Consider the following 54,728-nt stretch of genomic DNA (forward strand, 5'->3'; position numbering starts at 1 on the left):
AGCGCCGAGCGACGAGGCTGCAGGCGCGGCGGCCCAACGCTTCACAGGCCGGTGCTCCGGGAGCAGACCCAACGAACGCGGTCGAGTCTGCTGCCCATGCCCGGAGGCGCGCTGCATCGACGTGCGGTTGGTGCGGGGGCCCGATCACCGTCAAGGCGACGGGGCGGCTCCCGAAGTGGTGCTCTGCGTCGTGCCGACAGCGCGCCTGGGAGCAGGCTCGCGCTGCTGCATCGGGACGCTCGGCAGTCCAGGTCGTCGAACGACGCGTGGACACCCCAGTGCCCATCTCACCGACCCGCCACGACTGGGCCCGCCTGCTCGCTGAGCTCATCACCCAGCTCGACACCGGCCGCATCTACAACCGGGACCTGGACGAGCTGTCCGTCGCACTGACCGCGGTCGGCGTCTCGATGACCCGCCGGCTCTACATCCGCAGCCTTACATCTCTCCGCCCGCGCTGACCCGACGCCGGGGTGACGTGCCAGTCAGCCCGGGGTGACGTCGACCAGCTGGATGTCACCCCAACGCTGTTGGCAGCAACCGCACAACGCCAGCGCCTCCTCGGAGTGACCAGCTCTAGCCGTCGTCCTCCTGAGGAGATGTCATGGCCATCCGCCTGCTGACCACCGAGGAGGTGGCCGCGCGGTTCCGCACCAGCCCGGCGACCGTGCGCTACTGGCGCCACGTTGGCATCGGCCCGACCGGGGTCAAAGCCGGCCGCCGGGTGCTCTACGACGAGGCAGAGTGCGACCGGTGGTGGGAGGCCAAGGTTGCCGCGGCGTTGGACGGCAACCGCTGAGCCAACCGAGTCGTCACCGGCCCATCACCGCCTGCAGCGGCCACTGTCAGCTGGGCTGCCATAGGTCACCCAGCTGCCCTCCGGATGGGTGACCCGTGGACCGCTACCCGCCAGGTCCTGCGTCCCTCGGCCGCCTTCGCGTCGCGCACGATGCCCGTCCTTGAAGGCCGAGGCGTTGATAGCCGTCGCGCAGAAGTTGGTCGACACCGGCCAGGTCGACCGGGCCGGACAGCTTGCCGCCGCGGCTGAGCACGTGGCCCGGGCCGTTCAAAACACCTCAGGGCAAGCCCCGGAGCTGACGGCCGTCGCTCAGGCGCTGGCTGACGCCGGCCAGGCCAATGCCGCCGAACAAGTCGCCTGCACCATCACCGAGCCCTACCACCGAGCCCAGGCGCTGGCCACAGTGTTGGCCGGTGCAGCTCCGGCCGAAGCTCTCACGCCTCGACCCGCTGCGGCATCTAGGCAGGGGGCGGAGAGACCTCTGAGAAAATGCTGGCTCCCTCCCTCAGTCCACGGATGAATCCGGCGACCGCTGCTCGTTCGCGGGCAGACATCGCCTCGACCGACAAAAGGATCCATGCGACGTCGGGAGACATGATGTCGGTGTTGGGCCTCTCCGTCGGCTCGGGAGGGACAGGTCGGGCCACGGGTTCCGGGCAGGCGAACCTGGCCATCACCTCGTGGTACGCGTTCGCGCCGTCCTCCCCCGGAGCTCCTGCCCGCAGTTCGATGATGACCTCCGCAGGGCGCCCGTCGACCGGGTCCCGGAGGCCAATCTCGCGTTCGCGCCCCACCTTCCAAGAGGCGCCCAGCAGGCGCACCAAGATCGCACAGATCGCCTCGGCGAACGCGAACAACTCCAGCGGAGGCGCGTACCAGTCGGCGTTTGGAGTCCACTCCGTCGCGGCTGCGGCAACGGCTCGCTGATACTCGATTTCCGCCTGCGGACTTGCGGCTGACTCGCGCCACCATTGCGGGACCGGGAGCTTCTCGCCCCACCAGTCGATCGCGATCATCCCCTGCATCGCCCACCAGAACTCGAGCAGCGCATCCTCGTCGACTTCCAGGGCGACCGCGTAGCCGCGGACCATCACCTCGCTCTTGGGCGGACGGTTGCCGCTCTCGGCCATCGAGACAGCGGCCACGGAGAGCTTCGGGTCGAAGGAGTTGGCGACATCGGCTTGGTTCTTCGCCGAGCGCTTGCGGACTGCCTGCAGCACTCGGCCGAAGGCCACCGCCGAGCCGGATCCAGATTTCACTTGCACAGGCCCCTTGTGATGTGTGTAGTCTTCGTTTCACAACACGGAGACCATGTTAAACATACCACGACGCGTCTTCGCGACAGCACGAGTTCGTCGCGCTCACGCTCTAAGAGGGAGCCTCACATGAAGCGCCAGTTCATGACCGACCGCCTCGAGAACGTCCGTGTCTTCGCCGACACCGCCGAGCAGATGGCGCCCGAGTTCGGTCGGACGGTGGCAGCGGTTCAGGAGTTCAGCGATCACGCCAAGGTCTTGATCGAGGTCGTGTCTCCATTCGCCCACTGGATCAAGGTGAGACTGTCCCGCCCTACCAACGGCCAAGTTCTGGTCAGGACGAACACGGCGGACCCCATCGTTGTGGAGTCGGCGCGGCGCCCGGGCCACATTGACGGCATCCCGCCGCACCCCCTCGGCACGACAGGGACACTCCCCGTCAGCTCTCCTCGACGGAGCAGTCGGGGTTCCTTGTGACCCCGAAGGCCTCGAAGGGGGCATCGACTACGGCGTCCTCGGCGGTAGCCGCCTCCACCGCGCAGACAGCGGGCAGTGGGAGGCGGCGGACGTCGCAGCGGCAACGGCTCCTGCGCTGCGCCCGGCCGCTCTTGACCGGCCAATCGCTGACGTCGACGAGCAATGGAATCCCATCTCAGCCGAGGAGATCGACGCGGCCACAGCGGCTCCGAGCGGCTGCTTCCATGGCGATCTCGGCCACCGCCACCCTAGGGGGCGAGTCGGCGGGTCAGCTGCGGCAGCCAGCCGTTGTCGGGCCAGCGGTCGTACCCGAAGGCGCGGGGGTCCACCCGCGTCTTGACGAGGTGCGTCAGCGCTGCGTCAGGCACGGGGGTGAAGCGCCAGAACCGCGGCTCGACCTCCTCCCAGTCAATGGCCCGCACTGCGGCCCGAACGATGTTCCCCGCCACCGCCAGGATCTTGAGGTTCGGATTGGCCCGAGCCGTCGCCCCAGCCATCCAAATGCCCGACAAGGCGTCCATGAGCTCGGCGTCGCTCATGCGCGGGTCGAACTTCTTGTTGATGACGACCACAGCGAAGTCGTCATCGAGCTGGCCGATAGCCGGTGCCGCCAGGGCCAGGACGAGGTCGTCGAGGTCCACCATCTGACTGTGTGCCCCTCGGACGAGGTTCGTCAGGCCCGCGTCGGCGAGGGAGGCATACGGGTCAGCGGTCGCAGCGAGGATCCGGACGTTGATCGCGATGCTTTCGGTGTGTGCGCTGACGGACTCAATGTCGAGTTGTTCCTCGACGTCGGCGCCGAGCCAGCCCAGCAGGACATGCCGCACCCGGAAGCCTGCGTCGTGGATGGCGCGGATGCGTTCGAGCTTGTCTAGTTCGACATCGCCTTCGGCTGCCTCGACCTCCTCCCGCACGACTTCGGCGTCCATCACCCCGGGGAACGCGTAGGCCGCCGTCAGGTCGTCTTGGAGCATCTGTGCGGTCCAGACGTGCGCGAGCACGCGCTGACGGCGCCCCCGGCCGATGTAGAACAGCGGGTCTCGGACGCCGGGGCGCGGATCGACCAGGCCGTAGTTGTACGGGCCGAGGGCCTCGTAGACCTCCGCCGGTAGCGGGCGGTACGTCGGGCGCGACCCAGGTGCGGTCGAATCCTTACTGGCGGCCGGTTGCGGACCATGCTCACCGGTGTCGTGCGTCTGCATGCGGCCTCCTTCGATCGTGTCGGATGCTGGCTGGAACCGATCTCGGCTCGCTGTGGTGGTGCCTGGCGCTGGGCAGGGGCAACTAGGTGCTTGCGCCGGGCCGCCCGTAGGTGCTGTCGAACCACTCGATGAACGCCAACGCGCCTCCCCATCGGGAGGCGATCCGGGAGTGGACAGCCCGTTGGTCGTGGCCTGCGAGGAACTGGCTGCGCCCGCTCACCGAGGCGCCGCAGCCGCACGCGCACGTCAGGGAGGCGCCCGGGTCCGGCGGATAGGTCACCGGGTTCCGGAAGTTGTCGGGCGCCTGCTTGCCGATGAGCGCGTCGTGGACGGGGTGACCGGGAGCCAGGACGTCACCCACGATGGCCCGCTTCGCGCCGGCGTTCTCGATGTCGGTGATCTCGACGACGCAGCGAATGAGCCCCTTTGTCGTGTCGCTGAAGATCGCGTACCGCTCGCGGTCCGCCCGCGCCCCGAGCACCCAGATCCCCCGGTTCTGCTCGTACACCGCCTGCGGGTCCATGCCAGGCTCCCAGCCCACCCACGCGCGGTTCAGAGGGTCCCCAGCGCTGGGCGGCACGGCCCGCTTGGGCCCGAGCTTCAGATGAAGCATGTCTCGGCCATCTGTATACCCATTCTCCATGCCTTCCGGTCATCGACCATAGTTGGCCGTGGGGATACCCGCAATCCCTGGATCTCGGTCCTGGGCAGGCAGAGGGATGGAGCGGGCGGCGCCCCGTGACATCACTGCCGGACGGCGCTTGGCACCGCTAATGGGCTGCTCTGGGACACCCGAGGCCCTGCCGGATCCTGCAGCTGCGGAGCAAACGTTGCGGTCGCGCACCAGTTGGGTCGACCGGGTCCCCTGCCCGCCTAGGGAGGCGACTCAGTCACCGCCCAAGTACCCGGGCGGCTTCGGCGCTGACCACCTGGCGGCCGAAGTAGACGTCCAGGGTCATCGAGGGATTGGCATGGCCGAGCTGGTCGGCGACCTGCCGCGGGGTGAAGCCGGCTTCGTCCAGCCGGGTGGCGACGGTCTTGCGGAAGGTGTGCGAGGTGACCCAGGACCACGGTCCCTCGCCGCAGCGAACCGGCCGGCCGGTCGCCGACGTGGGCGTCGCCGGTTGGAAGCCCGTTCCGCCGCAGACCTCGCACTCGAAGCCGTCCAGCAGCTGGCGCAGGTCGCCGGAGACGCTGTTGGGGTCGCGCAGCGTGCCGGCTACCGGCGCCGGGAACACCAGTTCGGTGTCCGGCCGGTGGGGTGACGCAAGCCGGCGGCGCACCATCTCGACCGCGAACTCCGGCAGCGCGATGATCCGCCAGCCCGCGGCGGTCTTGGTCCGCGGCTGCACGACCATCCCCCGCTTGGGCACCCGCACCGCGGTCGCGTTGACCTCCCAGGTGCCGGCGTCCAGATCCAGCAGCGGCCGGCCGGCGGTCTCCCCCGTCCGCAGCGCCACCGCTTCACCGATCCGGGCGCCGGTGGCGAGCATCCAGTCGACGATGTCGACGAGATCCAGCTCGGCCGCGCGCGGGCTGGCGTGCAACAGCTCGACTAGCCGGGTGGTCTGCTCGGCGGTCAGCGCCCGTGGTGCCTTCTTGGCGGTGGTGTCGATCCGGACGGTCGCGTCGCGAACGGGGTTGGCGGTGATGGCGCCGTCGTCGATCGCCTGGGAGAACATCCCGGACAGGCAGGCGCGGGCGGTCTTGGCCGCACCGGGCCCGCTGGCCTTCGCGATTGCGGTGAGCGCTCGGCCGACCCGGCCGGGGGTGACCTCTTGCAGGGTCAGTTGGCCGAAGGCGGGCAGCACCGAGGTTCGGATGACCGAGCGGTAGGTGCGTTCGGTGCCGGTGGACCAGCCGTGGTCGGTGCCCAGCCATGCCTCGATGAGCGCGGACACCCGGGAGCTGGCGGTGATGATCCCGGCGCCACCAGGGCCGCGGCGTGCGGCCAGCTCGGTCTTCAGCGCCCGCTCGGCGGCGGCGCGACTGACGCCGGTCTTGGAGACCAGCCGGGTGCGGCCGTCGAAGTCCCGGAAGCGGGCGCGGGCCTGGATCTCACCGCTGGGCAGCAGCAGGAAGCCGATCTTGCCGAACGTGCCCACCGGCAGCGGTGGTCGTCCCATGCGGCACCTGCCCTCATCGGTTTCCGATGAGTAGATGATGCCTGGATTTTTGCTCCAGAGCTATAAGCCCTGGTCAGAGCTCCCTCGATAGGACTTGAACCTATAACCCTGCGATTAACAGTCGCATGCTCTGCCAATTGAGCTACGAGGGAACGACGGGTGGTGGCCCGTGCGCTCGTCCAGATTACCTCACCTGGCGCGGGCGGTGGCGGGTGGGGCGCTCGGCGGGTCGGATGCGGGACCGGCCGGTACCGTGATCATTCCCCCGAACCCAGGAGGTCCCTCGTGGCCAAGCTGTCCTTCATCGCCGGCTTCGGCGCCGGCTACGTCCTCGGCGCCCGGGCGGGCCGCGAGCGGTACGAGCAGATCCGCCGCGCCTACCAGCACGCCAAGGACGACCCGCGCCTGCAGAGCGCCGCGGGCATGGCCCAGGCTCGGGCCGACGCCGCCGTCAGCTCCGTGAAGAACCGCATCGGGAACGAGACCGCCGGCCGCTGACCCTCGACCCCACCCGCTCAGCGGGTGGGGTCGTCGGCGGCCACCGCCGCGGCCAGCCGTTCCCGGGCGATCTCGCGGGCGACCGGGTCGTCCCGGTCCGCGTCATCGTCGAACACGACGGTCCACTCCCGAGCCGCCTGACCAGGCACCCGGCGCGCCACCAGCAGCACCGCACCCCCGGTGGGCAGCGGGTGCCGCTGACTGGTGACCACCGTCAGGTCCACCCGCTTCTTCAGCACCCCCGGGAGCTCCCCGGCCTCGCGCAGCACGTGCCGCTGCGGCGCCAGCCGCGCCTGGACGCCCGGCTCGACCTCCGTCAGCGGTGTCACGAGGAACGTGCCTCCACCGCCGGCCGCCGTCCACCGCGCCGTGCCGATCTCGTGCCACGGCAGCACCGGCACCTCGGCGACCGCGGTGAGGTCCAGTTCGGCCGGGACGACGCGCAGCCCGCGCGACGTCGCCACCGTCCAGCCGCCGTCGACCCGCTCACCCCAGGCGAGCACCCGCTCGTCGGCGTCGGCCGCCACCACCGCCCGGACCGCCTCGGGCGGTCGGGTGAACCGGGCGCGGACCCGCTCGACGAGGCTCACAGCCCGCCGGCCGCCCGCGCCCGCAGCGACCTGGCCAGCTGCTCCAGGTCGATGAGCTTTTTGAAGGCCTTCATGTACTCGTCCTGGGCCTCGACCGGGTTGGTCCGCTGCAGCTTGCCCTTCACCGCCACCACCTCGCGGTCGGTCGCCATCAGCTGGAGCCGGGCCATCAGCGCGTTGACGTAGCCGGGGTCGTTCTCCCCGACGCTGTGCATCGGCTCTACCGCCAGGGCGGTCAGCATCGCCTTCGCCGAGTCCCGGTCGACATGCGCCGACACCTCCTCGAGCCAGGCGGGCCCGGACGTCGTCGCGCCGGCCGCTCCCCCGGCCCCGGCGACCGCGGCAGCCACCGCCGCGTAGTCCGGGTCGGTGTACGACCCCGGTGCGACGGCGTCGAAGTCCGGTCCGGCGATCTCCGGGCACTGCAGCGCCGCCTTGACCGCCTCGCGTTCGACCTCGAGCGCGGCGTCCTCCGGCGAGCGCTGCGGCGTCCGGGGCCGGGAGCGGGGCCGTTCCTGCCCGCTCTCGCCGGAGAGCTGTCGGACCTTGGCGACGACGTCGGCCTCGTCGGGCAGGCCGAGCAGGCCGGCCAGCCGGCGGGCGTACGCGGGGCGGAGCGCGTGGTCCTTGATCTGGGCCAGCAGCGGGGCGGTCTTGTCCAGGGCGGCGACCCGGCCCTCGACGGTGTCCAGGTCGTAGCCGTCGAGCGTCGTCCGCAGGACGAACTCGATCAGCGGGGTGCGCCGGGCGATCAGGTCCCGCACGGCGGCGTCCCCGTGCGCCTGGCGGAGCTCGCAGGGGTCGCGACCTTCCTGCTCGACGGCGACGAAGGTCTGCGCGACGAAGCGCTGGTCCTCCTTGAACGACTTCATCGCCGCCGCCTGGCCGGCCGCGTCGCCGTCGAAGGTGTAGATCACCTCACCGCGGAACTCGTCCTGGTCCATCAGCAACCGGCGCAGCACGTTGATGTGCTCGGCGCCGAACGCGGTGCCGCAGGAGGCGACCGCGGTGGTCACGCCGGCCACGTGGCAGGCCATCACGTCGGTGTAGCCCTCGACGACGACCGCCTGGTGGCTGCGGGCGATGTCCCGCTTGGCCCGCTCGACGCCGTAGAGGACGGTGCTCTTCTTGTACAGCGGCGTCTCGGGGGTGTTCAGGTACTTGGGGCCCTGGTCGTCGTCCATCAGCTTGCGGGCGCCGAAGCCGATGACGTCGCCGGTGAGGTCGCGGATGGGCCACAGCAGCCGGCGGTGGAACCGGTCGATGAGGGTGCCCCGGGAGGACTCCTTCGCCAGCCCGCCGGTGACCAGCTCCTCCTGGGTGTAGCCGAGGCCGCGCAGGTGCCGGGTCAGGGTGTCCCAGCCGCCGGGGGCGTATCCGCAGCTGAAGTCCAGCGCCACCTGGCGGTCGAAGCCGCGCTCGGCGAGGAACGAGCGCGCCGGGGCGGCATCCGGGGTCATCAGCTGCGCGGCGTAGAACTCCGCGGCCGCGGAGTTAGCCGCGACCAGCCGGGCGCGCTGGCCGGCCTGCGCGCGGTTCGGCCCGGCGGTGGCGCGGCCGCCGTCGTCCTCGTACTGCAGCTGGACGCCGGTCCGGCCGGCGAGCAGCTCGACCGCCTCGGAGAAGGACAGGTGGTCGATCTTCTGGATGAAGGCGATGACGTCGCCGCCTTCCCCACAACCGAAGCAGTTGCCGGTCAGCAGGTTGTCCTCGAGCGTGAAGGCATGGGTCCCGGGGACCTCCGCGCAGAAGACCTCCTCGACCCGATCGCTCCACTCCACGGACTGGACGACCCAGTTCTTGCGCTCGTACTTCTTGTCGTTGGCGAGGTACCGCTCACGGTGCCGGTCGATCAGGAAGAACGACTCCGGCAGTCCCTTGGTCATGAAGCGCACGTTGTAGATGTCGCTCGGTACGCCGTCGATGCCCACACGGTTCTGCTTGGCGATCCCGAAGGTGCCGATCCCCAGCCGGGTGCAGAGCCGGCGCACGTACTCCAGGTTCTCGATGTCCGCGGAGTTGAGGATCGCGTCGCCGTCCTCGGCGACACAGCCGTCCGCCGCGAAGTACCCGGCGAGCCAGCCGAGCAGGTACGAGGTGTCCTCGTCGAGCGACGGGCGCTCGTCCTTGAAGTAGGCGGGGAGGCCGTAGTAGCGCGTGCCGCGCTCCTCCGTCCAGCTGCGGCAGCCCTCGAAGTAGCGCGCCAGCTGGGCGTCCTTCTCGCCGTACAGGACGGCGATCGAGCCGGCACCGGCCCGCGTCCCGTCGCCGTAGACGAGCCCACGGGCGATGCCGAACGGCGACGGCCGGGTCGCCGGGTTGAGCACTCGGGTCGCGGGAAACGAGTGCGAGAGCCGGTCGCCGGGCTGGAGGTCCTTGGTCAGTTTCTCGCGGCGGTGCTGCCGGAGCCCCCCGGACGGGACGAACCAGCGGTGCTCATCCGTCGCGTGGACGACCTTGGTCCGCCCGTTGCGGGTGAGCGTCATGCGCATCAGCCGCTGCACGCCGTAGCTCCTGAACGGGGCCTCGACCCAGCCGCCGTCCCCGTTGAGGACACGCACCGTCTTGCCGGCGAGCTCACGGATCGGGATGGTCCCGTCCTCGGTGAGCACCCCGGTCTCGCCCGCGAGGCAGTGGAACAGGTTTCGCGAGGGGGTGACGTTGAACGACGGCGACTTCTCGTCGTGGAACGGGCACAGGCCCTTGAGGCTGCCGCCGCCGGCCCGCTTGAGCTGCAGGTGCTCACCGATGATCTCGTCGATCTTGGACCGCTCGCGGACCAGCGCGATGTCCGCGGCGCGGATCCGCCCCCGGCCGGCCATCAGACGGCCGCCGCAGCCGCGGCCCAGCGTCGGCCGAGGACGAGCTCGACCCACAGCAGGAACACCGCGTGGTCCAGCGACAGGTCCGGGGCCGCGGTCAGCGTGGGCCGTGGGTTCCAGGAACCGGTCGTGCCGCTCTCTGCCACCTGCCGGCCCTCGACGGTGTACCGGTGGGTGCCCTTCCAGCGGGAGGCCGACGTGACGGTGACCGCGACGCCGTCCAGCTCCATGGTCCAGGTGCCGTTCCAGTAGGACGTCTGCCGCGCCCGCAGCCGGGCGGCGTCCTCGGGGTCGACGGCCCACCGGCCGGTCAGCTCACGGCCGACCTTGCCGAACACCCACGACCGCTCCCCCACCTCCGCCCTCGCTGACTCCTTCCAGTTCAAGGCGTGCACCGTGGCCACCACGGCACCGTCGGACAGCACCGGGACGCTGCCCTTCCCGGTGCCGTGCGACCCGCTCTTGCCCAGCTCCAGCACGATGTCCTTCCTCAGCCTCAGCCGATGCCCGGGGCGCCGGCGACGCTCTCGCCGGTCACGCGGTAGAGCAGGTAGGCAGCCGTCTCCCGGAGGATGTACCTGAACTGCGTGGTGCGCGTCTGCACCGCGGGGCCCTGCCGGGTCGGCGAGCTGCTGGCGTCCATGCCGGCGTCCTCGGCCATCCGCTCCGCGCGCATCGCGTGCCAGGGGTCGGTGACCAGGACGGCGGTGTCCCAGCCCCGGTCGTCGAACTGCGTGGCCACCGCGCGCATGCTCTCCAGGGTGTCTGCGCCCTCCTGCACCGCCAGCAGCGCGTCGTCGGGCACCCCGGCCTCGGCCAGGTACTCCCGGCCCGCCTCGGCCTCGGAGAACTGGTCACCGGTCGCCTTGCCGCCCACGGTGACGACCATCGGCGCGACGCCGTCCTGGTAGAGCTCCAGCGCGTGCTCGAGCCGCGCCTCGAAGATCGACGACGGGACGCCGTTGTACTGCGCGGACCCCAGCACCACGATCGCGTCGGCGCTCGGCCGGGAGTCCTGCCGCGCCGTCCACCAGATGCCCAGTGCCGTGGCGACGACCATGAGCAGCACCGCGGCCACCGCTGCCCCGATCACCCGGACGACCAGCCGCCCCGCCCCCACTGCCACGCGTCATGGGTACCACGCGGCACCGACGCCGGTGCGACGCCTGGGGACGGCGAGCCGTCAGCCCCCGGTGCTGGTGCCACAGACCTTGGTGCCGCCCTCGGGGACGACGGTGAGCTCGGTCGTCGTGGTGCTCCCGCCGTCGTCCCAGCGGACCTGGACGTAGCGCACCGGCTCGTCGTCGATGCGCTCACCGCGGGAGCCGGTGATGGTCGGGGTGCCGGGCTGCAGGTAGTCGCCGGCGAGCTGGTCGGGGGTGATCCGGCCGCGCTCGGAGTCGCAGATCAGCCCGTAGGCGGTCTCGGTGTCCCCCGCGGCCAGCGCCTTGGTGAACACCCCGGCCACCTCCTCGGCCTGGTCGCTGGCGGTGCCCTTGAACAGCACCATGCCGCCCACCATCAGCACCGCGATGAGCACCGTGGCACTGATCAGTGCGATGAGCGTGCCGTTGCGGTTGCGCGGGGTGCCGGTGTGCAGCGGCATCGGGTCGTCGTCGTACAGGAACGGGCCCTGCGTCATCCGCCACCCACCAGCAGCTCCGCACCGGCCGGCGGGCGCGGGTCGTCGCGGTCGGCCAGCCAGCCCTCGGGCAGGGACACCGGCCGCGGCGGGGTGGTGCGCCCGCGCGGCTCGCCGAGCACCGCCGTGGGGTACGGCTGGTCGGGGATCCGGCCCAGCAGCTCGGCGAGCTCGTCGAGGCCGGACACCATCGCCAGGGCACGCCGCACATCGGAACCGACCGAGAAGCCCTTGAGGTACCAGGCGACGTGCTTGCGGAAGTCCGAGCAGCCGTGCTGCTCACCGTGGTCGGCGGCCAGCAAGGTGGCGTGCCGGTGCATGATCGCGGCCACCTCGCGGAAACCGGGCAACGTGCGGCGCGGGGACCCGGCGAAGGCGGCGGCGAGGTCGCCGAACAGCCACGGCTGGCCCAGGCAGCCCCGGCCGACGACGACGCCCGCGCAGCCGGTCTGGGCCACCATCCGCAGCGCGTCGTCGGCCTCCCACAGGTCACCGTTGCCGAGGACCGGGATGTCGACGTGCTCGACCAGCCGGGCGATCGGCGTCCAGTCGGCGGTTCCGCTGTAGAGCTGGTCGGCGGTGCGGCCGTGCAGGGTGATCGCGGCGGCGCCCTCGTCCTGGGCGATCCGGCCGGCGTCGAGGTAGGTGACGTGCTCGGGGTCGATGCCGATCCGGGTCTTCACCGTCACCGGGACGTCGCCGGCGGCCCGGACCGCAGACCGCACGATGTTGCCGAACAGGACCCGGCGCCACGGCAGCGCCGACCCGCCGCCCTTGCGGGTCACCTTGGGCACCGGGCAGCCGAAGTTCAGGTCGATGTGCGCCGGGCGGGTGCCGGCCACGTCCTCGTCGACCAGCATCTGCACCGCGCGACCGACGGTGGCCGGGTCGACGCCGTAGAGCTGCACGCTGAACGCGTCGGCCTCGCCGGGGGCGGCCTGCACCATCTGCAGCGTCTTGGCGTTGCGCTCGACCAGCGCCCGGGTGGTGATCATCTCGCAGACGTAGAGGCCGGCGCCGAACTCCCGGCACAGCGTGCGGAACGCCGGGTTGGTGATGCCGGCCATCGGCGCGAGGACGACGGCCGGGTCGACGGTCAGCCCGCCGAGCTGCAGCGGCGGCAGCGCCGTCGCGCGCTCGAGGGTGCTGGTCACAGGTCCAGAGTAGGTGGCCCGGCTGTGCGACCGGGCTCACGTCGGCCGGCCCGCCCCGTCCCGGTCCGGTGACGCCGGAGAGCCGGGTGACTGCGGTCTGCGGTGGCGCTCCCCGCGCACGAGTGCGGGGCTGGTCGCCACCGGCGGCCCCGCCCTACGCTCGCCCGGCCGACGACGGGGAGGCGGCATGACGCCGCGCATGTTCGGGCCCTACGAGCTGCTGGACCTGCTGGGCCGCGGCGGCATGGGCGACGTCTACCGCGCCCGCGACACCCGACGCGGACGGCTGGTGGCGCTCAAGCTGCTGCCCGACCTGTACACCGACGACGCGGAGTACCTGTCCCGGTTCCGGCGGGAGCAGCTGGTGGCCGCCCGGCTGCGCGAGCCGCACGTCATCCCGATCCACGACTTCGGGGAGATCGACGGCCGGCTGTTCATCGACATGCGGCTGGTCGACGGCGAGCACGTCGGCCGGCTGCTGGAGCGCACCGGCCCACTCCCCCCGGCACGGGCGGTCCACCTGGTCGGCCAGGTCGCCGAGGCGCTCGCCGCCGCCCACGCCGACGGCCTGGTGCACCGGGACGTCAAGCCGACCAACGTCCTGGTCACCCCGAGTGACTTCGTCTACGTCGTCGACTTCGGCATCGCGCGCAAGATCGGCACGACCAGCACGGCGCTGACGGTCAGCGGGGCGACCGTCGGGACGCTGGACTACATGGCCCCGGAGCGGTTCACCAACCTGCCGGTCGACGCGCGGGCCGACGTCTACTCACTCGCCTGCCTGCTGCACGAGTGCCTGACCGACACCCGGCCCTTTCGCGGCGACGACCTGCCCGCCCTGATGCACGCCCACCTGTACGGGACGCCGGCGCGGGTGAGCTCGCTGGTCCCCGGGATCCCGCCGGCGCTGGACGCCGTGGTCGCCCGCGGGCTGGCCAAGGACCGGGAGGACCGGTACCCCGGACCGCTCGAGCTGGCCGCAGCGGCCCGCGAGGCGCTGCGGACCACCGAGCCCCTGCCGCAGGCACCGCCCGTCCTGCCGGCCGGCCGGGTCGTCCCGACCGACCCGCGTCCCGCGGAGCGGACCGAGGAGCGGACCGAGGAGCGGACCGGGGAGCGGACGACCGCCGTGGCGAGCGCCGGCCTCCCCACGCCGGGGCCGGACGACCACCGCGACGGCGGCGGTCCCGGCGGCGCCGGCGCGTCGGGCGGACGACCTGCGCGCCGGCGGGCGCTCGCAGTCGCCGGCGCGGTCGCCGCGGTGCTGGCCGTCGTCCTCGCGGTCACCTGGGCGCTGACCACCCGGGGCGACGACCCGCAGGACGGTGCGGCGGCCGGGACGAGCACGTCGGCCACCTCGCCGTCCGCCCCGGCCAGTCCGACGCCGACGGCCCCGGTCGTCTCACCGAGCGTGCCGATCCCGGCGGCCGGCGCGGCCATCGACGTGGGGCCCACCCCGGGGTACGCGCAGGTCGCCCCCAACGGGCGGTACGCCTACATCGCCAGCCGGGACGAGCGGGTCGTCACGGTCCTGGACACCACCCTGGACCGGGTGACCGGGAAGATCCCGATCGACGCCGCCCCACCGCGGTTCATCACCTTCTCCCCCGACGGGCGCACCGCGTACGTGACCGTCTACACCGACGACAAGACCGTCAACGCGGTCGTCTTCCTCGACACCGCGACCAACCGGGTCAGCACCACCGTGCCGGTCGGGAAGCGACCGTTCGCCCCCGCCACCACGCTGGACGGCCGGTTCCTCTACGTGCCGATCCACGACGAGGGCCGGGTCGAGGTCATCGACACCACCACCGGCGAGATCGTCGACCGGCTCACCACCCCACCCAACCCGCACTGGGTGGTCTTCAGCCGGGACGGCGGCACGTTCTACACCGCCGACCACGAGTCCGGGGTGGTCACGGCGTTCGACACCGCCAGCCACGCCCTGCTGGCGACGATCGAGGTCGGGGTGTCGCCGCACAGCCTGGCGCTGTCACCGGACGGCGGGCAGCTCTCCGTCGTCAACTACGACAGCAACACCCTGTCCATGATCGACACCGCGACGCACACCGTCGTCCGGACGGTCGACCTCGGGAACAACCCGCAGGACGTGACCTACGCCCCCGACGGCGTGCACCTCTACACCGCCGACGTCGAGGCAGGTCTGGTGGAGGTCGTCGAGACCGCCACCGGCCGGGTGACGGCCCGGATCCCGACCGGCGACAGCCCGTCCAGCGTCTCGGTCACCCCCGACGGCCGGCGGGCCTACGTCACCAACCTCGGCGACGGCACCGTCCGGGTGCTGGACACCGCCGCGCTCTGAGGGGCGTCCAGGACGCTCGTGCTCTGCTCACCATGGTGAGCAGAGCACGAGCGTCGGAGGGACGACGCGCTCAGCAGCCCGGGAGGCGGGCGGCGAGGTAGGAGACGACCTGGCCGAGTCCGATGCGCTCCTGCGACATCGAGTCCCGCTCCCGCACGGTGACCGCGTCGTCGGTGAGGGTGTCGAAGTCGACGGTCAGGCAGAAGGGCGTGCCGACCTCGTCCTGCCGGCGGTAGCGGCGGCCGATGGCACCGGCGTCGTCGAAGTCCACGTTCCAGTTCTTCCGCAGCTCCGCGGCCAGGTCCCGGGCCTTGGGCGAGAGGTCGGCGTTGCGGGACAGCGGCAGGACGGCGGCCTTCACCGGCGCCAGCCGCGGGTCCAGCTTCAGCACGGTGCGGGTGTCGACGCCGCCCTTGGCGTTGGGCGCCTCGTCCTCGGTGTAGGCCTCGACCAGGAAGGCCATCAGCGAGCGGGTCAGCCCGGCCGCGGGCTCGATGACGTACGGCGTCCAGCGGTCACCGGAGGCCTGGTCGAAGTACGACAGGTCGGTGCCGGAGTGCTCCGAGTGGGTCTTCAGGTCGAAGTCGGTGCGGTTGGCGATGCCCTCGAGCTCGCCCCACTCCGACCCCTGGAAGCCGAACCGGTACTCGATGTCGACGGTGCGCGTCGAGTAGTGGGACAGCTTCTCCTTCGGGTGCTCGAAGTGCCGCAGGTTCGACGGGTCGATGCCCAGGTCGGTGTACCAGCGGGTGCGCTCGTCGATCCAGTACTGGTGCCACTCGGCGTCCGTGCCGGGCTGGACGAAGAACTCCATCTCCATCTGCTCGAACTCACGCGTCCGGAAGATGAAGTTGCCGGGGGTGATCTCGTTCCGGAAGGACTTGCCGATCTGGCCGATGCCGAACGGGGGCTTCTTCCGGGAGGCGCCCATCACGTTGGCGAAGCTGACGAAGATGCCCTGGGCGGTCTCCGGGCGCAGGTAGTGCAGGCCGGACTCGTCCTCGACCGGGCCGAGGTGGGTCTTCAGCATCATGTTGAAGTCCCGCGGCTCGGTCCACGACCCGGTGACGCCGCAGTTCGGGCAGGTGATGTCGGCCAGGCCGTTCTCCGGCGCCCGGCCCTTCTTCTCCTCGTAGGCCTCCTCGAGGTGGTCGGCGCGGAACCGCTTGTGGCAGTTCTGGCACTCGGTCAGCGGGTCGGTGAAGACCCCGACGTGGCCGGAGGCGACCCACACCTGGCGCGGCAGGATGACCGAGGAGTCCAGGCCGACGACGTCGTCCCGGCTCTGCACGACCGTGCGCCACCACTGCTTCTTGATGTTCTCCTTGAGCTCGACGCCCAGCGGGCCGTAGTCCCAGGCCGATCGGGTGCCGCCGTAGATCTCACCGGACGGGAAGACGAAACCCCGGCGCTTGCAGAGGTTGACCACCTTGTCCAGGCGGGCCGGGTCGGCGGTACGGGTGGGGGCGGGGGTCTCGCTGGGCACGGAGGCTCCATCCGGCTGGCGGTCGGCGGCTGACCACTCGACGTTAGTCGCCGAGGCGGCCGGGCTCGGCAGCGCCGTCGTCCCGGCCCGGCCCGTCGAGGGCCTCGTCCGCGCCCGGCCCGCGGTCGGCGGCGAGCCGACGGCCGGCCGCGACGACCGCCAGTGCCAGCAGCGGGACGGCGAACACGGCGAGGAAGCCGCGGCTGGACTCGTGCCCGGACACCAGCAGGGCCAGCATGGTGACGGCGGCGAGGGCGCCGGCGCCCACGGTGCCCCAGACGAGCACGTCGACGTCGGAGGTGCCCGCCCGGTCGTCCCGGTCCACGTCCGGCATCCGGCCTCCCCGGCTCGGTCCCCCGTCTGCAGTACAGGATGGCCCCCGGGGCGTCATCCGACGAGGGCGGTGACCACGGTGGCCAGCCCGGTCAGCACGACCAGGCCCAGGGTGAGCAGCCGGAACGGGCCCTGCGGCACCCGGGCGGCCCAGCTGTTGCCCAGCGCGTTGCCCAGCAGGCCACCGGGCAGCCAGCAGGCCAGCAGCACCCCGATCCGGCCGACCTCGACGTCACCGGCCAGCCCGATCAGCGCGAGCGCCAGCCCGTTGCAGACGATGAAGTACACCGCCAGGTCGGCCACGAACTGCCGGGGCGCCACCTGCTGCCGGGCGAGCAGGACGACCGGCGGCGGGCCGTTGAGCGAGGTGGTGATGCCCAGGAAGCCCCCGAGGAGGCCGGCCGTGCCCGCAGCCAGCCGCGGCGCCCGGGCGCTGCCCGCGGCCACGGGATCGGCGGGACGCAGCAGCAGGTAGCCGGCCACCACCACGGCGACGGCACCGGCGGTGACCTTGAGCGCGTCCCCGCCGACCACGTCCCGCACGAGGTAGCCGATCAGCAGCCCGGGCACCGACCCGGCGACCAGGTCCGCGGCCCGGCGCCGGTGCACCGACCGGTGCAGCCGGGCGATGGTCGCCAGCCGGGTCAGCAGGCCGATCGCCAGGTTGACCACGACGACGTCGGTCAGCTCCATGCCGAGCAGCAGCAGCACCGGCGTGCACACCAGCGAGAAGCCGAAGCCGGTCACGCCGCCGAGCAGGCTGGCGCCGAGGACGACGACCCCGCCCGCGACCAGCAGCAGCGGGGTCACCCGGGCAGGTAGACGCCGGGCTCGTCGAGGGCGTGCTGCCACACCGGCGCGCCGGCGATCTTGACCTCGGCCGCCGACAGCGCCCGGCGGTAGGACCCGACGCCGTCCCAGGCGGTGTGCAGCGCGAACAGCTCGGGGTCCTCGGCGGCGCGACCCAGCTCGCCGTCCCGGAAGCCGGGCCGGGCGCGCAGCGCGGCCAGCAGGTCGGCGGCGGCGGCAACGACGGCCGGGACGTCGGCGGCCGGGACACGCAGGCGGGTGACGGCGAACACCGGCAGGCTCCCCTCCGCCGGCGCCCGGCGAGGTTGACAATGGTTCTCATGCGCTCGGACGATGGTGCCATGCCGGCGTCCGTGACCTCCCCGTCGCGGACCGTCCCGAGCGACGTGCAGGCGGCCAGCGAGCTGTTGACCGCGCTCGCGTCGCCGTTGCGGTTGTCGATCGTGACGCTGCTCGACGAGCACGGCTCGCGCTGCGTGCACCAGCTGGTCGACGCCCTGGGCGTGCCGCAGCCGCTGGTCTCCCAGCACCTGCGGGTGCTGCGGGCGGCCGGGTTGGTCACCGGGGAGCGCCGGCACCGGCAGGTCGACTACCGGCTGGTCGACGCGCACGTGGCGCACATCGTGCGGGACGCGATCGACCACGCCGGCCACGGTCGGCCGGTCGAGGCGACCGGGGCGACCGCCTGATGGCCCGCACCACGCGCCAGCGCGCCGCCGTCGCCGCGGTGTTCGACGACCTGGACGGCTTCCACAGCGCCCAGGAGGTGCACGCCCGGCTGCGCACGGCGGGCGACGGGGTGGGGCTGTCGACGGTCTACCGCGCCGTCCAGGCGCTGGCCGACGACGGCGAGCTGGACTCGATCCGCACCGACTCCGGCGAGGCGCTCTACCGCCGGTGCAGCACCCAGCACCACCACCACCTGGTCTGCCGGGTGTGCGGTCGCACCGTCGAGGTGGCCGGGCCGACGGTCGAGGCGTGGGCCGACCGGGTCGCCGGCGAGCACGGCTTCGCCGACGTCAGCCACACCTTGGAGATCGTCGGCACCTGCTCGCAGTGCCGCGCCGTGTCCGCTCAGGCGCTGCCGAACCTGCGCTGACGCGAGGCGTACTCCTCGCAGGCCTGCCACAGGTGCCGGCGGTCGAAGTCCGGCCACAGCGTGTCCAGGAAGACCAGTTCGGCGTAGGCGGCCTGCCAGAGCAGGAAGTTGCTGGTCCGGTTCTCCCCCGAGCTGCGCACGAACAGGTCGACGTCGGGCATGTCCGGCTCGTCGAGGAACCGGGCGACGGTCTTCTCGTCGACCTTGTCCGGGTTGATCCGGCCGGCGGCCACCTCGCGCGCGATCGCTGCGGCCGCGTCGGCGATCTCGGCCCGGCCGCCGTAGTTCACGCACATGGTGAGGGTCAGGACGTCGTTGTCCTGGGTCAGCTCCTCGGCGACCTCGAGCTCCTTGATCACGCTGCGCCAGAGCCTGGGACGGCGACCGGCCCAGCGCACCCGCACCCCGAGCTCGTGCATCTCGTCCCGGCGCCGGCGGATGACGTCGCGGTTGAAGCCCATCAGGAAGCGGACCTCGTCGGGGCTGCGCCGCCAGTTCTCGGTCGAGAACGCGTAGGCGCTGATCGCCCCGATGCCCAGCTCGATGGCACCCTCGACGCAGTCGAACAGCGACGCCTCGCCCGCCTCGTGCCCGGCGGTGCGCGGCAGCCCGCGCTGCTTCGCCCAACGGCCGTTGCCGTCCATCACGATCGCGACGTGGTGCGGCACCTTGTCGGCCGGGATCGGCGGCGGGGTGGCCCCCGACGGGTGCGGGTTCGGCTGCTTCACCTCCCGCTTCACGTGCGGTCCACCAGCGGGAGCGAGCGCAGCCCGCGCTCCAGGTGCCACTGCAGCAGGGCGGCGACCAGACCGCTGCCCTCCCGGCGGTTGATGGCGAGGCTGGCCTCGGCCTGCCCCCAGTCGCCGGACAACAGTGCCTCCAGGAGTTCGATGGTGACCGGGCTCGGCATCGCCGAGCCGGTGGGCCGGCAGGACGGGCACACGGTGCCCCCGGCCGGGACGGAGAAGTGCCGGTGCGGACCGGCCTCGCCGCAGCGCGCGCAGTCGCCGAGGGCCGGTTCCCAGCCGGCCACCGACATCGCCCGCAGCAGGAACGCGTCCAGCACCAGCGGCGCCGGCTTCTGCCCCTCGGCCAGCGTGCGGAGCGCCCCGATGACGAGCAGGAACATCCGCAGCGACGGCTCCTTCTCCTCCGCCGTCAGCCGGTCGGCGGTCTCCAGCACCGCGGTGCCGGCGGTGTAGGCGCGGTAGTCGCCGACCACGGCCGGCCCGTAGGCGCGGATCGACTCGGCCTGGCTGACGATGTCGAGGTTGCGCCCGGTGTAGAGCTGCAGGTCGACGTGGCTGAACGGCTCCAGCCTCGCCCCGAACTTGCTCTTGGTCCGGCGCACGCCCTTGGCCACCGCGCGCACCTTGCCGGTGCGCCGGGTCAGCACGGTGACGATCCGGTCGGCCTCGCCGAGCTTCTGGGTGCGCAGGACGATGCCCTCGTCCCGGTAGAGCGCCTGCGGGGTCGTGGACAACTCAGTAGCCGAGCCTGTTGAGCTTCTTCGGGTCGTCCTGCCACTCGCCCAGCACCGTCACGTGCAGGTCCAGGTGCACCCGGCCGCCCAGCAGCGTCTCCATGCCCACCCGGGCCTCGCTGCCGATCGCCTTGATCGTCTGCCCGCCCTTGCCCAGCAGCATCGGCTTCTGGCTGGCGCGCTCGACGTGCAGCAGCGCGTGCACCTCGGTGAAGACGGCCTCGGGGTCGCGCGGGTCGGGCTTGCGGATGAGCTCCTCGATGCTGACGGCGAGGGAGTGCGGCACCTCCTGGCGGACCTTCTCCAGCGCGGCCTCGCGCACCAGCTCGGCGAGCTGCCGCTCGACGTCTTCGTCGGTGGTCTGCTCCTCGGGGTACAGCGGCGGCCCCTCGGGCAGCAGCCCGATCAGCAGGTCCTCCAGCAGGCCGACCTGGTCACCGGAGACGGCGCTGACCGGCACGACCTCCCGGGCGTCGACGAGCTGGCTGGCCGCCAGCAGCTGCTCGGTGATGGCCTTCTTGCTCGCCGTGTCGGTCTTGGTGACGACGACGACGATGGGCGTGGACACCGCCTTGAGCTGGCGGGCGATGAACGCGTCACCGGACCCGACCGGCTGGTCGGCGGGGATGCAGAACACGATGACGTCGACGTCGGCCAGGGTGTCCCGGACCACGTCGTTCAGCCGCTGCCCCAGCAGGCTCTTGGGCTTGTGCAGCCCGGGGGTGTCGACCAGCACCAGCTGGCCGGCCGGGCGGTGCACCACCCCGCGGATGGCGTGCCGGGTGGTCTGGGGGCGGTTGCTGACGATGCCGACCTTCTCCCCCACCAGGGCGTTCGTCAGCGTGGTCTTGCCGGCGTTGGGCCGGCCGACCAGGCAGGCGAAGCCGCTGCGGTACGGCGGCTGATCGGGGAGGGTCACGCCGTCCAGTCTCCCACCCGGTACCGACGACCCGAGCCGGCTCGTCAGCCTGGCCACAGCGCGGCCCCGGTGACACCCTTGTGCATGACCACGACCCAGGACATGCCCTCGGTCCACGACTGCACCGTGGACAGCTGTTCCTACAACGCCGACCACGGCTGCCACGCCGGCGCGATCACCATCGGCGGAGACCACGCCCACTGTGGGACCTTCGTCGAGATCTCCTTCCGCGCGGGGCTGGAGCGCACCGGCGTCGTCGGCGCCTGCCACCGGTCCGAGTGCGTGCACAACGACGTCCTCGAGTGCACGGCGGCGTCGGTGCAGGTGGGTTCGGCCGCGGACGCGGCCGACTGCCTCACCTACCGCCCCCGCTGACCCCGGGACGCCCGCGGGTCGCTCAGGACGCGAGCAGCTCGAGCCGGCGGGGGTCGGGCACCTGCTCCACCGCGAGGGTGGCCGTGCGGAGGGCGGCGTCGGCCACCCCCAGCACGGCGACCGGGTCGTCGTCGTCGACGAGCACTGCGCTGCCGGCCGCGGCGACCGGGCGCAGGGCGGCGAGCACCCGCCGCCGCTCCGGCGCGGGCAGCCCGGCGGTGAGCCGGTCGACCAGGACCACCGGTGCGGCCTGGGCGAGCGCTGCCTCGACGGCGCCGAGCCGGGCCGGCACGTCGTCGCCGGCCGCGGCCGACAGCCGCAGCACGGGCAGCGCGCCGTGGCCCTCCCCGCAGCGGGCACTGCCCGGGTCGAGGGCGGCGAGCACGGCGGCACGTTCCGCCGACGGTCCCAGCAGCACGGTCACACCGCCGACCGGCAGTCGCAGTCCCATGAACTCCTCCTCGTTCCTGAGGAAAGGCTAACCTTCCTGCCGCGGTGCCGCCGACCGGCCGGGTCCGCCACCTCTGGGACGATGGCCGCATGCCCGCCCGGTCCCGACGTGAGAACGGTGAGCCCCTGGTGGTCCGGGCGGCGCTCGACCGGGAGCGGCACGTCAGCCAGGTGACCAGTTACGGCTACCTCGCCCGGCGCGGCCCCAAGCGGCACGTCACGGTGACCCCGCGCCCGCTGCGGTACTGGCAGTACGACCCGGCACGCCCGTGGGTGGTGGCGGTGACCGTGCTCGCCGTCGTGGTCTGGCTGGCGTTCCTGGGCTGGCGGGACGGTGGGACCGCCGCCGCCGACGAGGCGCCCCTGGCGATCGGGCTGGCGGTCGTCGTGCTGCTCGGGGCGACCGGCCGGTTCACCATCGGCGACCACGCCGTCTCCACCGACATCGCCGGTCTGCGGCAGGTGTCCTCCTTCGGCGTCGTCCCGCTCGTGCTGGTGTCCGATGTGGTCGAGGGCCGCGCCCCGCAGGGCTGGCCGACGCCGAAGGGGCGCGGCGGCTGGTGGCCCGGGCGGCGCCGCATCAGCGTGCGGCACCTGGACGCCGACGGGCTCACCGAGAAGGCCTTCACCGTCTGGGTGCGCGACCCGGCCGCCGTGGCCGACGCCCTCGGCCGACCGCTGCCCCGCTAGTCCTCCTCCAGTCCCGGGGTCAGCAGCCGGGCGCGGGTGGCCCGGCGGACGGCGTCCAGCCGGGACGTCGACCCCAGCTTGTTGTTGATGTTGGACAGGTGCCGCTTCACGGTGCCCTCGCTGATCTGCAGCTCACCGGCGATCGCCTGGTTGGACCGGGCGCGGGAGACCAGGGTGAGCACCTCGAGCTCGCGGGCCGACAGCACCGAGGCACCCGGGGCCGCCAGCCCGGCCAGCCCGCCGCGGGAGACCGACAAGGTCACCATGTCCGGCGCTCCCCCGGTGCTGGCCCGGATGGCCGAGACCAGCTCGTGGTGCCCGATCGTCTTGATCAGGTAGGCGGAGGCGCCGCGCAGCAGCAGCTGGCGGGCCAGCGTCGTGTTCTCGTGCATGGTCAGCACGACGATCCGGGTGGACGGCGAGGCGCTGCGGATCTCCACCAGCGAGGTCAGCACCGACTGCCCGGGCATCTCGACGTCGAGCAGGACGACGTCCGGGCGGTGCTCGCGGGTCAGCCGGACGGCGTCCTCCCCGTTGGCGCCCTCGGCGACCACCTCGATGCCCTCATGGACCGCGAGCAGGGCGCCGAGGCTCTCCCGGAAGAGCCGGTGGTCGTCGACGAGGAGCACCCGCAGGGCCTGCGGCGCGCCGGTCATGCCGCCCTCGGCAGCGGCACGGTCAGCGCCAACCGGACCCCGCCGGGTCCGGCCTGCAGCAGCACGTCCCCGCCCAACCCCTCCGCGCGTTCCTGCATCGACGCCAGGCCGACGGTGCGGCTGCCGTCGACCGCGGACGGGTCGAAGCCCGACCCGTCGTCGGCCACCGTCGCCCGCAGCCGTCCCTCGGCCACCTCGACGTCCACGTCGAGCCGGGTGGCACCGGCGGCGTGCAGCAGCGAGTTGCGGACCGCCTCCCGGATGATCAGGTAGCTCTCCTCCTTCACGTGGGCGGGCAGCGGGTGCGCGTGCTCGCCGGCGTCGGTGAACGTCACCTCCCGGCCGGCCGGGACGGCGAAGTCCAGGTACTCCTGCAGCGCCTGGCCCAGGCTCCGCGGCCCGACGACGTCGCGCAGCCGGGTGGCCATGCCGCGCACCTCGTTGAGGGTGTCCAGCAGCACCTGGCGGGTGTTGCGCAGCCGGCCGACGTCGGGGGTCTGGCCGCTGGCGAGCAGGTGCAGGGCCAGGTCGACGCCCTGCATCGCGGCGCCGATGCCGTGGCTGGTGGAGTCGTGCAGGTCACGGGCGACCCGTCGGCGCTCGTCCCGGTTGGCGTCGCTGAGCCGGGCCAGCAGGACGTCGACGTAGGCCACCGCGGCCGGCAGCACCAGGGCGTCGATGACCTCGTGCAGCACCACGGCGACCCGCTCGGCGGGCAGCTCCGGGTGGGCAGCGGCCAGCGGCGGCAGCGCCGCGCGGAACAGCAGGCCGGCCGCGCGCAGTGACTCGGCCGGGTGCACGCCGGTGCGGGCCCGGGCCGCACCGACGTCCGGGCCGACCGGGGCGACCGGCATCGGCATCCCCCGCAGCCGGGCGTGCGCGACCCGGAGGACGGCGGCCGCCCGCGCGCCGAGCTCGGCGCGGGTGTCGTCGTCACCGGCCAGCCGCGGGGCGACCTCGGCCACCCGGGCGACGAAGGCCGCGACCACGGCGGCGTCGCCCTCGCCGTCCCGGTCATCGGCCGTCATCCCGGCACGCCCGGCAGCACCGCCGGCCCCCTCCCGGCACCCGCCGCGAGCCTGCGAGTGGTGGGCAGGAGGGGGTCCTTGTGCATGCGCGCACGATAGGGGAACGACCCCGTCCTGTTGCCTGGACGGTGTCGGGTGGGTCACACGGCGGTGCTGTGGACCGCGCCGTCCGGGCCGGCCAGCAGCACCGGTGCCGACGGCGTCAGGTCGTGCACGGCGGCCAGCCCGGCCGGCTCCACCGACTCCGCGCTGCTCACCACGGCGGCGGCCTCCAGGCCCTGCACCCCGCTGGACACTGCGGCCGCGACCGCCGCCTGCAGCGCCGACAGCTGCAGCGACGCCAGGGAGACCGTCGCCGCCAGGTAGGTGCGGCCGTCGGTGTCCCGCACCGCGGCCCCCTCGGCCGCACCGGTCCGGCCACGGGCCGACCGGGCCAGGGTGATCAGCTTGGCGTCCTCGGGGTCCAGCTCTGCGGCGGTCACCAGAGGAGTCTCCCGTCCGTCGGTCCGGCCCTCCCGCAGGGGCCCGCCGCGAGCGTGCGAGCGGTGGGGGGCGGGAGGGTCCTTCCTCAGCCTTCCACGGCGGCGTGCTCACGCTCCCGGGCGGGCTGCTCGGCAGCGGCCTCGTCGTCGGCGCCCACCTCGGGCACCCGGCAGACCAGGATCGTGTCGATCTGGTTGCGCCGGCCGCCGGTGCTCTCGGCGACCAGCCGGAGCCCGCCGACCACGGCCTCGGACCCCTCGATCGGCACCACGCCCAGCTCGCGGGCGAGCAGCCCACCGACGGTCTCGACGCCGTCGTCCTCGGGCAGCTCGACCTTGAACAGGTCAGCGAGGTCCTCGACGGGGAGCCGCGCGGTGATCCGCACCGACCCGTCGGGCAGCTCCTCGACCGGGGGGCGCTGCACGGCGTCGTGCTCGTCGGCGATCTCGCCGACGATCTCCTCGAGGATGTCCTCGATCGTGACCAGCCCGGCGAAGCCGCCGTACTCGTCGACGACGACCGCCATGTGGGTGCGCGAGGCCTGCATCGCCCGGAGCAGCTCGTCGACCGGCTTGGACTCGGGCACGAACGTGGCCGGGCGCATCAGGTCCTCGACCCGCGGCTCGCTGGCCCGGGAGTCCGAGGAGCCCTGCGAGCGCCGCACCAGGTCCTTCATGAAGACCACGCCGACGATGTCGTCGACGTTCTCGCCGATCACCGGCAGCCGGCTGAAGCCGCTGCGCAGGCAGAGCGCCAGGGCCTGGCGCAGGGTCTTGCCGCGCTCGATCCACACCACGTCGGGCCGGGGCACCATCACCTCGCGGGCGATGGTGTCACCGAGCTCGAAGACGCCGTGGATCATGTTGCGCTCGCCGGCCTCGACGACGCCGCGCTCCTCGGCCATGTCGACCAGCTCGCGCAGCTCGACCTCGCTGCTGAACGGGCCGTCCCGGTAGCCGCGCCCCGGGGTGATCGCGTTGCCGACCAGGATCAGCAGCGTCGCGATCGGCCCGAGCACCCGGCCCAGCAACCGGATCAGCGGCGCCGCCGCCATCGCCACCGAGTAGGCGTGCTGCCGACCGATCGTGCGGGGGCCGACGCCGATGAGCACGTAGCTGACCACCGTCATCACCGCGATCGCGGTGAGCGAGGCGACGGCCAGCCCGTCGACGAGCCGGTACACGACCAGCGCGACCAGCACGGTCGCCGCGCTCTCGCAGGCGATCCGGAGCAGCAGCAGCAGCGCGACGTGCCGCGCCCGCTCCTCCATGACCACGCCCAGCGCGCCGGCACGCTTGGCCCCGTCGCGGCGGAGCTCGTCGACGCGGGCCTTGCTCAGCCGCTGCAGCGCGGCGTCGAGCGCGGCGAAGACGCCGGCGACCAGCACCAGGGCGACGGCGATCACCAGCAGGACGATCGCGGTCGCGCTCATCGCGCGCCCGGCTCCACCGGTTCGCCGGTGACCGGCCCGCTCGTCACCGGCTCGCCGGTGACCGCCTCCCGCGGGATGGAGCGGAAGCCCTCGAGCAGCGAGGACTGCAGGCCGAACATCTCCTTCTCCTCCTCGGGCTCCATGTGGTCGTACCCGAGGAGGTGGAGCACGCCGTGGGTGGCGAGCAGGAGCAGTTCGTCGGCCATCGAGTGGCCGGCGGCGCGGGCCTGGCGGACCGCGACGGCCGGGCAGAGCACCACGTCGCCGAGCAGCGCCGGACCGGGGTCCGGGTCGTCGGGGCGGGCGGTGTCCAGCTCGTCCATCGGGAAGGCCAGCACGTCGGTCGGGCCCTTCTCGCCCATCCACCGCTCGTGCAGGCTGGCCATGTAGTCGACGTCCACGCACAGCACGGAGAGCTCGGCCAGCGGGCTGACGTCCAGGGAGTCCAGCACGTACCGGCAGACACCGGCCAGCGCGTGGGTGTCGACGGCGATCTCGGACTCGTTGGCGACCTCGACGGGCACGCCGCTCAGCTCCCCTGCTGCCGGGTGGGCCGAGCGGGCCGGGTGGCCCGGGCCGGGCCTGTGGCGGAGGGCTGCCGGGTGGCGTCGAAGCGCTCGTAGGCGTCGACGATGTCCCCGACCAGCCGGTGCCGGACGACGTCGGTGCTGGTCAGCGTGCTGAAGTGGACGTCGTCGATGCCGTCGAGGATCTCCCGCACGATCCGCAGCCCGCTCTGCGCGCCACCGGGCAGGTCGACCTGGGTGACGTCGCCGGTGACGACCATCTTCGAGCCGAAGCCGAGCCGGGTGAGGAACATCTTCATCTGCTCGGCGGTGGTGTTCTGCGCCTCGTCGAGGATGACGAACGCGTCGTTGAGCGTCCGGCCGCGCATGTAGGCCAGCGGGGCGACCTCGATCGTCCCGGCCTGCATGAGCCGCGGGATGGACTCGGGGTCGACCATGTCGTGCAGCGCGTCGTACAGCGGCCGCAGGTACGGGTCGATCTTGTCCGACAGCGAGCCGGGCAGGAAGCCCAGCCGCTCGCCGGCCTCGACCGCCGGCCGGGTGAGGATGATCCGGTTGACCTGCTTGGTCTGCAGCGCCTGCACGGCCTTGGCCATCGCCAGGTAGGTCTTGCCCGTACCGGCCGGGCCGATGCCGAAGACGACGCTGTTGGTGTCGATCGCGTCGACGTAGCGCTTCTGGTTCAGCGTCTTGGGCCGGATGGTGCGGCCGCGCCGGCTGATGATGTCCAGGCTGAGGACGTCGGCCGGGCGCTCGGAGCCACCGGCCCTGAGCATGGCGACCACGCGGCGCACCGAGTCCGGGCGCAGCGTCTGACCGGTGGCCAGCAGGGCGATCAGCTCGTCGAAGACCCGGACGGCGAAGGCGTTGTCCGCCGGCTGCCCGGTGATCGAGATCTCGTTGCCGCGGACGTGGACGTCGGCGCTGAGCTCGCTCTCGACCAGGCGGAGCAGCTCGTCCCCGGAGCCCAGGAGGGCGACCATGGAGACGCTGTCGGGGACGGTGATGGAGGTGCGGACGGCGGCCGGCGCGGCCTGCGCGTCCGGGACGCCGGCTCCCGCGGCGCGCGCGGAGAGCTCACGTTGGCTGGCCGCGCCGGGGGCGGCGGGGACGGCGTCTGGTGCGGTGTCGGGCAAGTACGCTCGACCCTGCCTTCCTGCGACGGGGCTGTGACCCGATCGAGTCTACTCGCGCCGGGCCGCTGTCGGCCTGCCTCGCGGGAACCGGGTCAGCGCACCCCGGAGCGCCGCTCCCGCTTGACCCGGTACATGGCCTCGTCGGCCCGGGCCAGCACCGCGCCGGCGACGTCCGCCCCGGTGGCCAGCGTGACGCCGACGCTCACCCCCACCCGCACCTCGACGGGTCCTGTGGGTCCCCGGCCGACGACCACCGGGGCGCCCACCGCCGCGACGATGCGGGCCGCCAGCGCGGCCGCCGCGGCCTCCCCGGGCACCCCCGGGCAGACGGCCACGAACTCGTCCCCGCCCAGCCGCCCCACGGTGTCGCCGGGACGCAGGACCGTCTGCAGCCGGCGGGCGGTCTCCTGCAGCACGACGTCCCCGGCGGGGTGCCCGTGCTCGTCGTTGACCGCCTTGAACCCGTCGAGGTCGCAGAAGAGCACGGCCAGCGGCAGCCCGGTGCGGGCCGTCGTCGTCAGCCCGTGCTCGACCCGGTCGACCAGCAGCCCGCGGTTGGGCAGCCCGGTCAGCGGGTCGTGCAGCGCCTCGGCGCGCAGCCGGTCCTCCAGCTCCCGCTGCCTGGTCACGTCGGCCAGCGCGACGACGGCGCCCAGCAGCCCGCCGTCGGAGTCCCGGATCGCCGAGCCGGTCACCGACAGCCGGCGTGCCGGGCCGGACGGCGGCGCGGCGACGATCTCCAGGTCCTGCACCCGCCCCTCGCCGAGCGCGCGGGCCGAGGGCATGTCCTCCGGCCGCAGCGGCGTCCGGCCGTCCGCGGCGAAGAGACTGCCGAAGGTCTGGCCGACCGGCGCGAGCCGCTCACCGAGCCGGACGGGACCGTGCCAGTCGCGGCAGACCTGGTTGAACTGCTGCACCCGTCCCTGCTCGTCGACGGCGAGCACCCCGACCGGCAGCGCGTCCAGCAGTGCCCGGTCGAAGGCGTGCGCGCGAGCCAGCTCGGCGGTCAGCGCCTCGGCCCGTTGCGCCTGCCGGTCCCGCTCCAGCAGCGCGACCACGACGTCGGCGAGGTCGGCCAGCCGCTGGAGGTCCAGCGGGGTGAAGGCGTGCGGCTCCGGGTCGAAGACGCACAGCGTGCCGATGACGACCTGCTCGACCCGCAACGGCGCGCTGACGTAGCCGCGGACCCGGCCGTACCGGCCGTCGACCCAGGGGTTGGCGCGGAACCGCTCGTCGACGAGCAGGTCCGTGCTGGCGAAAACGTCCTCGGTGAGCCGCCGGGTCTGCTCGCAGAGCGACTCCTCGCGGGGCGAGGGGCCGCCGACGAAACCGTGCGTGGCCAGCTGGCACTGCTCTGCGGTGTCCAGCACGTTCACCGTCGCGCACGGCGCCCCCAGCAGCGCCGCGGCGAGCCGGACGATCGTGCCGAGCTCCGCCTCCGCGGCGAGGTCGGACAGCCTGAGGCCGGCCACGACCTGCGCCTGCCGGGCGCGCAGGGTCGTGGCGGCACGGTGCGGCGAGGGACGGGTCACCTCGGGGGCATCGGCGCGCGGCGACGTCCGGACCAGCCCGTCTCCCCCGGAGGGAGGGGCGCTCAGCCGGGCGGCCAGCCCAGCCCGCGGCCGCCGAGCACGTGCAGGTGGACGTGGTGCACCGTCTGCCCGGCCTGCGGGCCGGTGTTCGCCACCAGCCGGTAGCCCGGCTCCGCGCCGTCGGCGGTCACCAGCCCCTCCTGCAGCGCGACGGCGTGCGCGGCGGCGGCCAGCTCGCCGGTGAGCCCCGGGTCCGCCGTGGCCAGCGCGCCGAGGGTGGCGTGGTGCTCCTTCGGGACCACCAGCACGTGCGTGGGCGCCTGCGGGTTGATGTCCCGGAAGGCCAGCGTTCGGTCGGTCTCCCGGACGACGTCCGGCGGGATCTCCCCGGCGACCATGCGGCAGAACAGGCAGTCGCTCGGCGGCTCGCTCATGCCGCCGACTCTAGAACGCGCAGGTCAACGAAACGAGACAGTTCGTTGGGCGGTACACGATCCGCTTTCTCGGCTGCAACCCGACCTCGGTCCGGCCGACCACGGGACATCGTGGAGCGGATCAACGAGACCCAGCACATGATCGGCGGCGTGCTCACCGAGCAGGCCGCGGTCACCCGCAGCATCGTCGAGCTGAGCTGACCACGCAGGCTCCGGCGGGGTGGGCGACGATGAGCGCCGTCCCCGTCGTCGCCCCCGGAGGTGTCCCGTGCCCGTCCCCAGCCCCCATCCGAGGACGTAGTGAGCCGCCGTCGCGCCGTCCGGTCGGGTGGCCCCCTCGAACTCCCCAGCACCACCAGGCGCGGCTTCCTCGGTGGCGGCGCCGCCGTGCTGGCCGCCGCGCTCGCCGCCTGCGGCCGCACCTCCCCCGTGTCGTCGTCCGTGTCGTCGTCGGGGGGGACGGCGAGCTCCCCCGGTGCCCGCGGGTCGCTGAGCATCGGGGCGATCCCCGACCAGGACCCGCAGGTCCTCCAGCGGCTCTACGGCACGGTCGCCGACTCGATGTCGACCGCGCTGGACCTGGACGTGGCCTACCAGCCGGTCACCGACTACGGCGCCGCGGTCTCCCTGTTCCGGACCGGTGACCTGGACCTGGTCTGGTTCGGCGGCCTCACCGGCGTGCAGGCCCGGTTGCAGACCCCCGGCGCCGAGCCGATCGCCCAGCGCGACATCGACGCCGACTTCCACTCGGTCTTCGTGGTCAACACCGCGACCGGGCTGGCGCCGTCGGACGACCTGACCCCGTTGGCGCCGCTGCGGTTCAGCTACGGCAGCGAGACCTCCACCTCCGGCCGGCTGATGCCGGCGTGGTTCCTGCAGCAGCAGGGCGTCGACCCGCAGGGGTTCCCCGGCGGGCCCGGCTTCTCCGGCTCGCACGACGCGACGCTGGCGCTGGTCGCCGCCGGCACCTACCAGGCCGGGGTGCTCAACGAGCAGGTGTGGACCTCGCGGGCCGCGGACGGGTCGGTCGACCCCGCGGTCGTGCGGTACGCCCGGACCCCGGGCTACCACGACTACCACTGGCTGCTCGGCCCCGGCGCGACCGACCGGCTGGGCGAGGACCTCGGCGACCGGCTGACGGGGTACTTCACCGGGCTGCCCGCCGGGAACGACGTCCTGGAGCTCTTCGGCGCCGCGTCGTTCGTGGCGACGGAGGCCGGGAACTACGACCAGATCGAGGAGATCGGCCGGCAGCTGGGACTGGTCAGCTGAGCGCCGTCCTGCGACTGGACGGTGTGGAGGTCCGCTTCGGCGGTGCGGCGGCGCTCACCGGCATCGACCTCACCGTCGCCGCCGGCGAGCGGGTGGCGGTGATCGGCCCGTCGGGCGCCGGGAAGTCGACGCTGCTCGCGCTGGCCAACGGCTCGGTGGCCCCGACCGCCGGCACGGTGCAGGTGCTCGGCGCCGTCCCCGCGGCCCTGCGCGGCCGGGCGCTGCGGCAGCTGCGGTCCCGGGTCGGCACGGTGCACCAGCACCTGGAGCTGGTCGGCCAGCTGCGGGTGGTGCACAACGTCAACGCAGGCCGGCTGTCGAGCTGGTCGGCCGGGCGGGCCGCCTGGTCGCTGCTGCGCCCGCAGGGCGTGCCTGAGGTGCTCGACGCACTGGGCGCGGTCGGGCTCGCCGACCGGGTCTTCGAGCGCACCGACCGGCTCTCCGGTGGGCAGCGCCAGCGGGTGGCGGTCGCCCGGCTGCTGGTGCAGCGCCCGGAGCTGGTGCTCGCCGACGAGCCGGCGTCGGCGCTCGACCCGGTGCTCACCGACCGGGTGCTCGAGCTGCTCGCCGGCCTGGTCACCGAGGGCGGCGGCGGGATGGTCGCCTCGCTCCACGACCCGGCGCTGGCGTTGCGGCACTGCACCCGGGTCGTCGGGCTGGTCGCCGGCCGGGTGGTGCTGGACGCCCCGGCCTCGGCGCTGACCCTGGCCGACCTGGCCGGCGTCTACGGCGCCCGGCGGTGACGACGGTCCTGCCGGCGCCGGTCGCCGTCCCGGCCCTGCAGCGGGTGCGCGCCCGGTGGGCGTGGGGGCTGGGCGCGGTCGCCGTCCTCGCCTGGTCGCTGGTCGGGGCCAAGCTCCTCTCCGGGAACGTGGTCAACCCCGCGGGCTCGGCGCAGTTCGGCCGGTTCGCCTCCGCCGCGCTCTCCCCCGCGCTGGACCGGCCCTTCCTCGGGGTGCTCGCCTCCTCGGTGCTGATCACCGTCGCCTACGCCGCCCTGGGCGCGGCACTGGCGGTCGCGCTCGGCGCCCTCGGCGCGGTGGCGGTCGCCCGCACCACGTGGGGACGGCGGCGGCTGGGCTGGGCGCTGTCCCGCGGCGTGCTCGCCGTCCCGCGCGGGCTGCACGAGGCGGTGTGGGGGCTGCTGCTGGTCAACCTGCTCGGGCTGGACCCGTGGGTCGGCGTCCTGGCGATCGGCATCCCCTACGGCGCGGTCACCGCGAAGGTGTTCGCCGACCTGGTCGACGAGGTGCCGCGCGGCGGGCAGGAGGCGCTGCTGGCCACCGGGGTGGGGCGGCTGCCGGCCGCGCTGTACGGGCTGCTGCCGCCGGCGTCGGGCGGGCTGCTCGCCTACTCTTTCTACCGGCTGGAGTGCGCGATCCGCTCGGCCGTCGTCCTGGGGCTGATCGGCGCCGGCGGGCTGGGCTACCAGTTGTCGCTGTCGTTCAGCGCGCTGCGCTGGGACGAGGTCTGGTCAGCGGTGTACGCGCTGTCCGCGCTCTGCGTGCTGGCCGTGGTCGCCGGCCGGGCGGTGCGCCGCCGGCTCGCTGCGCCGCGCTCGTCGGCCGACCGGCTGCGCCGCGACCCGGCGCTGACCGCGGCCGTGCTGGTCACCCTGGCCGGGGTGGCGTGGTCGTGGTGGTACCTGGCCGTGTCGCCGGCCACCCTGGTCTCCGACCGGACCGGGCAGCAGCTGGCCTACGTGCTGCGGGCCGCCTGGCCGCCGGACACCGACGGCCCGTTCCTGCGCGAGGTCGGCACCGCAGCGGTGGACACCGTGCAGATGTCGGTGATCGCCATCGCGCTGGCCACCGTCGGGGCGGTGCTCCTGGCCGGGGTGGCGGCCTCCCCCGCGGGCCGGGTGTCGCTGCCGCGGCGGCTGGCCGGCATCGCCGTCCGGCTGGCGCTGCTGGTCCTGCGCGCGGTGCCGCCGCCGGTCTGGGCGCTGGTCCTGCTGTTCGTGCTGCTGCCGGGCGTGCTGCCCGGCGCGCTGGCGCTCGGCGTCTACACCCTGGGCGTGCTCGGCCGGCTGGCCGCGGAGGCGACCGAGGAGCTGGACCCCCGGCCCCGGGACGCCCTGGCGGCGCTCGGTGCCCGGCCGGTGGCGGGGTGGCTGTACGGGGTGCTGCCGGCGGCGACCGGGCCGGTGCTGGCGTTCGCGCTGTACCGCTGGGAGGTGGCCATCCGGGACACGGTGTTGGTCGGCCTGCTCGGCGCCGGCGGGCTGGGTGCGCTGCTGGCCTCGCGGCTGGCGCGGTTCGACTGGGGCGCGGTGACCACGGTGCTCGTCGCCCTGGTGCTGCTGACCGTCGCCGTCGACCTGGTCAGCGCCCGCGCCCGCGCCGCCCTGAGGTGATCCCTGCGTTGATCATGGGCGTCGTGTTCGTCGCCGCGCCGCTGTCCGGCCTGTCGCCGGCAAGAGCCCCATGATCAACCGCGGACTACCGCCAGCGGGTGCGGGCGCTCAGCGCGGCCAGCGCGGCGGCGCCGGCGGTCGAGGTGCGGAGCACCTCGGCGCCCAGCCGGACCGACTGCGCGCCGGCGGCGCGGAAGGCCACCACCTCGCCGTCGGTGAGCCCGCCCTCGGGCCCGACGATGACGGCGATCGTGCCGGCCGTCGGGACGTCGATCGCAGCGAAGGGCTGGCGCGCCTGCTCGTGCAGGACCAGCGCCAGGTCGACGTCGGCGAGCATCCCGCACACCTGACGGGTGCTCATCGGCTCGGTCACCTCGGGCACCCGCGGACGACGTGCCTGCTTGCTGGCCGCCCGGGCGGCGGAGCGCCACTTGGCCAGCCCCTTGTCGACCCGGTCCTCCCGCCAGCGGGTCACGCAGCGGGCCGCGGTCCACGGGACGACCCGGTCGACACCGAGCTCGGTGGCGAGGTCCACCGCGAGCGGTCCGCGGTCGCCCTTGGGCAGCGCCTGGACCAGCACGAACGTCGGGGACGGCGCCGGGACGTCGTGCCGGGCCAGCACCTGGACCTGCAGCGTCGCCGACCCGGCGCCGAGCACCGAGCCCTCGACGACCAGGCCGCGGCCGTCGGCGACCCGCACCCGCTCACCGACGGTCAGCCGCAGCACGTCCACGGCGTGCCGGCCCTCGGCGCCGCCCACGGTGAGCACGTCGCCGGCCGGCAGCTCGTCGAGCAGGAACAGCGGCGCACCGTCGGCCTGCAGGGTGCCGGCCGGGGTCTCGCTCATCGGCCGTTGAACGCGTCGCGGACCCGGGAGAACAGCCCTCCGGTGTTGGCGCCGGTGCCGTCGGTGAGGTCCTCCCCGCGCAGCCCGGCGAGCTCGCGGAGCAGCTCGGACTGGCGGTCGTCGAGCCGGGTCGGGGTGGTGACGTCGAGGTGGACGAGCAGGTTGCCGCGGCCGGTGCCGCGCAGCCGCGGCGCACCGTGCGCGCGGAGGGTGAGCACGTTGCCCGACTGGGTGCCCGGCTTGATGGTGAGGTCCTCGTGGCCCTCGAGCGTCTCCAGCTTGAGCGTGGTGCCCAGCGCGGCGGCGGTCATCGGCAGGGTGACCCGGCAGTGCAGGTCCTCGCCGTCCCGGGTGAAGACGTCGTGCGGCCGCTCGTGCACCTCGACGTACAGGTCACCGGCGGGGCCACCGCCGGGGCCGACCTCGCCGTAGCCGGCCAGCCGGATCCGCATGCCGTCCTCGACCCCGGCCGGGATCTTGACCGGGATGGTGCGGCGGGACCGGACCCGGCCGTCGCCGGCGCACTGCGGGCAGGGGTTGGGGATCACCTGGCCGGTGGCCTGGCAGGTCGGGCACGGCCGGCTGGCGATGACCTGGCCGAGGAAGGACCGCTGCACGCTCTGCACCTCGCCGCGGCCGTTGCAGGTCGCGCAGGTGGTCGGGTGGGTGCCGGGCGCGGTGCCGGCCCCGGTGCAGACGTCGCAGAGCACCGCGGTGTCCACGGTGATCTCGGTCGTCGTCCCGAAGACCGTCTCGTCGAGGTCGAGGTCGACCCTGATGAGCGCGTCCTCGCCCTCCCGGGTGCGGCTGCGCGGCCCGCGGGCACCGGCCGCGCCGCCGAAGAAGGCGTCCATGATGTCGCCGAGACCACCAAAGCCGGCGCCGGCGCCGAAGGGGCTGCCCGCACCGCCGCGACCGGTCTCGTACGGGTCGCCGCCGAGGTCGATGATCCGGCGCTTCTCCGGGTCGGTCAGCGCCTCGTAGGCGCGGCTGACCTGCTGGAACTGCTCCTTCGCCCCCTCGTCGGGGTTGACGTCGGGGTGCAGGTCGCGCGCCATCTTGCGATAGGCGCGCTTGATGTCGGCGTCACTGGCTCCGGGCTTCAGGCCCAGCGCGCCGTAGTAGTCGGTTGCCATCGGGCGTTCTCGTCCTCAGCTCTCGGCCAGCAACTGGCCGACGTAGCGCGCCACGGCTCGTACCGCGGCGATGTTGCCTGCGTAGTCCATCCGGGTGGGGCCGACGACACCGAGGCCGCCGAGGGCCTGGTCCCCCGACCCGTACCCCACGGAGACGAACGAGGCACCGGTGAGCGCCTCGTGCTCGTTCTCCTCGCCGATGCTCACCGTCACGGTGCTCGGTCCCACCTCGGCCATCAACCGCAGGACCACGACCTGTTCTTCCAACGCCTCCAACAACGGCCGGACGGTGTGCGGGAAGTCCAGCGCGCTGCCGCGGGCGAGGTTCGCCGTCCCGCCGATCACCAGCCGGTCCTCCGACGGCTCGACGAGGGTCTCCAGCAGTGTGGCGCTGACCCCGGCGACCAGCGCGCGCAGGTGCGGTGGCGCGCTGTCGACCAGGTCGCCGACCTTGTCGCTGGCCTCGGCGAGCTTCGCGCCGGCGAAGGCGGCGTTGAGCAGCGAGCGCAGCTCGGCCACGGTCTCGGCCTCGGTCTCGACCGGGACCTCGACGACCCGCTGCTCGACCCGGCCGGTGTCGGTGATCAGCACCATCAGCAGCCGGTGCGCGGCCAGCGGCACCAGTTCCAGGTGCCGGACGGCGCTGCGGGACAGCGTCGGGTACTGGACGACGGCGACCTGGCGGGTGAGCTGGGCGAGCAGCCGGACGCTGCGGCCCAGCACGTCGTGCAGGTCGACCGCGCCGTCGAGGAAGCGCTCGATCGCCTTGCGCTCGGCGACCGACAGCGGCTTGACCGCCGACAGCCGGTCGACGAAGAAGCGGTAGCCCTTGTCGGTGGGCACCCGGCCGGCGCTGGTGTGCGGCTGGGTGATGTACCCCTCCTCCTCCAGCACCGCCATGTCGTTGCGGATGGTCGCCGGGGAGACACCCAGGTCGTAGCGGGCGGCCAGCGCCTTGCTCCCCACCGGGTCGTTGGTGGAGACGTAGTCCTGGACGATCGCCCGCAGCACCCGCAGGCGCCGGTCGTCGTGCGCCACGGCTGACACCTCCCGTACCGGTTCGACGAGCCCGTTCTGGCAGTCGTGCTCTGGCACTCAGCTGGACCGAGTGCCAGCATACGACCGGCGGCCCGTGCCGTCCTCCGGCTCGCTGGACCGGGGTCGCCGCTCGGCTCGCCGATGGGATCGATACCAGCCCGGCAGCCGTCGCAGGCCGCCGGGGAATGACACTAGGGTGGTTCGAGTCGAGCGACCTCGGGCAGCCGGGGCCGGTGAACCGGGAGGACCAGCCCTGATCTTCAAGGCGGTGCGGGACGGTCGGCCCTATCCCGACCACGGTTTCGCCACCCGTGACTGGGCGATGATCCCGCCCCGGCAGATCCGGCTGGACACCCTCACGACCACCAAGCGCGAGCTGGCCCTGGACGCGCTGCTGGCCGACGACTCGACGTTCTACGGTGACCTCTTCCCGCACGCGGTGCAGTGGCACGGCGAGCTGTACCTGGAGGACGGTCTGCACCGGGCGCTGCGCGCGGCCCTGCAGCAGCGCAACGTCATCCACGTGCGTGTGCTGGACCTCGACGCACTGATGCCGGCCGACAGCGACACCGCCGAGGACGCCGGGGACCACGCCGACGCCGGGGACCACGCCGACGCCGGCCGGTCGCGTTAGCTACAGCCAGCCCTTGTCCTGGGCCACCCGCGCCGCCTCGACCCGGGTGCGCGCCCCGGTCTTGCCGATCGCCGAGGACAGGTAGTTCCGCACCGTCCCCTCCGACAGGAACAGCCGGCCGGCGATGTCGGCGACGGTCGCCCCGTCCGCCGCCGCCCGCAGCACGTCGGCCTCCCGTGCCGACAGCGGCGTCGCGCCCAGCGCCAGGGCCGCGGCGGCCAGGTCCCGGTCGATCACCCGCTCCCCCGCCACCACCGCCCGGATGGCCCGGGCCAGTTCGGCCACCGGTGAGTCCTTGACCAGGAAGCCGGCCGCGCCCACCTCCATCGCTCGGCGGAGGAACCCCGGCCGGCCGAAGGTGGTCAGCACGACGGCCCGGACGCCGGGCAGCTCGGCGGCGAGCTCGCGGGCCGCCTCCAGCCCGTCCCTGCCGGGCATCTCGATGTCCAGCAGCGCGACGTCGGGCCGGTGCTCTCGGGCGGCGGCCAGCACCAGGTCACCCCGGCCCACTTCGGCCACCACCTCGATGTCCTCCTCGAGGTCCAGCAGCGCCCGCAGCGCACCGCGGACCAGGGTCTGGTCCTCGGCCAGCAGCACCCGGATCGTCACGCGGTCACCGACGCCGGCAGCAGCGGCACCTCGGCGCGGACCCGGTAGCCGCCGCCGTCCACCGGCCCGGCCGCCAGCTCCCCACCCAGCGCGGCCACCCGCTCGCGCAGCCCGGCGAGCCCCGCCCCGTAGCCGCCCAGCACGGTCAGCCGCTCCCCGGTGCCGGCGCCGTCGTCGGTCACGGTGAGCACCGCCCGGACGCCGTCCTCGGTCAGCTCGACGGTCACCCGTGCCGCGCCGCTGTGTCGCAGCACGTTCGTCGTCGCCTCCCGCACCACCCAGCCCAGCGCGGCGTCGACCCCGCCGGGGAGCACCGGCACCACGTCGGGCAGCCGGACGGCGACGCCGGCCCCGGTGAGCGCGGCGCGGGCCTCGGCGAGCGCCTGGGCGCAGCTGACCTGGCGGTACCCGCTCACCGCGTCCCGCACCTCGGCCAGCGCCCGGCGGGCGGCCTCCTCGACGTCGGCCATCTCCTGTCGCGCGCGCGGCGGGTCGACCTCGGCCAGCCGGCGGGCCAGCTCGCTCTTCAGCGCGATCAGCGACAGCGAGTGCCCCAGCAGGTCGTGCAGGTCGCGGGCGAAGCGCATCCGCTCGTCGGCGACCGCGCTGCGGGCGAGCTCCTCCCGGGCCTCCTGCAACTCGCGGTTGAGCGCGATGAGGTGCCCGGTGCCCTGGACGGCGAAGGCGGTGAGCAGGCAGACGGGCGGCAGGAACAGCAGCCCCGGGGCGTCCTCGACGACGATCACGGCGGCGCAGAAGAGGGCCTCGGCCAGCACCGCCGGCCACACCCACCGGCGCGGCAGGGTGGCGGCGGTCGCCGCCGACACGTAGATCATCAGCCCGGCCCAGCTGGCGCCGAAGCCCACCGCCAGCGCGACGGCGAGGGCGACCATCAGCGCGAAGTCCGCCCGCAGCGCCCGGGGCCGGCCGAGCTGCCCCATCACGCTCAGGTAGACGACGGTGAAGGCGAGCAGGCCCGCGGCGGCGACCCAGCGCGCGGCGGCCGGGCGGTCGGTGGTGACGATGTCGGCGATCGGGAAGACCTGGAACAGCAGCCACGGCACCGCCCAGATCGCCTGACCCCACCGGCTCGCCCTGTCCACCGGTCGGACGCTATCGCTCCGCACGGCGTCCGCGGCTCAGCCGGCGACCGCGTGCAGCGGGCGCCGCCGGGACACCACCAGGGCGGCGGCCGAGAAGACGGCAGCGAAGGCGAGGAGCACCAGCACCGTCGGGGCGGAGGGGGCGTGGCCGGCGACGACGTCCCGGCCCAGAGACGCGTACCAGTAGGAGGGTGTCGCGTGCGCCACCGTGACCAGCGCGCTCGGCAGGATCTCGACCGGCCACCACAGCCCGCCGAGGGCCGCGAGGGCCGTGCCGAGGATGCCCGTGGCCGCGCCCGCCGCCTGGGAGTCCAGCGCCACGCCCAGCGCGATGCCGAGCGCGACGAAGACGACCGAGCCGGCCCACAGCACCGCGATCAGCCCCAGCCAGCTGCCCAGGCCCAGTTCCACGCCGTTGACGAACCGGCCGACCAGCGCGACCACGACCAGGCTGGGCAGCACGAGCAGCGCGCCGACCGCCACGTCGACGGCGAGCGCCGTGCCCGGCGGTACCGGGACCACCCGCAGCTGGCGCAGCCAGCCGGTGGAGCGGTCGAAGGCCAGCCGGATGGTGGCGCCCAGGGCCGCGCCGATGGCGCCGTAGGCCATCATCGAGACCATGTACAGCCGGCCGTAGTCCTGCTGCCCACCGTCCGCGGTGGCCTGCGCCCCGAACACCTGGGTGAACAGGATGGTGAACAGCGCCGGCAGCACGATGGTGAAGAAGACGTACTGCCGGTTGCGGCCCACCCGGCGGAGCTGGAAGAGCAACAGGTCGGTCATCGGGCACTCCGCTCGTCGGTGGGCCGGGTGGTCAGGTGCAGGAACGCCTGCTCGAGGGTGGCGCCGCGCACCTCCAGGCCGGGGAGCTCGGCCCGTTCGGCCAGCAGGGCCCGCAGCGTGCCCTCGGCGTCGGAGGTGGCCAGCTCGACCAGCTCGCCCACCCCGCCCACCGCCGTCACCCCGGGCAGGGCGGCGAGCCCCGCGCGCGGCCCGGGGCAGCGGAACCGGACGGTGCGGCCGGCGACGCGCGACTTGATCGCGGCGGCAGAGCCGTCGGCCACCACCCGCCCGGCGTCGACGACCACGACCCGGTCGGCGACCGCGTCGGCCTCGTCGAGGTGGTGGGTGGCGAAGACGACGGTGTGCCCGCGGTCGGCCAGGCCGCGCATCGTCGTCCAGAACGCCTGCCGCCCCTCGACGTCCATCGCCGAGGTGGGCTCGTCCAGGACGAGCAGCGGCGGGGCCCCGGCCAGCGCGAGCGCCAGCAGCACCCGCTGCCGCTGTCCGCCGGACAGGGCGTCGACCTGCCGCCCGAGCAGCCCCTCGATGCCGGCGGTGGCGAGCAGGTCCTCGACCGGCCACGGATCGGCGTAGCGCCGGCGGACCAGGGTCAGCACCTCACCGACCCGGGTCTCACCGGGCAGGCCGCCGTGCTGCAGCATCGCGCCCACGCCGCCGGCCCGGATCGCCTCGCCCGGCTCCCGGCCGAGCAGCCGCACCGTCCCCGCGGCCGGCCGGAACAGGCCGAGGGCGGCGTTGAGGGTGGAGGACTTGCCGGCGCCGTTGGCGCCGAGCAGGGCGACGGTCGCACCGCGCGGGATGCGCAGGTCGAGCGCGTCGACGGCCACGGTGCCGCCGTAGCGGACGGTCAGCCCCTGGACGTCGAGGGCGGGGGTGTCGGGCATGTGGCCAGCCTGTCGCCGGGCCGGGGACGGCGGGAGTGCCGGACGTCCTCCACAAGGTCTGACGGATGTCAGACGACGACACCCCGGCCCGCCTACGCTCGCGCTGTGGACGTGACCGAGGCCCCGGTGCTGTCGAACGCCGCGCTGTCGACCACCGCGCCGGCCGACCCCGCGCTCGAGGTGCTGGCGCGGGTGTTCGGCTACGACGCCTTCCGCGGACCCCAGCGCGAGGTGGTGGACCACGTCGTCGCAGGCGGTGACGCGCTGGTGCTCATGCCCACCGGCGGCGGCAAGTCGCTGTGCTACCAGGTGCCGGCGCTGCTGCGCGAGGGCGTGGGCGTGGTCGTCTCCCCCCTGATCGCGCTCATGCAGGACCAGGTGGACGCGCTGCGGGCCCTGGGTGTGCGGGCCGGGTTCCTCAACTCCAGCCAGGACCGCGACGAGCGCCGGGCGGTCGAGCAGGCCTTCCTCGCCGAGGAGCTGGACCTGCTCTACGTGGCCCCGGAGTCCCTGGGCGGCGGCTCCTCGCCCACCGCCCGGTTGCTGGAGCGCGGCCGGATCGCGCTGTTCGCCATCGACGAGGCGCACTGCGTCGCCCAGTGGGGTCACGACTTCCGGCCCGACTACCTGGCCCTGTCGATGCTGCACGAGCGCTGGCCCGACGTCCCCCGGATCGCGCTGACCGCCACGGCCACGCCGGCCACGCACACCGAGATCAGCACCCGGCTGCAGCTCGACGACGCCCTGCACGTGGTGGCCGGCTTCGACCGGCCCAACATCCAGTACCGGATCGCGCCGAAGGACTCACCGCTCAAGCAGCTGCTGGACCTGCTGCGCACCGAGCACCCCGGCGACGCCGGCATCGTCTACTGCCTGTCCCGGGCCTCGGTGGAGAAGACCGCGGAGTCCCTGGTGGCCGCCGGCGTCCCCGCGCTGCCTTACCACGCGGGGCTGGACCAGCAGACCCGCGCGCGGAACCAGTCCCGGTTCCTGCGCGAGGACGGCCTGGTGATGGTGGCGACCATCGCCTTCGGCATGGGCATCGACAAGCCCGACGTCCGCTTCGTGGCCCACCTGGACCTGCCCAAGTCCGTCGAGGGCTACTACCAGGAGACCGGCCGGGCCGGCCGCGACGGCCAGCCCGCCACCGCGTGGCTGGCCTACGGGCTCGCCGACGTCGTCCAGCAGCGCAAGATGATCCAGACCTCCGACGGCGACGCCGCGCACCGCCGGGTGCTGTCGGCCCAGCTGGACGCGATGCTGGCGCTGTGCGAGACCGTCGACTGCCGGCGGGTGCGGCTGCTGGCCCACTTCGGGCAGGAGAGCTCGCCCTGCGGGAACTGCGACACCTGCCTGACCCCGCCGGAGTCCTGGGACGCCACCGTCCCGGCGCAGAAGCTGCTGTCCACGGTGCTGCGCCTGCAGCGGGAGCGGGGCCAGTCGTTCGGGGCCGGCCAGTCGATCGACATCCTGCTGGGCAGGCGCACCGACAAGGTGGCCCAGCACGCGCACGACGAGCTGACCGTCTTCGGCATCGGGACCGACCTCACCGAGGGCCAGTGGCGCGGCGTCGCGCGGCAGCTGCTGGCCCAGGGGCTGTTGTCGGTGCAGGGCGAGTACGGCACGCTGGCGCTCAGCGAGGCCAGCGGGCCGGTGCTGCGCCGGGAGCAGACCGTGTTGATGCGCCGCGACCCCGACCGCCCGGCCCGCTCCGGCCGGTCTGCGCGCAAGGACCGGGCGACCGCCGCCCCGGAGCTGCCCGCCGCGGCGGCCGGCGCGTTCGAGCGGCTGCGGGCCTGGCGGTCCGCGACGGCCAAGGAGCAGGGCGTACCCGCCTACGTCGTCTTCCACGACGCGACGCTGCGGCAGATCGCCACCGAGGAACCGCCGACCCTGGCCGCCCTGGGCACCGTCAGCGGCGTCGGCGCGGCCAAGCTGGAGCGCTACGGCGAGTCGCTCCTGGCCGCCCTGCACACCTAGGCCCTTTGGCCCCGCTGCAGGGTCCCGCCACGAGCCTGCGAGTGGTGGGGGGGCAGCGGGGTCCTCAATCGGTGAGGTCCCGGACGACGGCGTCGGCGAGCAACCGGCCGCGGTCGGTGAGGACGGCGAGCCCGGCGGTGTGCGGCCCGGCCTCCAGCAGCCCGCGGACGCATGCCTCCGCGGCCCGCGCCCGGCCTCCCGCGCTCAGCGCCGTCAGCGGCAGCCCGTCGCGCAGCCGGAGCCCGAGCATCACCCGTTCCAGTGCCTGGTCCGCAGGGCTCAGCAGCTCGGTGTCCGCGGCCGGGTGCAGACCGGCGGTGATCCGGTCGGCGTAGGCGGCCGGGTGCTTGACGTTCCACCAGCGCAGCCCGCCGACGTGCGAGTGCGCGCCCGGTCCGATGCCCCACCAGTTCGCGTTGGCCCAGTACAGCTCGTTGTGCCGGCAGCGGGCTGCCCGGTCGCGCGCCCAGTTCGACACCTCGTACCAGCCGAGCCCGGCACTCGCGAACGCGCGGTCGGCCTGCTCGTACCGGTCGGCCAGCACGTCGTCGTCCGGCATCGGCAGCTCGCCGCGGGCCACCCGGCGAGCCAGCCGGGTGCCCTGCTCCACGATCAGCGCGTAGGCGCTGACGTGGTCGACGGGAGCGGCCAGGACGGCGTCCAGCGAGGTCTGCCAGTCGGCGTCGCTCTCCCCCGGGGCGCCGTAGATCAGGTCCAGGTTGACGTGCTCGAAGCCGGCCGCCCGCGCCTCGTGGGCGGCCTGCACCGCGCGGCCGGGGGTGTGCCGGCGGTCCAGCACGGCCAGGACGTGCTCGGCGGCGGACTGCATGCCCAGGCTGATCCGGGTGAACCCGCCGGCCCGCAGCACGGCGAGCGACTCCGGGGTCACCGACTCGGGGTTGGCCTCGGTGGTCACCTCCACGTCGGGCGCGACCGGGAACAGCTCCCGGACGGCGTCCATCACCGCGACCAGGTCGTGCGCCGGCAGCAGGGTGGGGGTGCCGCCGCCGACGAACACCGTCTGCACGGCGGGGCGGTCCGGGCCGAGCACGTCGGCGGCCAGCCGCAGCTCGGCGATCGCGGTACCGGCGTACTCGCTGCGGTTGGCGCCCGGGCCCAGCTCGTCGGAGGTGTAGGTGTTGAAGTCGCAGTAGCCGCACCGGGTGGCGCAGAACGGCACGTGCACGTACAGGCCGAAGGGCGTCGTCCGCAGGCTGTCCCGCGCGGCCGCCGGCAGCATCGAGGGGTCGGCCGGGAGCGGCGGGGTCTGGCCGAGGAGAGGCAGGGTCTGGGGCGTCGTGGTCGTCATCGCTGCTCCCAGTGTGACCGCCCCCGGCAACCGACCGGCACCATGTCGGCGTGACCTCCGCGACCACCGGTGACCGCGTCCTGCACGTCGAGGTGTCCTCGGGCGTGGCCCGGCTGACCCTGGACTCCCCCGCGAACCGCAACGCGCTGTCCCGGGCGATGCGCGCGCAGCTCCGGCAGGCGCTGACCGAGGCGTTCGCCGACGACGCCGTCCGGGTGGTGGTGCTCGACCACACCGGCCGGGTCTTCTGCTCCGGCATGGACCTCTCCGAGGCCACCGGCGGTGGCGCTGCCGACCAGGGGGTGAACGAGCTCCCCGAGCTGCTGCAGCTGGTGTGGTCCGCGCCGAAGCCGGTGCTCGCCGCGGTGCGCGGGCCGGCCCGCGCGGGCGGTGTCGGCCTGGCCGCCGCGTGCGACGTCGTGGTGGCCGGCGCGAGCGCGACCTTCGCCTTCACCGAGGTCCGGATCGGCGTCGTCCCGGCCGTCATCTCCGCGGTGTGCCGGCCGCGGATGCTGCCGCACGTCGCGCACCGGCTGATGCTCACCGGCGAGGTCTTCGACGCCGGAACCGCGGCGGCCGGCGGGTTGGTCGACCTGGCCGTCGCCGACGACGAGGTCGACGTCACCGTCGCCGCGCAGGTGACCGCACTCGCGGCCGGGGCGCCGGCCGCCCTCGCCGAGACCAAGCGGCTGCTGCGCGCGGACACCGACCTGGACGGTCAGTTCCCCGCGCTGCTGGAGCTGTCGGCCCGGTTCTTCGCCGGCGACGAGGGCCAGGAGGGCATCGCGGCGTTCCACGAGAAGCGTCCGGCCCGCTGGGTCCCGACCACCTCCTGAGCACGCTCGTGCTCTGCTCACCACGGTGAGCCGAGCACAAGCGTCGCGGGAGCACTTGCCCCGCGACTGCGCCGCGCTCATCCTCGGCCCATGACCGAGTCCGAGCGGGACCCCCGCGCCCGCTTCCGCGAGCTGCCGGAGCGGGTGCTGCCGGAGGACGTCGTGGAGACCTCGGACGTGAGCCCGCCGATGCCGGCCGAGACGCCGCTGCAGGAGGTCTGGCGGGTCGCCCTGTTCGGCCCCGGGACCCCCTGACCCGCGGTCAGCGCAGCCGGCGGGTGTTGTCCGGCAGCCGGACGGTGATGCCGCGGGCGTCCAGCCACTCGGCCAGCGGGACGGCGACCCGGCGGCTGGTCCCCCACGCCTGCCGCGCCTGGCTGAGCGTGAACGGCTGCGGCAGCGTCGTCAGCCGGGCGCGCGCCACCTCGGCCACGCCGGGAGCCAGGTAGACGCCGTCGGTGATCCGCACCAGCTGCTCGGCGCGCACCGCGGCGGCCAGCTCGCGCGTCCCCAGCCCGGCGGCGACGAGGTCACCCGCCTCCGGCGCGGCGAACGGCTGCTCGGCCAGCCGGGCGCGGATCCCGTCCACCGCCCGCTGCACCTCCGGCGGCAGCCCGGGGTCCGCGGCGACCACCCGCCCCTCGCGCAGCTCCAGCGGCGCCCGGACGACGGCGGGCACCAGCTCGACGTCGGGCAGCTCGAGCGCCGACCGCAGCACCGCCACCGGCGGCCCGGGCTCCAGCGGGCGCAGCTGCCGGTACCGGGCCACCACCTGCGGCACGCGGGCCGCGAGCTCGTCGGCGAGGCCCGGCGCGATGAGCCAGGGCCCGACCGTCGTCGCCCCGGCCGGCACCGGCCACCCCATGGCGACGAAGTCGGCACGCCGGACCCAGCGGCGCCGGGCCAGGTCGGCTGCCGCGCCCTCGGCACCGGGCGGCTGCTCGGCGAGCTCGGCGGCACGTGACCGGGCCGCCCCCCGCCGACGCAGCTCCGGCGGGTCGACGTCCCGCACGTCCGCGCCCAGCACCCGACGCGCCCCGGGATCACGCAGCAGGAGCCGGTCACCGACCCGCAGCGGCAGCTCGTGCGCGAGCCGGAGCCGCACCGCCGTCCCGTCCAGCGGCCGCACCCGCGCGCCCACCGTCGCCGAGCCGATGTGGACGACGGCCTCGGCCGGCAGCGTCCCCTCGACCGGTGCGACCAGGGTGACGTCGAGGTCGGCGGTGCGGCGGAACGCGTCCGGGGTCAGCAGCGCGTCGCCGCGGGAGATCTCCTCCACCGCGACGCCGCGCAGGTTCAGCGCCACCCGGGCGGTGGCCGCCGCCGTCTCCACCGGCGCACCCAGCGACTGCAGCCCGCGGACGGTCACCAGCCGGCCGCCCAGGTCCAGCCGGTCCCCCGCCGTCACGGTGCCGGCCGCCAGCGTGCCGGTGACGACCGTCCCGGCGCCGCGGATGGTGAAGGCCCGGTCGACCCACAGCCGCACCGGCGCGGCCGGGTCGGGTGCGGGCAGCCCCGCCAGCACCTGCTCCAACGCGGCCGACAGCTCGGGCAGCCCGGCGCCGGTGCGGGCACTGACCGCCACGGCGGGGACCTGACCCAGCGAGGTGCCGGCCAGCCGCTCCCGCGCGTCGGCGAGCACCGGACCGGCGTCGGCGAGGTCGGCCTTGGTGACCGCGAGCAGCCCGGCCCGGACGCCCAGGGCGTCCAGCACCGCGACGTGCTCGGCGGTCTGCGCCGACCACCCGTCGTCGGCCGCGACGACCACCAGCGCGGTCGGCACCGAGCCGACGCCGGCCAGCATGTTGCCGATGAAGCGCTCGTGGCCGGGGACGTCGACGACGGCCACCCGCCGGCCCGAGGGCAGCGTCGTCCAGGCGAACCCCAGGTCGATGGTGAGGCCGCGGCGGCGCTCCTCCTCCCACCGGTCGGGTTCCATCCCGGTCAACGCCGTCACCAGCGTGGACTTGCCGTGGTCGACGTGGCCGGCGGTGGCGATCACGTCCACCGGCGGGCCACCTCCTCGACCGCGGCGACCAGCGCCTCGTCGTCGGCCGGTGCCAGGCTGCGCAGGTCCAGCAGCGTGCGGTCCCCGTCGACGTACCCGACCACCGGCCGGGCCCCGAGCCGCAGCGGCTCGGCGAAGCGGACGTCGAGCGCCACCGCGGCGCTGGGCAGCTGGAACTCCGGCGCCCCGCCGCCACCGACCCGCGCGGTCGAGTCGACCGCCACGGCGGGCACCCCGGCCGCCTGGAGTGCGGCGGCGACCGATGCGGCCCGGGCACGCAGCCCCGCCGGGTCGGCGTCGAGCATCTGCCGGACCGGGGGCAGCGGCCCCCGCAACGTCGCCTCCAGCGCGGCCAGGGTCGTCTTGTCCACCCGCAGCGCGCGGTACAGCGGATGCCGGCGGAGACGCTGGACGAGGTCGGCCCGGCCCAGCACGATGCCGGCCTGCGGTCCGCCGAGCAGCTTGTCCCCGCTGCACAGCGCGAGGTCGGCGCCGGCGGCCAGGGTGGTCTGCAGGTCCGGCTCGTCGGGCAGCAGCGGGTGCGGGCGCAGCAGGCCGCTGCCCACGTCGGCGACCAGCGGCACCCCGGTCCCGGCCAGCGCCGGGGCGAGCTCGGCGACCTCGACGGCCCGGGTGAAGCCGCGGACGACGAAGTTCGACGGGTGCACCTTGAGCACCGCGCCGGTGTCCGGACCGAGGGCGGCGGTGTAGTCGGCGACGGAGACCCGGTTCGTCGTCCCCACCTCGCGCAGCCGCGCGCCGGTGCTGGCCAGCAGGTCGGGGATCCGGAACCCGTCGCCGATCTCGACCAGCTCGCCGCGGGCCAGCACGAGCTCGCGGCCCTGGCCGAGCGCGGTGGCGACCAACGCCAGCGCGGCGGCGCAGTTGTTGACCACCAGGGCGGCCTCGGCCGCCGGGACCGCGGCCAGCAGCGCGGTCAGCGCGCCCTCCCCGCGCGGGCCACGCCGTCCGGTGCCCAGGTCCAGCTCCACGTCGGTGGTGCCGGCGGCGGCGACCACGGCCTCGACCGCGGCGACTGACAGCGGCGCCCGGCCCAGGTTGGTGTGCACCAGCACGCCGGTGGCGTTGAGCACCGGGCGCAGGCTGCTCGCGGTGCCCGGCAGGGCGGCCAGCACCGCCGGGACGACGTCGCCGGCGGGCAGCTCGCCGTCCCGGACCCGCTGCTGGGCGGCCTGCACGGCGGTCCTCACCAGGTCGCGGCCCAGCCGGTCGACCGCGGCCGCCACCAGCGGCTCGGCCAGCACGGCATCGGTGCGCGGAACCGAGCGGCGGGGGTCTCCGGTCATGACCGGGCCAGCGTAGGTGGCCGGTGCGGGGCCGGCCCGGGGGCCGGCCCCGCACGGGCCGTGGCGGAGGCGGACGGGAATCGAACCCGCCTGACCGAGCTGCTCGGTCACGTCGGCTTTAGAGGCCGCGGGGGCCACCAGACACCCTGACGCCTCCGCCGCCGAGCCTAGGGCCGGTGCCCGGCGGCTGCCGCGCGGGCGGGCCTAGATTCACTGCGTGACCGCTCTCGCCCCGCCCGTCCGGCTCACCCAGTTCGCCCACGGCGGCGGCTGCGCCTGCAAGATCCCACCGGGTGAGCTGGAGGCGGTCGTCGCCGGCCTGACCCACTCCGGCCCGGTCGACCCGGCGGCCGAGCTGGTCGTCGGGCTGGACGACGGTGACGACGCCGCGGTGGTGCGCCTCGCCGGCGGTCAGGGCCTGGTGCTCACCACCGACTTCTTCACCCCGGTCGTCGACGACGCGTTCACCTTCGGCCGGATCGCCGCGGCCAACGCCCTGTCCGACGTCTACGCCATGGGCGGCACCCCGGTCGTGGCGGTGAACCTGCTCGGCTGGCCGCGCGACGTGCTGCCGATGGAGCTGGCCGCCGAGGTGCTCCGCGGCGGGCTCGAGGTGGCCCAGGCCGCCGGCTGCCACGTCGGTGGCGGGCACTCGATCGACTCCCCGGAGCCCACCTACGGGATGGCCGTCACCGGGCTGGTCGACCCCGAGCGGCTGATCCGCAACGACGCGGCGACCGCCGGCACCCCGATCTCGCTGACCAAGGCGCTCGGCGTCGGGACGCTGAACAACCGGATGAAGGCCACCGGCGAGGTGTCGGCTGAGGCGGTGGACTCGATGAGCCGGCTGAACGCGGCGGCGTCGGTGGCCGCCGTCGCCGCGGGCGTGCGGGCCGGGACCGACGTCACCGGCTTCGGCCTGCTCGGGCACCTCTACAAGATGGCCCGTGCCAGCGGGGTGACCGCGGTCGTGGAGGCCGCCGCGGTGCCCTACCTGGCCGGCGCACGGCAGTCCGCCGCCGACGGCTACGTCTCCGGCGGCACCCGCCGCAACCTGGCCTGGGTCACGCCGTTCACCGACCTGTCCGCCGTCGACGAGGTGGAGGCGCTGCTGCTGGCCGACGCGCAGACCTCCGGTGGGCTGCTGCTCGGTGGCGAGGTCCCCGGCGCCCCGGTGATCGGGGAGTTCGTCGCCGAGCAGGAGTTCGCCGTCGTCGTCCGCTGAGGGTGACCGGCGTCGCACCGTGCCGCCGGCTCCGTTAGCTTGCAGGGGTGCTTGCTGCCTTCGTCTCCGCGCCCGCCCCGAAGGACCCGCTCTCCGTGCTGGAGGTGGGGAACCGGCCCGCACCCGAGGTGCCCGAGGGTTGGACGACGGTGCAGGTCAAGGCGACCTCGTTGAACCACCACGACCTGTTCAGCCTGCAGGGCATCGGGCTGCCGGCGGAGCGGATGCCGATGGTGCTGGGCACCGACGCGGCCGGGCTGGACGAGGACGGCAACGAGGTCGTGGTGCACGGCGTCGTGTCCACCCCGGGGTGGACCGGTGACGAGACGCTGGACCCGAAGCGGTCGCTGTTCTCCGAGCTGCACCAGGGCACGATGGCCGAGCAGGTCGCCGTCCCGCGCCGGAACCTGGTGCCCAAGCCGGCCGAGCTCTCCTTCGCCGAGGCCGCCTGCCTGCCGACCGCGTGGCTGACCGCCTACCGGATGCTCTTCGTCCGGTCCGGGCTGCGGCCCGGGTCGACGATCCTGGTGCAGGGCGCCAGCGGCGGGGTGGCGACCGCGCTCATCCGGTTGGGCAGCGCCGCCGGCTACCGGGTCTGGGTGACCGGGCGCAGCGAGGAGAAGCGGACCGCGGCGCTCGCGCTCGGCGCCGACCAGGCCTTCGAGACCGGCGCGCGGCTGCCCGAGCGGGTGGACGGCGTCATGGAGACCGTCGGTGAGGCCACCTGGAGCCACAGCATCAAGTCGCTGAGGCCCGGCGGGGTGGTCGTCACCTGCGGCGCGACGACCGGCTTCAACCCCGGCGCGGAGCTCAACCGGGTCTTCTTCACCCAGCTGTCGGTGATCGGCTCGACGATGGGCACCCGCGAGGAGCTCGACGACCTGATCCAGATGTGCCGGATCACCGGCGTCCGCCCGCAGATCGACGTCGAGCTCCCGCTGGCGCAGGCACATGAGGGCTTCCAGCGGATGCTGGAGGGCCGCACCGCCGGGAAGATCGTGTTCACGCTCTGACGGAGGAGGTACCGAGGTGATCGCCAGGACCTGGCGGGGCTGGGTGCGCAGCGAGGACCGGGCCGACTACGTCCGGTACGTCGAGGAGACGGGCATGGCGCACTACCGGCGCACGCCCGGGAACCTCGCCGCCCACCTGCTGACCCACGACCTGCCCGACGGCCGCACCGAGGTGCTCACGTTCAGCCTGTGGACCTCCGAGGACGCCGTGCGCGCCTTCGCCGGGGACGACGTCACAGCCGCCGTCCTCTACCCCGAGGACGACCGCTGGCTCGTCGACCGGGAGTCCACGGTCACCCACTACGACGTGCACGAGCCGACCTGATCTGCGCCGCGGACAGCATCGCGGTCGGCCGCCGGGGCGAGGGCCCGTCAGCCAGGCGTGTCCGTGTCCACGCGCCAGGTCGGCCGGACCTCGATGCCGGCCAGCCGCCAGCCCTTGGGGCCGCGCCGGGCTCGAAAGCGGTACACGGCTCCGAGCTGACGCGCCGGACGTGAACCGCCCCGGACGAAGGTGCCGACGACGTTGGCCCGCGCCGTGGCAGCATCGCCGGCGAGGTCGACCAGGACGTTGGTGATGACGTGCTGCAGGCCGGTGAAGTCGGCGTGGTTGCGCACCGCCTGGGCGACGACGGCGGGCCGACCGGTCGCCTCGCCGCCGGGGGTCGCCGCGGTGACGTCCTCGGTCAGCACGTCGTCGAGCGCGTCGAAGCGGTGCTCGTCCAGGCAGACCCCGAGGCGGTGCACCAGATCGGTCACCGCCAGTCGGTCGGACAGCTCGTCGAGCAACGGTGTGGCATCGGACGATGACCTCATCAAGGACCCCTGACTCGTTGGCGAGACCAATGTTGGCAGCGCCAACGGTAACCTCGTCGGGCATCGCCGTCCAGCCCCTAGAGTTGCCGGCATGGACAGTCGCTCGGCGCCGAGGGCACTGCGCGGCCTGCCGAGCTGGCTGGTCAGCCAAGCATCGCTGACCGCCGCCGGACTGGTGTCCGGGCAGCTGTCACGGACGGGCGCGCACCGCTGGCACTACTCGGTGCTCGCCGCGCTGCACGAGTCCGGCCCGGCCAGCCAGGCCGAGCTCGGACGCCGGGTCGGACTGGACCGGAGCGACGTCACCGCCGCCGTAGGTGCGCTGGCGTCCGCCGGGCAGGTGGTCCGGGAGACGGACCCAGCGGATCGACGGCGCAACACGGTGCGGATCAGCGACCGCGGCACCGAGCGGCTGCAGGACCTCGATCGGCTCGTCCACTCGGCGCAGGACCAGCTGCTCGCCCCCCTGTCTCCTGCCGAACGCGAGGAGCTGGTCCGGCTGCTCACGGTGGTGGTCGACCACCACGGCGCCGTGGGCTGAGGCAATGAGACAGCCCGGTCAGGCCCGGACGGCGAGCCGCTCGATCTTCGCGGCGAGCTTCGGCTGGTCCTTGACCGGCAGGTACCGCAGCACCGGGACGAGCTCGGGCAGCCGGGACCGCTCGGTCATGGCGATCCGGAACGCCGTCTCGACGGTGATGCCGTGGTCAGGGCGGGAGAGGACGTCGACGTCGTCGCCGGCGCCGATGTCCCCGGTCTCGAGCACCCGCAGGTAGGCCCCGGTGGCGCCGTGCGCGGCGAACCGCTTGACCAGGTCGGGGACGCCCCAGAACCGGGCGAAGTTCGCGCACGGGGTGCGCCAGGAGGTGACCTGGAGCAGCGCCGAACCGACCAGCCAGCGCTCGCCGAGGACGGCGGTGCGCAGGTCCAGCCCGCTGGTGCGCAGGTTCTCCCCGAACCGGCCCGGCGGCAGGTCGCGGTCCAGCTCGGCGACCCACCAGTCGGCGTCCTCCTGGGCGTAGGCGTAGACCGCCTGGCCCTCACCGCCGTGGTGCTTCTTGTTGACCTGGACGTCGCCGTCCAGGCCGAGCGGCTCGACCGCGACGCGGTCGGGTACCGGCGACTTGCGGATGCCGGACCGGTTGGGCCGCTTGCCCGGCAGCGGGAGCAGGTCCGCCCCGGAGACGCAGACCGCCTCGAGCCGGCCCCTCACTTCTTGGCGGCAGTCGACTCGTTGGTGGAGAGGGCGGCGACGAACGCCTCCTGGGGGACCTCGACGCGGCCGACCATCTTCATCCGCTTCTTGCCCTCCTTCTGCTTCTCCAGCAACTTGCGCTTGCGGGTGATGTCACCGCCGTAGCACTTGGCCAGCACGTCCTTGCGGATGGCCCGCACCGTCTCGCGGGCGATGACCCGGGCGCCGACGGCGGCCTGGATGGGGACCTCGAACTGCTGGCGCGGGATCAGCTCGCGGAGCTTGCCGGCCATCAGCACCCCGTAGCTGTACGCCTTGTCGGCGTGCACGATCGCGGAGAAGGCGTCGACGGCCTCGCCCTGCAGCAGGATGTCGACCTTGACCAGCTTCGCCTCCTGCTCGCCGGCCTCGGCGTAGTCCAGACTCGCGTAGCCGCGCGTTCGGGACTTCAGCGCGTCGAAGAAGTCGAAGATGATCTCGCCGAGCGGCAGCGTGTAGCGCAGCTCGACCCGGGACTCCGACAGGTAGTCCATGCCCCCGAGCTGCCCGCGACGCCCCTGGCAGAGTTCCATGATCACGCCGGTGTAGTCGCTCGGCGCGATGATCGTGGCCTTGACGATCGGCTCGTAGATGGTGCCGAGCTTGCCGCCCGGCCAGTCGCTGGGGTTGGTCACCGTGATCTCGGAGCCGTCCTCCATGACCACGCGGTAGACGACGTTGGGCGCGGTGGAGATCAGGCTGATGCCCGCCTCGCGCTCCAGCCGCTCCCGGACGATCTCCAGGTGCAGCAGGCCCAGGAACCCGACCCGGAACCCGAAGCCCAGCGCGGCGGACGTCTCCGGCTCGTAGGTCAGGGCGGCGTCGTTGAGCAGCAGCTTGTCCAGCGCCTCGCGCAGCAGCGGGTAGTCGCTGCCGTCGATCGGGTAGAGCCCGGAGTAGACCATCGGCTTCGGGTCGCGGTAGCCGCCGATCGACTCGGTGGCCGGCTTGTGCTGGAGGGTGACGGTGTCACCGACGCGGGACTGCCGGACGTCCTTCACCCCGGTGATGAAGTAGCCGACCTCACCGATGCCCAGGCTGTCGACCTGCTTGGGCTCGGGGGAGATGACGCCGATCTCCAGCAGCTCATGCGTGGCGCCGGTCGACATCATCTTGATCTTGTCCCGGGCGGAGATCCGGCCGTCGACGACGCGGACGTAGGTGATCACACCGCGGTAGATGTCGTAGACCGAGTCGAAGATCATCGCGCGTGCCGGACCCTCGTCCCGGCCGGTCGGCGGGGGGATCTCCTGCACGATCCGGTCGAGCAGCGCGGGCACGCCCTCGCCGGTCTTGCCGCTGACCCGCAGCACGTCGTCGGGGTCGCAGCCGATGATGTGCGCGATCTCCGCGGCGTACTTCTCCGGCTGCGCCGCCGGCAGGTCGATCTTGTTGAGCACCGGGATGATCGTGAGGTCGTTCTCCAGCGCCAGGTACAGGTTCGCCAGCGTCTGCGCCTCGATGCCCTGCGCGGCGTCGACCAGCAGCACGGCGCCCTCGCAGGCGGCGAGTGACCGGGAGACCTCGTAGGTGAAGTCGACGTGGCCCGGGGTGTCGATCATGTCGAGCACGAACTCGGTGCCGGTGTCGTCCCCGGTGCGCGGGGTCCACGGCAGCCGGACGTTCTGCGCCTTGATGGTGATGCCGCGCTCGCGCTCGATGTCCATCCGGTCGAGGTACTGGGCGCGCATGTTGCGGCCTTCGACCAGCCCGGTGACCTCGAGCATCCGGTCGGCCAGCGTCGACTTGCCGTGGTCGATGTGGGCGATGATGCAGAAGTTCCGGATCCGGGCGGGATCGGTGGAGGCAGGAGTCGTCACAGTGCCCCCATCGTCCCACGACCGTGCCGATCGTCCAGCGATCGCCCGCGACGGGTCGGGGCGGGCCTCGCTCGTCGGTCGCCCCACCGGCGCGGGTTGGGGTGTCCTGACCGGGCTGGTATCTTGTGAGGCCGGTCCGCCGTGCGCTTCATCGCGCCGTGGACGCACTGTCAGACACCCCCTGCGATCACCCGAGGCTCACGCGTGGCGAACATCAAGTCCCAGATCAAGCGGATCAAGACCAACGAGATCGCGCGCAAGCGCAACGTCGCGGTCAAGTCCGCCCTGAAGACGACGGTCCGGCGCTTCCGCACGGCCGCCGACGCCGGGGACAAGGAGGCGGCGGCCACCGCTCTCCAGGTCGCCAGCAAGGCGCTCGACAAGGCCGCCAGCAAGGGCGTCATCCACAAGAACCAGGCAGCGAACCGCAAGTCGGCGCTGGCCAAGAAGGTCGCCAGCCTCTGAGCTGAGCACCCGCTCGACGACGAGCCCCTCTCCCGTCCGGGAGGGGGGCTCGTCGCTGTCCCGGCTGCGCCCGCCTGCTCAGCGCCCGGCGCGCAGCCGTTCCCCGCGACCGGCCGCGCCGGCCGCGCGGATCGCCACGATCCGCCGGACGGCCCGCTCCAGCGCGTAGTCCGCGCTGGCGGCGGCGCCCTTGACGTCGGCGTTGAGCTCGGCGGCCACCCCGATCGCCTGCTGCAGGGCGTCGATCGTCCAGCCGCGCGCCTGGCTCTG

The 54,728-nt window shown here is 73.8% G+C and carries 61 protein-coding genes and 2 tRNA genes (1 of these 63 running past the window's edge); 21 read left to right on the forward strand and 42 right to left on the reverse strand.

Translation table 11 applies throughout. The features are described 5' to 3' along the window. Positions 1 to 278 precede the first annotated feature (278 nt). On the forward strand, positions 279 to 461 hold the full coding sequence (locus FHL79_RS04110) for a hypothetical protein (protein WP_246080334.1): 183 nt from the start codon (positions 279 to 281) through the stop codon (positions 459 to 461). Between the two features lie 143 nt (positions 462 to 604). Beyond that, the gene (locus FHL79_RS04115) at positions 605 to 799 is read left to right on the forward strand and encodes a helix-turn-helix transcriptional regulator (protein WP_218938316.1); all 195 of its coding nucleotides are present in this window, start codon (positions 605 to 607) and stop codon (positions 797 to 799) included. A 458-nt stretch (positions 800 to 1,257) separates the two neighbouring features. On the opposite strand, the gene FHL79_RS04120 is transcribed toward FHL79_RS04115, so the two are convergent. Next, the gene (locus FHL79_RS04120; protein WP_138757352.1) at positions 1,258 to 2,019 is read right to left on the reverse strand and encodes a helix-turn-helix domain-containing protein; all 762 of its coding nucleotides are present in this window, start codon (positions 2,017 to 2,019) and stop codon (positions 1,258 to 1,260) included. 165 nt (positions 2,020 to 2,184) lie between these two features. On the opposite strand from FHL79_RS04120, the gene FHL79_RS04125 reads away from it, so the two are divergent. Then, a complete protein-coding gene (locus tag FHL79_RS04125; protein WP_138757353.1) occupies positions 2,185 to 2,532 on the forward strand; it encodes a hypothetical protein in 348 nt (115 codons plus the stop codon). A gap of 248 nt (positions 2,533 to 2,780) precedes the next feature. On the opposite strand, the gene FHL79_RS04130 is transcribed toward FHL79_RS04125, so the two are convergent. The 4 genes from FHL79_RS04130 to FHL79_RS04145 all read right to left on the reverse strand — a co-directional run bounded on the left by FHL79_RS04130 (position 2,781) and on the right by FHL79_RS04145 (position 6,012). Beyond that, positions 2,781 to 3,734 (reverse strand): hypothetical protein, encoded by a 954-nt coding sequence (locus tag FHL79_RS04130; RefSeq protein ID WP_138757354.1) that lies wholly within the window; start codon positions 3,732 to 3,734, stop codon positions 2,781 to 2,783. Between the two features lie 82 nt (positions 3,735 to 3,816). After that, complete coding sequence (locus tag FHL79_RS04135) at positions 3,817 to 4,257, reverse strand: hypothetical protein (protein ID WP_138757355.1); 441 nt, start codon at positions 4,255 to 4,257, stop codon at positions 3,817 to 3,819. Positions 4,258 to 4,624: 367 nt separating this feature from the next. Continuing rightward, positions 4,625 to 5,860 carry a site-specific integrase gene (locus FHL79_RS04140; RefSeq protein WP_138757356.1) on the reverse strand — a complete coding sequence of 412 codons (1,236 nt, stop codon included), beginning with the start codon at positions 5,858 to 5,860 and terminating at the stop codon, positions 4,625 to 4,627. Between the two features lie 79 nt (positions 5,861 to 5,939). Beyond that, positions 5,940 to 6,012 (reverse strand) — tRNA-Asn (locus tag FHL79_RS04145). 133 nt (positions 6,013 to 6,145) lie between these two features. On the opposite strand from FHL79_RS04145, the gene FHL79_RS04150 reads away from it, so the two are divergent. Further along, positions 6,146 to 6,358 carry a hypothetical protein gene (locus FHL79_RS04150; RefSeq protein ID WP_138757357.1) on the forward strand — a complete coding sequence of 71 codons (213 nt, stop codon included), beginning with the start codon at positions 6,146 to 6,148 and terminating at the stop codon, positions 6,356 to 6,358. 17 nt (positions 6,359 to 6,375) lie between these two features. Here FHL79_RS04150 and FHL79_RS04155 read toward each other — a convergent pair whose 3' ends face one another. From FHL79_RS04155 to dusB, 6 genes are read right to left on the reverse strand one after another with little or no spacing between them, the layout of a single operon-like run. Further along, a complete protein-coding gene (locus FHL79_RS04155) occupies positions 6,376 to 6,948 on the reverse strand; it encodes a hypothetical protein (RefSeq protein WP_138757358.1) in 573 nt (190 codons plus the stop codon). After that, complete coding sequence (gene dnaG, locus FHL79_RS04160) at positions 6,945 to 9,770, reverse strand: DNA primase (protein WP_138757359.1); 2,826 nt, start codon at positions 9,768 to 9,770, stop codon at positions 6,945 to 6,947. The genes FHL79_RS04155 and dnaG overlap by 4 nt, the downstream gene beginning before the upstream one ends. Further along, positions 9,770 to 10,249, reverse strand: coding sequence for a hypothetical protein (locus FHL79_RS04165; RefSeq protein ID WP_138757360.1), 480 nt, complete (start codon positions 10,247 to 10,249; stop codon positions 9,770 to 9,772). The genes dnaG and FHL79_RS04165 overlap by 1 nt, the downstream gene beginning before the upstream one ends. Positions 10,250 to 10,266: 17 nt before the next feature. Beyond that, positions 10,267 to 10,896, reverse strand: a complete 630-nt coding sequence (locus FHL79_RS04170; RefSeq protein WP_246080336.1) for a YdcF family protein — start codon at positions 10,894 to 10,896, stop codon at positions 10,267 to 10,269. A 57-nt stretch (positions 10,897 to 10,953) separates the two neighbouring features. Further along, complete coding sequence (locus FHL79_RS04175) at positions 10,954 to 11,412, reverse strand: Rv0361 family membrane protein (RefSeq protein ID WP_138757361.1); 459 nt, start codon at positions 11,410 to 11,412, stop codon at positions 10,954 to 10,956. Then, complete coding sequence (dusB, locus tag FHL79_RS04180; protein ID WP_138757362.1) at positions 11,409 to 12,566, reverse strand: tRNA dihydrouridine synthase DusB; 1,158 nt, start codon at positions 12,564 to 12,566, stop codon at positions 11,409 to 11,411. The genes FHL79_RS04175 and dusB overlap by 4 nt, the downstream gene beginning before the upstream one ends. Before the next feature lie 187 nt (positions 12,567 to 12,753). Here dusB and FHL79_RS04185 point away from each other — a divergent pair, with 187 nt between their 5' ends. Next, positions 12,754 to 14,889: a protein kinase domain-containing protein gene (locus FHL79_RS04185; protein ID WP_138757363.1), complete on the forward strand. Its 2,136-nt coding sequence runs from the start codon at positions 12,754 to 12,756 to the stop codon at positions 14,887 to 14,889. A gap of 70 nt (positions 14,890 to 14,959) precedes the next feature. On the opposite strand, the gene FHL79_RS04190 is transcribed toward FHL79_RS04185, so the two are convergent. Genes FHL79_RS04190 through FHL79_RS24955 form a run of 4 tightly spaced genes read right to left on the reverse strand, consistent with a single transcriptional unit; the run spans position 14,960 to position 17,790 of the window. Beyond that, positions 14,960 to 16,375, reverse strand: coding sequence for a glycine--tRNA ligase (locus tag FHL79_RS04190; protein ID WP_138757364.1), 1,416 nt, complete (start codon positions 16,373 to 16,375; stop codon positions 14,960 to 14,962). Between the two features lie 43 nt (positions 16,376 to 16,418). Then, the gene (locus FHL79_RS04195; RefSeq protein WP_138757365.1) at positions 16,419 to 16,709 is read right to left on the reverse strand and encodes a hypothetical protein; all 291 of its coding nucleotides are present in this window, start codon (positions 16,707 to 16,709) and stop codon (positions 16,419 to 16,421) included. A 53-nt stretch (positions 16,710 to 16,762) separates the two neighbouring features. Next, positions 16,763 to 17,518 (reverse strand): sulfite exporter TauE/SafE family protein, encoded by a 756-nt coding sequence (locus tag FHL79_RS04200; RefSeq protein WP_171058004.1) that lies wholly within the window; start codon positions 17,516 to 17,518, stop codon positions 16,763 to 16,765. Continuing rightward, positions 17,515 to 17,790, reverse strand: coding sequence for an antibiotic biosynthesis monooxygenase (locus FHL79_RS24955; protein WP_171058005.1), 276 nt, complete (start codon positions 17,788 to 17,790; stop codon positions 17,515 to 17,517). Before FHL79_RS24955 ends, FHL79_RS04200 begins: the two co-directional genes overlap by 4 nt. A gap of 69 nt (positions 17,791 to 17,859) precedes the next feature. On the opposite strand from FHL79_RS24955, the gene FHL79_RS04205 reads away from it, so the two are divergent. After that, positions 17,860 to 18,207, forward strand: a complete 348-nt coding sequence (locus FHL79_RS04205; protein WP_218938317.1) for an ArsR/SmtB family transcription factor — start codon at positions 17,860 to 17,862, stop codon at positions 18,205 to 18,207. Further along, entirely contained in the window at positions 18,207 to 18,617 is a 411-nt protein-coding gene (locus FHL79_RS04210) for a Fur family transcriptional regulator (RefSeq protein WP_138757368.1), read from the forward strand. Before FHL79_RS04205 ends, FHL79_RS04210 begins: the two co-directional genes overlap by 1 nt. Here the strand turns inward: FHL79_RS04210 and FHL79_RS04215 are convergent. From FHL79_RS04215 to era, 3 genes are read right to left on the reverse strand one after another with little or no spacing between them, the layout of a single operon-like run. Then, a complete protein-coding gene (locus FHL79_RS04215; protein ID WP_171058006.1) occupies positions 18,593 to 19,357 on the reverse strand; it encodes an isoprenyl transferase in 765 nt (254 codons plus the stop codon). The two genes, FHL79_RS04210 and FHL79_RS04215, sit on opposite strands and share 25 nt — an antisense overlap. Next, positions 19,354 to 20,100: a DNA repair protein RecO gene (gene recO, locus FHL79_RS04220; RefSeq protein WP_138757370.1), complete on the reverse strand. Its 747-nt coding sequence runs from the start codon at positions 20,098 to 20,100 to the stop codon at positions 19,354 to 19,356. Before recO ends, FHL79_RS04215 begins: the two co-directional genes overlap by 4 nt. A gap of 1 nt (position 20,101) precedes the next feature. Continuing rightward, positions 20,102 to 21,019: a GTPase Era gene (gene era / locus FHL79_RS04225; protein WP_138757371.1), complete on the reverse strand. Its 918-nt coding sequence runs from the start codon at positions 21,017 to 21,019 to the stop codon at positions 20,102 to 20,104. A gap of 84 nt (positions 21,020 to 21,103) precedes the next feature. Here era and FHL79_RS04230 point away from each other — a divergent pair, with 84 nt between their 5' ends. Further along, a complete protein-coding gene (locus FHL79_RS04230; protein ID WP_138757372.1) occupies positions 21,104 to 21,394 on the forward strand; it encodes a DUF1540 domain-containing protein in 291 nt (96 codons plus the stop codon). A gap of 22 nt (positions 21,395 to 21,416) precedes the next feature. On the opposite strand, the gene FHL79_RS04235 is transcribed toward FHL79_RS04230, so the two are convergent. Then, positions 21,417 to 21,845, reverse strand: a complete 429-nt coding sequence (locus FHL79_RS04235) for a hypothetical protein (protein ID WP_138757373.1) — start codon at positions 21,843 to 21,845, stop codon at positions 21,417 to 21,419. Positions 21,846 to 21,934: 89 nt separating this feature from the next. Between FHL79_RS04235 and FHL79_RS04240 the strand changes: the two genes are divergently transcribed. Beyond that, entirely contained in the window at positions 21,935 to 22,534 is a 600-nt protein-coding gene (locus FHL79_RS04240; RefSeq protein WP_138757374.1) for a hypothetical protein, read from the forward strand. Here the strand turns inward: FHL79_RS04240 and FHL79_RS04245 are convergent. The 8 genes from FHL79_RS04245 to FHL79_RS04280 all read right to left on the reverse strand — a co-directional run bounded on the left by FHL79_RS04245 (position 22,531) and on the right by FHL79_RS04280 (position 29,762). Beyond that, a complete protein-coding gene (locus FHL79_RS04245; RefSeq protein ID WP_138757375.1) occupies positions 22,531 to 23,190 on the reverse strand; it encodes a response regulator in 660 nt (219 codons plus the stop codon). The two genes, FHL79_RS04240 and FHL79_RS04245, sit on opposite strands and share 4 nt — an antisense overlap. Next, a complete protein-coding gene (locus FHL79_RS04250; protein ID WP_138757376.1) occupies positions 23,187 to 24,218 on the reverse strand; it encodes a sensor histidine kinase in 1,032 nt (343 codons plus the stop codon). Before FHL79_RS04250 ends, FHL79_RS04245 begins: the two co-directional genes overlap by 4 nt. Positions 24,219 to 24,358: 140 nt before the next feature. Next, positions 24,359 to 24,700 (reverse strand): cytidine deaminase-like protein, encoded by a 342-nt coding sequence (locus tag FHL79_RS04255; protein WP_138757377.1) that lies wholly within the window; start codon positions 24,698 to 24,700, stop codon positions 24,359 to 24,361. Positions 24,701 to 24,786: 86 nt separating this feature from the next. Next, positions 24,787 to 26,133, reverse strand: a complete 1,347-nt coding sequence (locus FHL79_RS04260) for a hemolysin family protein (RefSeq protein WP_138757378.1) — start codon at positions 26,131 to 26,133, stop codon at positions 24,787 to 24,789. Continuing rightward, positions 26,130 to 26,657 carry an rRNA maturation RNase YbeY gene (gene ybeY, locus FHL79_RS04265; RefSeq protein WP_138757379.1) on the reverse strand — a complete coding sequence of 176 codons (528 nt, stop codon included), beginning with the start codon at positions 26,655 to 26,657 and terminating at the stop codon, positions 26,130 to 26,132. Before ybeY ends, FHL79_RS04260 begins: the two co-directional genes overlap by 4 nt. A 5-nt stretch (positions 26,658 to 26,662) precedes the next feature. Further along, positions 26,663 to 27,796 carry a PhoH family protein gene (locus FHL79_RS04270; RefSeq protein WP_218938318.1) on the reverse strand — a complete coding sequence of 378 codons (1,134 nt, stop codon included), beginning with the start codon at positions 27,794 to 27,796 and terminating at the stop codon, positions 26,663 to 26,665. A 92-nt stretch (positions 27,797 to 27,888) separates the two neighbouring features. Beyond that, entirely contained in the window at positions 27,889 to 29,328 is a 1,440-nt protein-coding gene (locus FHL79_RS04275) for a sensor domain-containing diguanylate cyclase (protein ID WP_138757380.1), read from the reverse strand. A 62-nt stretch (positions 29,329 to 29,390) separates the two neighbouring features. After that, positions 29,391 to 29,762, reverse strand: a complete 372-nt coding sequence (locus FHL79_RS04280; RefSeq protein WP_138757381.1) for a histidine triad nucleotide-binding protein — start codon at positions 29,760 to 29,762, stop codon at positions 29,391 to 29,393. 300 nt (positions 29,763 to 30,062) lie between these two features. Between FHL79_RS04280 and FHL79_RS04285 the strand changes: the two genes are divergently transcribed. Genes FHL79_RS04285 through FHL79_RS04295 form a run of 3 tightly spaced genes read left to right on the forward strand, consistent with a single transcriptional unit; the run spans position 30,063 to position 33,390 of the window. Further along, positions 30,063 to 31,034 (forward strand): putative selenate ABC transporter substrate-binding protein, encoded by a 972-nt coding sequence (locus FHL79_RS04285; RefSeq protein ID WP_138757382.1) that lies wholly within the window; start codon positions 30,063 to 30,065, stop codon positions 31,032 to 31,034. A 23-nt stretch (positions 31,035 to 31,057) separates the two neighbouring features. Then, positions 31,058 to 31,777, forward strand: a complete 720-nt coding sequence (locus tag FHL79_RS04290; RefSeq protein WP_246080338.1) for a phosphonate ABC transporter ATP-binding protein — start codon at positions 31,058 to 31,060, stop codon at positions 31,775 to 31,777. Further along, positions 31,774 to 33,390 carry a PhnE/PtxC family ABC transporter permease gene (locus FHL79_RS04295; protein ID WP_138757383.1) on the forward strand — a complete coding sequence of 539 codons (1,617 nt, stop codon included), beginning with the start codon at positions 31,774 to 31,776 and terminating at the stop codon, positions 33,388 to 33,390. The genes FHL79_RS04290 and FHL79_RS04295 overlap by 4 nt, the downstream gene beginning before the upstream one ends. Positions 33,391 to 33,475: 85 nt before the next feature. On the opposite strand, the gene FHL79_RS04300 is transcribed toward FHL79_RS04295, so the two are convergent. Genes FHL79_RS04300 through hrcA form a run of 3 tightly spaced genes read right to left on the reverse strand, consistent with a single transcriptional unit; the run spans position 33,476 to position 36,411 of the window. Continuing rightward, positions 33,476 to 34,237, reverse strand: coding sequence for a 16S rRNA (uracil(1498)-N(3))-methyltransferase (locus FHL79_RS04300; protein WP_138757384.1), 762 nt, complete (start codon positions 34,235 to 34,237; stop codon positions 33,476 to 33,478). Beyond that, complete coding sequence (gene dnaJ, locus FHL79_RS04305) at positions 34,234 to 35,373, reverse strand: molecular chaperone DnaJ (RefSeq protein WP_138757385.1); 1,140 nt, start codon at positions 35,371 to 35,373, stop codon at positions 34,234 to 34,236. The genes FHL79_RS04300 and dnaJ overlap by 4 nt, the downstream gene beginning before the upstream one ends. A 15-nt stretch (positions 35,374 to 35,388) precedes the next feature. Beyond that, positions 35,389 to 36,411, reverse strand: coding sequence for a heat-inducible transcriptional repressor HrcA (gene hrcA, locus FHL79_RS04310; RefSeq protein ID WP_138757386.1), 1,023 nt, complete (start codon positions 36,409 to 36,411; stop codon positions 35,389 to 35,391). Positions 36,412 to 36,607: 196 nt separating this feature from the next. Between hrcA and FHL79_RS04315 the strand changes: the two genes are divergently transcribed. Continuing rightward, complete coding sequence (locus FHL79_RS04315) at positions 36,608 to 37,045, forward strand: type II toxin-antitoxin system VapB family antitoxin (protein WP_439331121.1); 438 nt, start codon at positions 36,608 to 36,610, stop codon at positions 37,043 to 37,045. On the opposite strand, the gene FHL79_RS04320 is transcribed toward FHL79_RS04315, so the two are convergent. Genes FHL79_RS04320 through FHL79_RS04335 form a run of 4 tightly spaced genes read right to left on the reverse strand, consistent with a single transcriptional unit; the run spans position 37,046 to position 40,445 of the window. Continuing rightward, positions 37,046 to 37,654: a response regulator transcription factor gene (locus FHL79_RS04320; protein WP_138757387.1), complete on the reverse strand. Its 609-nt coding sequence runs from the start codon at positions 37,652 to 37,654 to the stop codon at positions 37,046 to 37,048. Next, positions 37,651 to 38,757, reverse strand: coding sequence for a sensor histidine kinase (locus FHL79_RS04325; protein WP_138757388.1), 1,107 nt, complete (start codon positions 38,755 to 38,757; stop codon positions 37,651 to 37,653). Before FHL79_RS04325 ends, FHL79_RS04320 begins: the two co-directional genes overlap by 4 nt. 36 nt (positions 38,758 to 38,793) lie before the next feature. Next, positions 38,794 to 39,540: an ABC transporter permease gene (locus tag FHL79_RS04330; protein ID WP_138757389.1), complete on the reverse strand. Its 747-nt coding sequence runs from the start codon at positions 39,538 to 39,540 to the stop codon at positions 38,794 to 38,796. Continuing rightward, a complete protein-coding gene (locus tag FHL79_RS04335; RefSeq protein WP_138757390.1) occupies positions 39,537 to 40,445 on the reverse strand; it encodes an ATP-binding cassette domain-containing protein in 909 nt (302 codons plus the stop codon). The genes FHL79_RS04330 and FHL79_RS04335 overlap by 4 nt, the downstream gene beginning before the upstream one ends. Before the next feature lie 105 nt (positions 40,446 to 40,550). On the opposite strand from FHL79_RS04335, the gene recQ reads away from it, so the two are divergent. Then, positions 40,551 to 42,425 (forward strand): DNA helicase RecQ, encoded by a 1,875-nt coding sequence (recQ, locus tag FHL79_RS04340; RefSeq protein WP_246080340.1) that lies wholly within the window; start codon positions 40,551 to 40,553, stop codon positions 42,423 to 42,425. A 64-nt stretch (positions 42,426 to 42,489) separates the two neighbouring features. Here recQ and hemW read toward each other — a convergent pair whose 3' ends face one another. Next, complete coding sequence (gene hemW, locus FHL79_RS04345; RefSeq protein ID WP_138757391.1) at positions 42,490 to 43,734, reverse strand: radical SAM family heme chaperone HemW; 1,245 nt, start codon at positions 43,732 to 43,734, stop codon at positions 42,490 to 42,492. A 50-nt stretch (positions 43,735 to 43,784) separates the two neighbouring features. Between hemW and FHL79_RS04350 the strand changes: the two genes are divergently transcribed. Continuing rightward, positions 43,785 to 44,570, forward strand: coding sequence for an enoyl-CoA hydratase-related protein (locus FHL79_RS04350; RefSeq protein WP_138757392.1), 786 nt, complete (start codon positions 43,785 to 43,787; stop codon positions 44,568 to 44,570). A 90-nt stretch (positions 44,571 to 44,660) separates the two neighbouring features. Further along, positions 44,661 to 44,825 carry a hypothetical protein gene (locus FHL79_RS24960; RefSeq protein WP_171058007.1) on the forward strand — a complete coding sequence of 55 codons (165 nt, stop codon included), beginning with the start codon at positions 44,661 to 44,663 and terminating at the stop codon, positions 44,823 to 44,825. Between the two features lie 7 nt (positions 44,826 to 44,832). Here the strand turns inward: FHL79_RS24960 and selB are convergent, their stop codons facing one another. The 3 genes from selB to FHL79_RS24965 all read right to left on the reverse strand — a co-directional run bounded on the left by selB (position 44,833) and on the right by FHL79_RS24965 (position 48,042). Beyond that, positions 44,833 to 46,578 carry a selenocysteine-specific translation elongation factor gene (gene selB / locus FHL79_RS04355; RefSeq protein ID WP_138757393.1) on the reverse strand — a complete coding sequence of 582 codons (1,746 nt, stop codon included), beginning with the start codon at positions 46,576 to 46,578 and terminating at the stop codon, positions 44,833 to 44,835. Beyond that, positions 46,569 to 47,885: an L-seryl-tRNA(Sec) selenium transferase gene (selA, locus tag FHL79_RS04360; protein ID WP_138757394.1), complete on the reverse strand. Its 1,317-nt coding sequence runs from the start codon at positions 47,883 to 47,885 to the stop codon at positions 46,569 to 46,571. The genes selB and selA overlap by 10 nt, the downstream gene beginning before the upstream one ends. A 61-nt stretch (positions 47,886 to 47,946) precedes the next feature. Then, a tRNA-OTHER gene (locus FHL79_RS24965) sits at positions 47,947 to 48,042 on the reverse strand. Positions 48,043 to 48,102: 60 nt separating this feature from the next. Here FHL79_RS24965 and selD point away from each other — a divergent pair. From selD to FHL79_RS04375, 3 genes are read left to right on the forward strand one after another with little or no spacing between them, the layout of a single operon-like run. Further along, a complete protein-coding gene (gene selD, locus FHL79_RS04365) occupies positions 48,103 to 49,110 on the forward strand; it encodes a selenide, water dikinase SelD (RefSeq protein WP_138757395.1) in 1,008 nt (335 codons plus the stop codon). A 47-nt stretch (positions 49,111 to 49,157) separates the two neighbouring features. Continuing rightward, a complete protein-coding gene (locus FHL79_RS04370) occupies positions 49,158 to 50,123 on the forward strand; it encodes a zinc-binding dehydrogenase (RefSeq protein WP_138757396.1) in 966 nt (321 codons plus the stop codon). Positions 50,124 to 50,139: 16 nt separating this feature from the next. Next, a complete protein-coding gene (locus FHL79_RS04375; RefSeq protein ID WP_138757397.1) occupies positions 50,140 to 50,448 on the forward strand; it encodes an antibiotic biosynthesis monooxygenase family protein in 309 nt (102 codons plus the stop codon). A 47-nt stretch (positions 50,449 to 50,495) separates the two neighbouring features. Here the strand turns inward: FHL79_RS04375 and FHL79_RS04380 are convergent, their stop codons facing one another. Beyond that, positions 50,496 to 50,939, reverse strand: coding sequence for a nuclear transport factor 2 family protein (locus FHL79_RS04380; protein ID WP_171058008.1), 444 nt, complete (start codon positions 50,937 to 50,939; stop codon positions 50,496 to 50,498). A 91-nt stretch (positions 50,940 to 51,030) separates the two neighbouring features. On the opposite strand from FHL79_RS04380, the gene FHL79_RS04385 reads away from it, so the two are divergent. Further along, on the forward strand, positions 51,031 to 51,480 hold the full coding sequence (locus FHL79_RS04385; RefSeq protein WP_138757399.1) for a MarR family winged helix-turn-helix transcriptional regulator: 450 nt from the start codon (positions 51,031 to 51,033) through the stop codon (positions 51,478 to 51,480). Positions 51,481 to 51,498: 18 nt separating this feature from the next. On the opposite strand, the gene FHL79_RS04390 is transcribed toward FHL79_RS04385, so the two are convergent. Then, complete coding sequence (locus tag FHL79_RS04390) at positions 51,499 to 52,152, reverse strand: MOSC domain-containing protein (RefSeq protein ID WP_138757400.1); 654 nt, start codon at positions 52,150 to 52,152, stop codon at positions 51,499 to 51,501. Then, positions 52,149 to 53,993 (reverse strand): translation elongation factor 4, encoded by a 1,845-nt coding sequence (gene lepA / locus FHL79_RS04395; protein ID WP_138757401.1) that lies wholly within the window; start codon positions 53,991 to 53,993, stop codon positions 52,149 to 52,151. The genes FHL79_RS04390 and lepA overlap by 4 nt, the downstream gene beginning before the upstream one ends. Positions 53,994 to 54,197: 204 nt before the next feature. Here lepA and rpsT point away from each other — a divergent pair, with 204 nt between their 5' ends. After that, on the forward strand, positions 54,198 to 54,458 hold the full coding sequence (gene rpsT / locus FHL79_RS04400; RefSeq protein ID WP_138757402.1) for a 30S ribosomal protein S20: 261 nt from the start codon (positions 54,198 to 54,200) through the stop codon (positions 54,456 to 54,458). Between the two features lie 78 nt (positions 54,459 to 54,536). Here rpsT and holA read toward each other — a convergent pair whose 3' ends face one another. After that, positions 54,537 to 54,728, reverse strand: the final stretch of a protein-coding gene (gene holA, locus FHL79_RS04405; RefSeq protein WP_138757403.1) for a DNA polymerase III subunit delta. It continues 828 nt past the right edge of the window; 192 of the gene's 1,020 nt are visible here — the last part of the coding sequence; its start codon lies off the right edge, out of view; its stop codon occupies positions 54,537 to 54,539.

The organism is Modestobacter altitudinis (assembly GCF_005930475.1).
Classification (GTDB): Bacteria; Actinomycetota; Actinomycetes; order Mycobacteriales; family Geodermatophilaceae; genus Modestobacter; species Modestobacter altitudinis.

Coding starts and splice junctions, on each gene's coding strand:
- hemW (WP_138757391.1), bottom strand. CDS start 43,734: ATGACGACCACGACGCCCCAGACCCTGCCTCTCCTCGGCCAGACCCCG.
- FHL79_RS04380 (WP_171058008.1), bottom strand. CDS start 50,939: ATGAGGTCATCGTCCGATGCCACACCGTTGCTCGACGAGCTGTCCGAC.
- FHL79_RS04335 (WP_138757390.1), bottom strand. CDS start 40,445: ATGCCCGACACCCCCGCCCTCGACGTCCAGGGGCTGACCGTCCGCTAC.
- FHL79_RS04235 (WP_138757373.1), bottom strand. CDS start 21,845: ATGGGACTGCGACTGCCGGTCGGCGGTGTGACCGTGCTGCTGGGACCG.
- FHL79_RS04125 (WP_138757353.1), top strand. CDS start 2,185: ATGAAGCGCCAGTTCATGACCGACCGCCTCGAGAACGTCCGTGTCTTC.
- dnaJ (WP_138757385.1), bottom strand. CDS start 35,373: ATGGCAACCGACTACTACGGCGCGCTGGGCCTGAAGCCCGGAGCCAGT.
- FHL79_RS04185 (WP_138757363.1), top strand. CDS start 12,754: ATGACGCCGCGCATGTTCGGGCCCTACGAGCTGCTGGACCTGCTGGGC.
- FHL79_RS04385 (WP_138757399.1), top strand. CDS start 51,031: ATGGACAGTCGCTCGGCGCCGAGGGCACTGCGCGGCCTGCCGAGCTGG.
- FHL79_RS04280 (WP_138757381.1), bottom strand. CDS start 29,762: ATGAGCGAGCCGCCGAGCGACTGCCTGTTCTGCCGCATGGTCGCCGGG.
- FHL79_RS04115 (WP_218938316.1), top strand. CDS start 605: ATGGCCATCCGCCTGCTGACCACCGAGGAGGTGGCCGCGCGGTTCCGC.
- FHL79_RS04175 (WP_138757361.1), bottom strand. CDS start 11,412: ATGACGCAGGGCCCGTTCCTGTACGACGACGACCCGATGCCGCTGCAC.
- dnaG (WP_138757359.1), bottom strand. CDS start 9,770: ATGGCCGGCCGGGGGCGGATCCGCGCCGCGGACATCGCGCTGGTCCGC.
- selA (WP_138757394.1), bottom strand. CDS start 47,885: ATGACCGGAGACCCCCGCCGCTCGGTTCCGCGCACCGATGCCGTGCTG.
- FHL79_RS04260 (WP_138757378.1), bottom strand. CDS start 26,133: ATGAGCGCGACCGCGATCGTCCTGCTGGTGATCGCCGTCGCCCTGGTG.
- FHL79_RS04130 (WP_138757354.1), bottom strand. CDS start 3,734: ATGCAGACGCACGACACCGGTGAGCATGGTCCGCAACCGGCCGCCAGT.
- FHL79_RS04300 (WP_138757384.1), bottom strand. CDS start 34,237: ATGAGCGAGACCCCGGCCGGCACCCTGCAGGCCGACGGTGCGCCGCTG.
- FHL79_RS04245 (WP_138757375.1), bottom strand. CDS start 23,190: ATGACCGGCGCGCCGCAGGCCCTGCGGGTGCTCCTCGTCGACGACCAC.
- FHL79_RS04230 (WP_138757372.1), top strand. CDS start 21,104: ATGACCACGACCCAGGACATGCCCTCGGTCCACGACTGCACCGTGGAC.
- FHL79_RS04330 (WP_138757389.1), bottom strand. CDS start 39,540: ATGACCGACCTGTTGCTCTTCCAGCTCCGCCGGGTGGGCCGCAACCGG.
- FHL79_RS04210 (WP_138757368.1), top strand. CDS start 18,207: ATGGCCCGCACCACGCGCCAGCGCGCCGCCGTCGCCGCGGTGTTCGAC.
- FHL79_RS04205 (WP_218938317.1), top strand. CDS start 17,860: ATGCCGGCGTCCGTGACCTCCCCGTCGCGGACCGTCCCGAGCGACGTG.
- FHL79_RS04240 (WP_138757374.1), top strand. CDS start 21,935: ATGCCCGCCCGGTCCCGACGTGAGAACGGTGAGCCCCTGGTGGTCCGG.
- FHL79_RS04250 (WP_138757376.1), bottom strand. CDS start 24,218: ATGACGGCCGATGACCGGGACGGCGAGGGCGACGCCGCCGTGGTCGCG.
- FHL79_RS04195 (WP_138757365.1), bottom strand. CDS start 16,709: ATGCCGGACGTGGACCGGGACGACCGGGCGGGCACCTCCGACGTCGAC.
- FHL79_RS24960 (WP_171058007.1), top strand. CDS start 44,661: ATGACCGAGTCCGAGCGGGACCCCCGCGCCCGCTTCCGCGAGCTGCCG.
- FHL79_RS04135 (WP_138757355.1), bottom strand. CDS start 4,257: ATGGACCCGCAGGCGGTGTACGAGCAGAACCGGGGGATCTGGGTGCTC.
- FHL79_RS04140 (WP_138757356.1), bottom strand. CDS start 5,860: ATGGGACGACCACCGCTGCCGGTGGGCACGTTCGGCAAGATCGGCTTC.